The organism is Microbacterium sp. NPDC078814, assembly GCF_040702645.1.
Lineage (GTDB): Bacteria > Actinomycetota > Actinomycetes > Actinomycetales > Microbacteriaceae > Microbacterium.
The window spans coordinates 392,084-448,967 of the sequence record NZ_JBFBLT010000002.1; the positions used below are offsets into that span (position 1 = coordinate 392,084).

The 56,884-nt window shown below is 71.1% G+C and carries 58 protein-coding genes (2 of these 58 cut by a window edge); 52 read left to right on the forward strand and 6 right to left on the reverse strand.

Translation table 11 applies throughout. The features are described 5' to 3' along the window. Positions 1–412, reverse strand: the 5' portion of a protein-coding gene (pdxY, locus tag AB0300_RS05170) for a pyridoxal kinase PdxY (RefSeq protein ID WP_062634460.1). Its footprint begins 440 nt before the window's first position; 412 of the gene's 852 nt are visible here — the first part of the coding sequence; its start codon is at positions 410–412; its stop codon lies beyond the left edge, outside the window. Positions 413–458: 46 nt separating this feature from the next. After that, positions 459–1,766 carry an aminotransferase class I/II-fold pyridoxal phosphate-dependent enzyme gene (locus AB0300_RS05175; RefSeq protein WP_366215580.1) on the reverse strand — a complete coding sequence of 436 codons (1,308 nt, stop codon included), beginning with the start codon at positions 1,764–1,766 and terminating at the stop codon, positions 459–461. An 89-nt stretch (positions 1,767–1,855) separates the two neighbouring features. On the opposite strand from AB0300_RS05175, the gene pdxS reads away from it, so the two are divergent. From pdxS to AB0300_RS05225, 10 genes are all read left to right on the forward strand, one after another. Then, positions 1,856–2,749, forward strand: a complete 894-nt coding sequence (pdxS, locus tag AB0300_RS05180) for a pyridoxal 5'-phosphate synthase lyase subunit PdxS (protein ID WP_025103530.1) — start codon at positions 1,856–1,858, stop codon at positions 2,747–2,749. Next, positions 2,739–3,329: a pyridoxal 5'-phosphate synthase glutaminase subunit PdxT gene (pdxT, locus tag AB0300_RS05185; RefSeq protein WP_085607582.1), complete on the forward strand. Its 591-nt coding sequence runs from the start codon at positions 2,739–2,741 to the stop codon at positions 3,327–3,329. Before pdxS ends, pdxT begins: the two co-directional genes overlap by 11 nt. A 170-nt stretch (positions 3,330–3,499) precedes the next feature. Then, positions 3,500–4,261 (forward strand): YebC/PmpR family DNA-binding transcriptional regulator, encoded by a 762-nt coding sequence (locus AB0300_RS05190; RefSeq protein WP_025103528.1) that lies wholly within the window; start codon positions 3,500–3,502, stop codon positions 4,259–4,261. 45 nt (positions 4,262–4,306) lie between these two features. After that, positions 4,307–4,891, forward strand: a complete 585-nt coding sequence (gene ruvC, locus AB0300_RS05195; protein WP_303709132.1) for a crossover junction endodeoxyribonuclease RuvC — start codon at positions 4,307–4,309, stop codon at positions 4,889–4,891. 9 nt (positions 4,892–4,900) lie between these two features. Further along, positions 4,901–5,521 (forward strand): Holliday junction branch migration protein RuvA, encoded by a 621-nt coding sequence (ruvA, locus tag AB0300_RS05200; RefSeq protein ID WP_338566122.1) that lies wholly within the window; start codon positions 4,901–4,903, stop codon positions 5,519–5,521. Next, positions 5,514–6,539: a Holliday junction branch migration DNA helicase RuvB gene (ruvB, locus tag AB0300_RS05205; protein ID WP_025103525.1), complete on the forward strand. Its 1,026-nt coding sequence runs from the start codon at positions 5,514–5,516 to the stop codon at positions 6,537–6,539. The genes ruvA and ruvB overlap by 8 nt, the downstream gene beginning before the upstream one ends. 72 nt (positions 6,540–6,611) lie before the next feature. Beyond that, positions 6,612–7,013, forward strand: coding sequence for a preprotein translocase subunit YajC (locus AB0300_RS05210; protein ID WP_308195758.1), 402 nt, complete (start codon positions 6,612–6,614; stop codon positions 7,011–7,013). A gap of 55 nt (positions 7,014–7,068) precedes the next feature. Next, positions 7,069–8,799, forward strand: coding sequence for a protein translocase subunit SecD (secD, locus tag AB0300_RS05215; RefSeq protein ID WP_062634464.1), 1,731 nt, complete (start codon positions 7,069–7,071; stop codon positions 8,797–8,799). After that, positions 8,799–9,788 carry a protein translocase subunit SecF gene (gene secF, locus AB0300_RS05220; RefSeq protein WP_025103522.1) on the forward strand — a complete coding sequence of 330 codons (990 nt, stop codon included), beginning with the start codon at positions 8,799–8,801 and terminating at the stop codon, positions 9,786–9,788. The genes secD and secF overlap by 1 nt, the downstream gene beginning before the upstream one ends. Positions 9,789–9,853: 65 nt before the next feature. Then, a complete protein-coding gene (locus AB0300_RS05225; protein ID WP_025103521.1) occupies positions 9,854–12,106 on the forward strand; it encodes a bifunctional (p)ppGpp synthetase/guanosine-3',5'-bis(diphosphate) 3'-pyrophosphohydrolase in 2,253 nt (750 codons plus the stop codon). Here AB0300_RS05225 and AB0300_RS05230 read toward each other — a convergent pair. Then, a complete protein-coding gene (locus tag AB0300_RS05230; protein ID WP_366215581.1) occupies positions 12,093–12,641 on the reverse strand; it encodes a hypothetical protein in 549 nt (182 codons plus the stop codon). The genes AB0300_RS05225 and AB0300_RS05230 overlap by 14 nt on opposite strands. Before the next feature lie 59 nt (positions 12,642–12,700). Next, positions 12,701–14,053 carry a DUF349 domain-containing protein gene (locus tag AB0300_RS05235; protein ID WP_025103519.1) on the reverse strand — a complete coding sequence of 451 codons (1,353 nt, stop codon included), beginning with the start codon at positions 14,051–14,053 and terminating at the stop codon, positions 12,701–12,703. A 278-nt stretch (positions 14,054–14,331) separates the two neighbouring features. On the opposite strand from AB0300_RS05235, the gene AB0300_RS05240 reads away from it, so the two are divergent. Then, complete coding sequence (locus tag AB0300_RS05240) at positions 14,332–16,122, forward strand: FAD-dependent oxidoreductase (RefSeq protein ID WP_366215582.1); 1,791 nt, start codon at positions 14,332–14,334, stop codon at positions 16,120–16,122. After that, on the forward strand, positions 16,119–16,871 hold the full coding sequence (locus AB0300_RS05245; RefSeq protein ID WP_338566114.1) for a winged helix-turn-helix domain-containing protein: 753 nt from the start codon (positions 16,119–16,121) through the stop codon (positions 16,869–16,871). The genes AB0300_RS05240 and AB0300_RS05245 overlap by 4 nt, the downstream gene beginning before the upstream one ends. A gap of 15 nt (positions 16,872–16,886) precedes the next feature. Here the strand turns inward: AB0300_RS05245 and AB0300_RS05250 are convergent, their stop codons facing one another. Further along, complete coding sequence (locus tag AB0300_RS05250; RefSeq protein WP_085607572.1) at positions 16,887–17,189, reverse strand: hypothetical protein; 303 nt, start codon at positions 17,187–17,189, stop codon at positions 16,887–16,889. A 100-nt stretch (positions 17,190–17,289) separates the two neighbouring features. Between AB0300_RS05250 and AB0300_RS05255 the strand changes: the two genes are divergently transcribed. From AB0300_RS05255 to aroQ, 12 genes are all read left to right on the forward strand, one after another. Then, positions 17,290–18,654: a replication-associated recombination protein A gene (locus AB0300_RS05255; RefSeq protein ID WP_085607570.1), complete on the forward strand. Its 1,365-nt coding sequence runs from the start codon at positions 17,290–17,292 to the stop codon at positions 18,652–18,654. A 181-nt stretch (positions 18,655–18,835) separates the two neighbouring features. Beyond that, entirely contained in the window at positions 18,836–19,465 is a 630-nt protein-coding gene (rpsD, locus tag AB0300_RS05260; protein ID WP_025103514.1) for a 30S ribosomal protein S4, read from the forward strand. 110 nt (positions 19,466–19,575) lie between these two features. Next, positions 19,576–19,764 (forward strand): hypothetical protein, encoded by a 189-nt coding sequence (locus tag AB0300_RS05265; RefSeq protein WP_025103513.1) that lies wholly within the window; start codon positions 19,576–19,578, stop codon positions 19,762–19,764. Positions 19,765–19,819: 55 nt separating this feature from the next. Beyond that, positions 19,820–22,480, forward strand: a complete 2,661-nt coding sequence (gene alaS, locus AB0300_RS05270; protein WP_025103512.1) for an alanine--tRNA ligase — start codon at positions 19,820–19,822, stop codon at positions 22,478–22,480. Beyond that, on the forward strand, positions 22,477–22,950 hold the full coding sequence (gene ruvX / locus AB0300_RS05275; RefSeq protein WP_025103511.1) for a Holliday junction resolvase RuvX: 474 nt from the start codon (positions 22,477–22,479) through the stop codon (positions 22,948–22,950). The genes alaS and ruvX overlap by 4 nt, the downstream gene beginning before the upstream one ends. 2 nt (positions 22,951–22,952) lie before the next feature. Beyond that, entirely contained in the window at positions 22,953–24,494 is a 1,542-nt protein-coding gene (mltG, locus tag AB0300_RS05280) for an endolytic transglycosylase MltG (RefSeq protein ID WP_366215583.1), read from the forward strand. A gap of 4 nt (positions 24,495–24,498) precedes the next feature. Then, positions 24,499–25,311, forward strand: coding sequence for a shikimate dehydrogenase (locus AB0300_RS05285; RefSeq protein WP_085607562.1), 813 nt, complete (start codon positions 24,499–24,501; stop codon positions 25,309–25,311). A gap of 58 nt (positions 25,312–25,369) precedes the next feature. Continuing rightward, entirely contained in the window at positions 25,370–26,599 is a 1,230-nt protein-coding gene (gene aroC / locus AB0300_RS05290) for a chorismate synthase (RefSeq protein ID WP_025103508.1), read from the forward strand. Then, positions 26,583–27,101 carry a shikimate kinase gene (locus AB0300_RS05295; protein WP_366215584.1) on the forward strand — a complete coding sequence of 173 codons (519 nt, stop codon included), beginning with the start codon at positions 26,583–26,585 and terminating at the stop codon, positions 27,099–27,101. Before aroC ends, AB0300_RS05295 begins: the two co-directional genes overlap by 17 nt. Then, positions 27,098–28,186: a 3-dehydroquinate synthase gene (aroB, locus tag AB0300_RS05300; protein ID WP_025103506.1), complete on the forward strand. Its 1,089-nt coding sequence runs from the start codon at positions 27,098–27,100 to the stop codon at positions 28,184–28,186. The genes AB0300_RS05295 and aroB overlap by 4 nt, the downstream gene beginning before the upstream one ends. After that, a complete protein-coding gene (locus AB0300_RS05305; RefSeq protein ID WP_126893168.1) occupies positions 28,183–28,707 on the forward strand; it encodes a GNAT family N-acetyltransferase in 525 nt (174 codons plus the stop codon). Before aroB ends, AB0300_RS05305 begins: the two co-directional genes overlap by 4 nt. After that, on the forward strand, positions 28,704–29,144 hold the full coding sequence (gene aroQ, locus AB0300_RS05310) for a type II 3-dehydroquinate dehydratase (RefSeq protein WP_085607554.1): 441 nt from the start codon (positions 28,704–28,706) through the stop codon (positions 29,142–29,144). Before AB0300_RS05305 ends, aroQ begins: the two co-directional genes overlap by 4 nt. Here the strand turns inward: aroQ and AB0300_RS05315 are convergent. Continuing rightward, a complete protein-coding gene (locus AB0300_RS05315) occupies positions 29,105–29,494 on the reverse strand; it encodes a hypothetical protein (RefSeq protein WP_366215585.1) in 390 nt (129 codons plus the stop codon). The two genes, aroQ and AB0300_RS05315, sit on opposite strands and share 40 nt — an antisense overlap. Positions 29,495–29,668: 174 nt before the next feature. Between AB0300_RS05315 and efp the strand changes: the two genes are divergently transcribed. From efp to trpB, 28 genes are all read left to right on the forward strand, one after another. Then, positions 29,669–30,229, forward strand: a complete 561-nt coding sequence (efp, locus tag AB0300_RS05320) for an elongation factor P (RefSeq protein ID WP_025103502.1) — start codon at positions 29,669–29,671, stop codon at positions 30,227–30,229. Positions 30,230–30,232: 3 nt separating this feature from the next. Beyond that, entirely contained in the window at positions 30,233–30,643 is a 411-nt protein-coding gene (gene nusB / locus AB0300_RS05325) for a transcription antitermination factor NusB (RefSeq protein ID WP_060922157.1), read from the forward strand. 43 nt (positions 30,644–30,686) lie between these two features. After that, complete coding sequence (locus AB0300_RS05330; protein ID WP_366215586.1) at positions 30,687–33,638, forward strand: DEAD/DEAH box helicase; 2,952 nt, start codon at positions 30,687–30,689, stop codon at positions 33,636–33,638. Between the two features lie 80 nt (positions 33,639–33,718). Then, the gene (locus AB0300_RS05335; RefSeq protein ID WP_366215587.1) at positions 33,719–35,296 is read left to right on the forward strand and encodes a Rieske 2Fe-2S domain-containing protein; all 1,578 of its coding nucleotides are present in this window, start codon (positions 33,719–33,721) and stop codon (positions 35,294–35,296) included. Positions 35,297–35,339: 43 nt separating this feature from the next. After that, a complete protein-coding gene (locus tag AB0300_RS05340) occupies positions 35,340–35,597 on the forward strand; it encodes a hypothetical protein (RefSeq protein WP_060922159.1) in 258 nt (85 codons plus the stop codon). Further along, a complete protein-coding gene (locus AB0300_RS05345) occupies positions 35,594–35,974 on the forward strand; it encodes a PIN domain-containing protein (protein WP_366215588.1) in 381 nt (126 codons plus the stop codon). Before AB0300_RS05340 ends, AB0300_RS05345 begins: the two co-directional genes overlap by 4 nt. Positions 35,975–36,043: 69 nt before the next feature. Beyond that, a complete protein-coding gene (pyrR, locus tag AB0300_RS05350) occupies positions 36,044–36,574 on the forward strand; it encodes a bifunctional pyr operon transcriptional regulator/uracil phosphoribosyltransferase PyrR (protein ID WP_025103498.1) in 531 nt (176 codons plus the stop codon). After that, the gene (locus AB0300_RS05355; RefSeq protein WP_025103497.1) at positions 36,571–37,536 is read left to right on the forward strand and encodes an aspartate carbamoyltransferase catalytic subunit; all 966 of its coding nucleotides are present in this window, start codon (positions 36,571–36,573) and stop codon (positions 37,534–37,536) included. Before pyrR ends, AB0300_RS05355 begins: the two co-directional genes overlap by 4 nt. Continuing rightward, positions 37,533–38,837, forward strand: a complete 1,305-nt coding sequence (locus AB0300_RS05360) for a dihydroorotase (protein ID WP_085607544.1) — start codon at positions 37,533–37,535, stop codon at positions 38,835–38,837. The genes AB0300_RS05355 and AB0300_RS05360 overlap by 4 nt, the downstream gene beginning before the upstream one ends. After that, the gene (locus AB0300_RS05365) at positions 38,834–39,346 is read left to right on the forward strand and encodes a hypothetical protein (protein ID WP_062634504.1); all 513 of its coding nucleotides are present in this window, start codon (positions 38,834–38,836) and stop codon (positions 39,344–39,346) included. The genes AB0300_RS05360 and AB0300_RS05365 overlap by 4 nt, the downstream gene beginning before the upstream one ends. Further along, positions 39,343–40,521: a glutamine-hydrolyzing carbamoyl-phosphate synthase small subunit gene (gene carA, locus AB0300_RS05370; RefSeq protein WP_085607542.1), complete on the forward strand. Its 1,179-nt coding sequence runs from the start codon at positions 39,343–39,345 to the stop codon at positions 40,519–40,521. Before AB0300_RS05365 ends, carA begins: the two co-directional genes overlap by 4 nt. After that, positions 40,521–43,808, forward strand: coding sequence for a carbamoyl-phosphate synthase large subunit (gene carB / locus AB0300_RS05375; RefSeq protein ID WP_085607540.1), 3,288 nt, complete (start codon positions 40,521–40,523; stop codon positions 43,806–43,808). Before carA ends, carB begins: the two co-directional genes overlap by 1 nt. Continuing rightward, complete coding sequence (gene pyrF, locus AB0300_RS05380; RefSeq protein ID WP_366215589.1) at positions 43,805–44,650, forward strand: orotidine-5'-phosphate decarboxylase; 846 nt, start codon at positions 43,805–43,807, stop codon at positions 44,648–44,650. The genes carB and pyrF overlap by 4 nt, the downstream gene beginning before the upstream one ends. Further along, a complete protein-coding gene (gene gmk / locus AB0300_RS05385; protein WP_025103491.1) occupies positions 44,643–45,554 on the forward strand; it encodes a guanylate kinase in 912 nt (303 codons plus the stop codon). The genes pyrF and gmk overlap by 8 nt, the downstream gene beginning before the upstream one ends. 109 nt (positions 45,555–45,663) lie before the next feature. Continuing rightward, entirely contained in the window at positions 45,664–45,918 is a 255-nt protein-coding gene (rpoZ, locus tag AB0300_RS05390; RefSeq protein WP_025103490.1) for a DNA-directed RNA polymerase subunit omega, read from the forward strand. An 88-nt stretch (positions 45,919–46,006) separates the two neighbouring features. Continuing rightward, positions 46,007–47,200, forward strand: a complete 1,194-nt coding sequence (metK, locus tag AB0300_RS05395; RefSeq protein WP_105949851.1) for a methionine adenosyltransferase — start codon at positions 46,007–46,009, stop codon at positions 47,198–47,200. A gap of 16 nt (positions 47,201–47,216) precedes the next feature. Then, positions 47,217–49,175, forward strand: a complete 1,959-nt coding sequence (locus tag AB0300_RS05400; protein ID WP_366215659.1) for a primosomal protein N' — start codon at positions 47,217–47,219, stop codon at positions 49,173–49,175. Positions 49,176–49,193: 18 nt separating this feature from the next. Beyond that, on the forward strand, positions 49,194–50,114 hold the full coding sequence (gene fmt, locus AB0300_RS05405; RefSeq protein ID WP_126893173.1) for a methionyl-tRNA formyltransferase: 921 nt from the start codon (positions 49,194–49,196) through the stop codon (positions 50,112–50,114). 98 nt (positions 50,115–50,212) lie between these two features. Beyond that, complete coding sequence (locus tag AB0300_RS05410; RefSeq protein ID WP_366215590.1) at positions 50,213–51,580, forward strand: transcription antitermination factor NusB; 1,368 nt, start codon at positions 50,213–50,215, stop codon at positions 51,578–51,580. 4 nt (positions 51,581–51,584) lie between these two features. Next, the gene (rpe, locus tag AB0300_RS05415; RefSeq protein WP_025103485.1) at positions 51,585–52,265 is read left to right on the forward strand and encodes a ribulose-phosphate 3-epimerase; all 681 of its coding nucleotides are present in this window, start codon (positions 51,585–51,587) and stop codon (positions 52,263–52,265) included. Then, entirely contained in the window at positions 52,262–52,525 is a 264-nt protein-coding gene (locus AB0300_RS05420; protein ID WP_025103484.1) for a phosphoribosyl-ATP diphosphatase, read from the forward strand. Before rpe ends, AB0300_RS05420 begins: the two co-directional genes overlap by 4 nt. A gap of 38 nt (positions 52,526–52,563) precedes the next feature. Then, the gene (hisG, locus tag AB0300_RS05425) at positions 52,564–53,403 is read left to right on the forward strand and encodes an ATP phosphoribosyltransferase (RefSeq protein WP_366215591.1); all 840 of its coding nucleotides are present in this window, start codon (positions 52,564–52,566) and stop codon (positions 53,401–53,403) included. Continuing rightward, positions 53,403–54,164: an imidazole glycerol phosphate synthase subunit HisF gene (gene hisF, locus AB0300_RS05430; protein WP_025103482.1), complete on the forward strand. Its 762-nt coding sequence runs from the start codon at positions 53,403–53,405 to the stop codon at positions 54,162–54,164. Before hisG ends, hisF begins: the two co-directional genes overlap by 1 nt. Beyond that, positions 54,161–54,544, forward strand: a complete 384-nt coding sequence (hisI, locus tag AB0300_RS05435; RefSeq protein WP_025103481.1) for a phosphoribosyl-AMP cyclohydrolase — start codon at positions 54,161–54,163, stop codon at positions 54,542–54,544. The genes hisF and hisI overlap by 4 nt, the downstream gene beginning before the upstream one ends. Beyond that, the gene (locus tag AB0300_RS05440; protein ID WP_126893176.1) at positions 54,541–55,131 is read left to right on the forward strand and encodes a Trp biosynthesis-associated membrane protein; all 591 of its coding nucleotides are present in this window, start codon (positions 54,541–54,543) and stop codon (positions 55,129–55,131) included. The genes hisI and AB0300_RS05440 overlap by 4 nt, the downstream gene beginning before the upstream one ends. 47 nt (positions 55,132–55,178) lie before the next feature. After that, positions 55,179–55,409, forward strand: coding sequence for an HGxxPAAW family protein (locus tag AB0300_RS05445; RefSeq protein WP_025103479.1), 231 nt, complete (start codon positions 55,179–55,181; stop codon positions 55,407–55,409). Beyond that, on the forward strand, positions 55,409–56,185 hold the full coding sequence (gene trpC / locus AB0300_RS05450) for an indole-3-glycerol phosphate synthase TrpC (RefSeq protein ID WP_025103478.1): 777 nt from the start codon (positions 55,409–55,411) through the stop codon (positions 56,183–56,185). Before AB0300_RS05445 ends, trpC begins: the two co-directional genes overlap by 1 nt. Next, positions 56,182–56,884 carry the 5' portion of a tryptophan synthase subunit beta gene (trpB, locus tag AB0300_RS05455; protein ID WP_025103477.1) on the forward strand. 566 nt of this gene lie beyond the right edge of the window, so only the first 703 of its 1,269 coding nucleotides appear in the window; its start codon is at positions 56,182–56,184; its stop codon lies beyond the right edge, outside the window. Before trpC ends, trpB begins: the two co-directional genes overlap by 4 nt.

Genomic DNA, 56,884 nt, shown 5'->3' on the forward strand with positions numbered 1-56,884 from the left:
CCACGGGAACCACGCGTTCGCGGAGCAGGATCGGGATGGCCGGAGCCACGAAGCAGCCGGACTTGGCGTTGCCCATGACCGGGTCGCACGCGTACAGCGCATTCGGGTTGGCCGCCTTCACCCGGGAGACCGCGTCGATGATGACGTCGCCGATGCCCTCGCTGCCCTGGTAGCCGCTGAGCACGGCGTCGATGGAACCGAACACGCCGCGTTCCTCGATGCCGGTGATGACCTCGCCGACGTCGGTCGGGTCGATCAGCGGGCCGCGCCATGCGCCGTAGCCGGTGTGGTTCGAGAACGTCACGGTGTAGACCGGCAGCACCTCGACGCCGATGCGCTGCAGCGGGAAGACGGCGGCGGAGTTGCCGACGTGACCGTACGCGACGGCGGACTGGATGGACAGGATCTTCATACCCGGTCCCTTTCATTCTTGGCGGGGCGGTGCCCGCGTCGGGTGGTCATCGTCCGGCGGCGACGAGGTCGGCGATGAGGGTCTCCGTGTCGTCCTCGGAGAGGTCGTGCACGGTGAGTCGGAGGTAATGCGAGGGCTCGGCGCGCTCGTCGAGCGCGAAGTCGTCACCGGTGCGCGCGAGCCAGCCGCGCCGCATGAGGTGGTCGGCGACGGTGCGCGCGGGCTTCTCGAATCCGACCCACAGGCTCAGGCCGTCGGGGTCGGGCGCGTCGATCCCCTCCGCGCGCAGGCGTCCCGCGAACGCGGCGTTCCGCGCGGCGTAGTGCCGGCCCGCCTCCGCGATCTCCTCGCGGACGTCGGGGTCGGTGAGCTGGGCGAGCGTGAGGCGCTGCAGCAGGTGACTGACCCACGTGGTACCGGGGCTGAGCCGCATCGCGAGGCGCTCCGCCGTCTCCGGGTCGGTCGCCGCGAGCGCGAGGCACATGTCAGGGCCGAGGAACTTCGACACCGAGCGGACCAGGGCGAATCGCCGGTGCTCGGGTCCGATCAGCGATTCGTAGGGACGCTGGGAGAGCAGAGAGAAGTGGTCGTCCTCGATGACGAGCACATAGGGGTGGTCGGCGAGCACGCCCCGCAGCGCCTCGGCGCGGGCGGGGGAGAGGCTCACCCCCGTCGGATTCTGCGCGCGCGGGGTGCAGATGACGGCGCGGACGCCCGCGTCCAGAGCGGCGCGGAGACCGTCGACCGTCATCCCCTCCTCGTCCACCGGCACCGTGATGGCCCGGTATCCGCCCAGCCGCACGGTGTGGATGCTCGCGAGGAAGCAGGGGTCCTCGAGCGCCACGGCGTCGTCACGCATGAGCGCCTGCGCGAGCAGACGTTCCACGGCATCCACCGCACCGCTGGTCACGGTGACCCGGAAGTCGTGACCGGGGAGGTCGGCGCCCATCCACTCCCGCGCCCACGCTTCGAGACCGCGGTCGATCACCGGCTCTCCGTAGAGCACGGGACGACGACCGATCGTGCCGAGCGCCTGCGACGGGTCGGGGATGCGCGCCGGGTCAGGGTTGCCGGTGCCGATGTCGCGGAGCACGGTGTCCGGCGCGTAGCCCTCCTGCGGCACGACGTCGACGCCCGCGACGACCGTGCCCGCGCGCCCGCGCGAGTGCACGAGTCCCGCTTGGGCGAGCTGGCGATACGCGGCGACGGCGGTGTTGCGGTTGACGCCGAGCGTCGCCGCGAGCTCGCGCACGGGAGGGAGGACCTCGCCGGGACGGAGCGTGCCACGATCCCGCAGGGCGCGCACGCTGTCCGCGATCTCCGCCGCGGTGGTTCCCCTGATCTGCTCGCTCATGATCCTCCTCCGAGATTCTAGGTGGATCGGACAGTGCTACCTTTGATCTAGATCAAAATCGATTTCGGATCATCCGACAGGAGACCCCCATGACCGAGCAGCCCACCACCGGATCCGCACGCGTGAAGCGCGGTCTCGCCGAGATGCTCAAGGGGGGCGTCATCATGGACGTCGTCACCGCCGAGCAGGCGAAGATCGCCGAAGACGCCGGTGCCGTCGCCGTGATGGCGCTGGAGCGTGTCCCCGCGGACATCCGTGCGCAGGGCGGGGTCTCGCGGATGAGCGACCCGGACATGATCGACAGCATCATCGACGCGGTGTCCATCCCCGTCATGGCGAAGGCGCGGATCGGGCACTTCGTCGAGGCGCAGGTGCTGCAGGAGCTCGGCGTCGACTACATCGACGAGTCCGAGGTGCTCTCGCCCGCCGACTACGTGAACCACATCGACAAGTTCGGCTTCACCGTGCCGTTCGTCTGCGGAGCCACGAACCTGGGGGAGGCGCTGCGTCGTATCAACGAGGGCGCCGCGATGATCCGTTCCAAGGGTGAGGCCGGCACGGGTGACGTCTCTGAGGCGATGAAGCACATCCGGAAGATCCGGGGAGAGATCGCCGCGCTGACCGCGCTGCCGAAGGATGAGCTGTTCGTCGCCGCGAAGGAGCTGCAGGCACCGTACGAGCTCGTCGCGGAGATCGCCGAGACCGGGAAGCTCCCCGTGGTGCTCTTCGTCGCCGGTGGCGTCGCGACCCCGGCCGACGCGGCGATGATGATGCAGCTCGGAGCCGACGGCGTCTTCGTCGGCTCCGGCATCTTCAAGTCCGGCAACCCCGCGGAGCGGGCGAAGGCCATCGTCAAGGCCACCACGTTCTTCGACGACCCGAAGGTGATCGCCGAGGTCTCGCGCGGCCTGGGCGAGGCGATGGTGGGCATCAACGTCAGCGACCTGCCTGCGCCGCACCGCCTCGCCGAGCGTGGCTGGTAAGCCGCGCGTCGGCGTCCTCGCGCTTCAGGGGGACGTGCGAGAGCATGCCACGCTCCTCGAGGCGCTCGGCGCCGACGTGGCGCTGGTCCGTCGGCCCGAGGAGCTCGCCCTGGTCGACGGACTCGTGATCCCGGGCGGCGAATCGACCGTAATCGACAAGCTCGCCCGGCTGTTCGGGTTGCAGCAGCCGATCCGCGACGCGATCGCGGACGGGATGCCGGTGCTCGGCACCTGCGCGGGGCTGATCCTGCTGGCCGATGAGGTCGTCGACGCGATCGACGGACAGCAGAGTTTCGGCGGACTCGATGCGGTCGTGCGGCGCAACGCGTTCGGGCGTCAGGCCGAATCGTTCGAGGCCGAGCTGACCGTGCCCGCGTTCGACGAGCCGGTGACGGCCGCCTTCATCCGCGGACCCGTCGTGGAGGCGGTCGGGCCGCAGGCCTCGGTACTCGCGACCCTGCCCGACGGTCGCGTGGTCGGAGTGGAGCAGGACGGACTGCTCGGCCTCAGCTTCCACCCGGAGATCACCAACGAGACGCGGTTCCACCGACGCTTCCTCGACCGGGTCTCGCGCCGCTGACGGTGTCGTGGGTTCAGGCCCGCGCGCGAGATCAGGCGCGTGCGCGCGCAGGTGCCTGAACTCGCGCGAACGCCTGCGCGAGCGGGACAACAGCGGTGCCGCGGCACGGTTCGATAGACTGGACGACGCCCTGGGCGGCGTTCCGGGGCGCAGACGACGAGCGGAGACTTATGTCCGGGCATTCCAAGTGGGCCACGACCAAGCACAAGAAGGCCGTCATCGACGCGCGCCGTGCGAAGTCCTGGGCCAAGCTCATCAAGAACATCGAGGTCGCGGCCAAGCTGGGCGGCGCCGACCTGCAGGGCAACCCGACGCTCTTCGACGCGGTGCTCAAGGCGAAGAAGACCTCGGTCCCCAAGGACAACATCGATCGCGCCATCAAGCGCGGCGCCGGCATCGGCGGTGAGGCCGTCGAGTACACCTCGATCATGTACGAGGGCTACGGGCCCAACGGTGTCGCCCTCATGATCGAGTGTCTGACCGACAACAAGAACCGCGCCGCGGCCGAGGTGCGCACCGCCCTCAGCCGCAACGGCGGCACCCTCGCCGACCCGGGCAGCGTGGCGTACAACTTCAGCCGCAAGGGCGTCATCGTCGTCGGTTCCGAGGGCACGACCGAGGACGACGTCATGATGGCGGCGCTGGAGGCCGGGGCCGAGGAGATCGAGCCGCACGCCGAGGGCTTCGAGGTCATCACCGAGGCGAGCGACCTCGTGGCCGTCCGTTCCGCGCTGCAGGACGCGGGGATCGAGTACGAGTCGGCCGACGTCGAGTTCGTGCCGAACCTCAAGGTCGAGATCGACGCCGAGACCGCCCGCAAGGTGTTCCGCCTCATCGATGCGCTCGAGGACAGCGAGGACGTGCAGAACGTCTTCAGCAACTTCGATCTGTCGCCCGAGGTCCAGGCAGAGCTCGAGAACGACGACGCGTAGGCGCGGCGCGAGCCGGCGACGCGGCGCGCGGCCTAGCCTGGTCAGGTGACCACTTCGTTGCGCGTGCTCGGCATCGACCCCGGACTCACCCGGTGCGGTGTGGGCATCGTCGACGTCGATCGCGCTCGTCGTGGCACGCTCGTCCATGTCGGAGTCATCCGCTCCGCCCCGGATGCGGAGATCGGCGACCGGCTCGCGATCGTCGCTGCGGGGATCCGCGCGGCGATCGCCGAGCACCGGCCCGATGCCGTCGCGGTCGAGCGGGTGTTCGCCCAGCAGAACACGCACACGGTCATGGGCACCGCGCAGGCGAGCGGGGTCGCGCTGCTGATCGCCGCAGAGGCCGGCCTGCCGGCGGCGACCCACACTCCCAGCGAGGTGAAGGCCGCGGTGACCGGGTACGGGTCCGCCGACAAGCGTCAGGTCCAGGCGATGATCGCCCGGATCCTGCGGCTGGACGCGCCTCCGCAGCCCGCGGACGCGGCGGACGCCCTGGCGATCGCGCTGTGTCACGCCTGGCGACGCGGCGCTCCCTCGACGAGTCGGACGGAGGGTGGCCTCACTCCCGCGCAGCGTGCCTGGGCCGACGCGGAGCGTGTCGCTCGAACATATCTACGAGCCGGCTCCTAGACTGACGGAATGATCTCCTCTCTACACGGCACCGTGCTGCACACGACGCCGGACCAGGTCATCATCGACGTCGGGGGCGTGGGCTTCGCGGTCGCCGTCCCCGCCGATGTCGCCCACACCGCGACGGTGGGGGAGAAGCTCCTCCTGCACACGAGCCTCATCGTGCGGGAGGACTCGCTCTCGCTGTTCGGCTTCGCCGACCGCGGCGAGCTGGAGATCTTCACCCTGCTGCTCAGCGTCACCGGCGTCGGCCCGAAGTCGGCGCTCGGGGTGCTGTCGCACCTCACCGCCGACCAGATCGCGGAGGCCGTGACCGCAGAGGACGATGCACCGTTCCGGCGGGTCTCCGGCATCGGACCGAAGACCGCGAAGCTCATCGTCGTGCAGCTCGCCGGCAAGGTCCAGGCCGTGGCCGCCCCGTCGGCGCCCGCCGCCTCGGGAGGGGACGATGTCGTCGCCCAGGTGACGGTGGCTCTGGTCGGCCTCGGGTGGTCCGAGAAGGTCGCGGCGGAGGCGGCGACCCAGACGGCGACGGACGCCACGGATGCCGAGCGAGCCTCCGTGGCCCTGCTGCTGCGGCGCACGCTCGCGCTGCTCGGCCCGGCGCAGGGAGGCCAGGGCCGTGGCTGACGCCCTCGATCCGACCGAGCCGACCGACGAGTCCGAACTCGCCATCGAGGGCGCTCTCCGCCCGTCGAGCCTCGGCGAGTTCGTCGGACAGCAGAAGGTGCGCGGGCAGCTGCAGCTCCTCCTGGAGGCGGCCCGCATCCAGTCCCGGCCCGCAGACCACATCCTGCTCGCCGGTCCCCCCGGCCTGGGCAAGACCACGCTGGCGATGATCGTCGCCCACGAGAGCGATCGTCCGCTGCGCATGTCCAGCGGCCCCGCGATCCAGCACGCCGGCGACCTCGCGGCGCTGCTGTCGAGCCTCGTGCCCGGCGAGGTGCTCTTCATCGACGAGATCCATCGCATGGCCCGGTCGGCGGAGGAGATGCTGTACCTCGCGATGGAGGACTACCGGATCGACATCATGGTCGGCAAGGGCGCGGGGGCGACCAGCATCCCGCTGGAGCTCTCCCCGTTCACGCTCGTCGGCGCCACCACGCGTTCCGGACTGCTGCCCAATCCGCTCCGCGACCGCTTCGGCTTCACCGGTCACCTCGAGTTCTACGACGAGGGCGAGCTGGAGCAGGTCATCGGACGCTCCGCCTCCGTGCTCGGCGTCGACCTCCCGACGGACTCGCTCTCCGAGATCGCGCGACGCTCCCGCGGGACCCCGCGCATCGCCAACCGCCTGCTGCGTCGCGTCCGCGACTACGCGCTCGTCCATGGCGGGGGTGCGGCGACCCTGCGCGGCGTCCAGGCCGCGCTGGACCTCTACGACGTCGACGCGATCGGCCTGGACCGACTGGACCGCGCGGTGCTGGACGCCCTGGTGCGGCGCTTCCGCGGCGGACCGGTCGGCCTCAGCACCCTCGCGGTGGCGGTGGGAGAGGAGCCGGAGACGGTGGAGAGCGTGGTCGAGCCCTATCTCGTGCGGATCGGCTTTCTCGGTCGCACCCCCCGCGGGCGGGTCGCGACGCCGGAGGCGTATGCCCACCTCGGCGTGGCGCACCCGGACGGGATGCTGAAGTTGGATGACCTATAATCGCTGAAGACTTCCCCGATACCGCTGTGCGCCCAAAGGCTGGTGCGTGCACCTGAGAAAGGCGCCATCCCCATGCCCATGGAATTTGTCCTCTTCGGACTCCTCGCCGTCCTGCTGATCTTCATGATCTTCAACACGCGCAAGCGCACCCGGCAGATGAAGGCCGAGCAGGAGGAGAAGGCGACCAAGACGGTTCCCGGCGCCAAGGTCCTGCTGCAGGGCGGCATCTACGGCACCATCGTCGCGTACGACGCCGAAGACCTCGACTCCCCGGCCCTGGTGGAGATCGCGCCCGGCACCGTGATCGAGGTGCACAGCCAGGCGATCCTCCGCATCGTGGAGCCCAAGGACGCCATCGTCGACGCGCCCGTCGACGGCGTGGACGATCACAGCGTCGACGAGACCGCCGCCCCCGCGGTCGAGACGCCCGAGGAGACCCGCGCCCGCCTCGAGCGGGACGCCGACGACAAGTAAGACGAAGGCCGTCGCGGCCTCCCGGATCACCGTCCTTCCAGAAAGCTGAACACACGTGGCTTCATCCTCTCCTGTCCGTCACGCCTGGCGGGTCCTCCTCGGCCTGCTCCTCGTGACGGGCGTGCTCTTCGGCATCAACGCGCTGGGTGTGTACGTCTTCAAGCAGAGCTCGTGGACACCCGAGCTCGCGCTCGACCTGCAGGGCGGCACCCAGATCATCCTGAGTGCCGAGACGGAGGACGGAGCAGCGCCGACGCAGGAGCAGCTCGACCAGGCCGCTGCGATCATCCGCCAGCGCGTCGACGCCTCCGGTGTGGCCGAGGCCGACATCACCACCGAGGGCGGACGCAACATCGTCGTCCAGATCCCCGGTGAGGCGGACGAGCAGACGCGGCAGCGGATCCAGTCCAGCGCCCAGCTCGAGTTCCGTCCGGTGCTCTACACCACGGCCGCGAGCACGGAGTTCGTCGGAGAGGACGGCAACTCCACCCCGTACCCGAGCCCTGACCCCTCGCTGAACGCCGAGCCCACGGCCGAGCCCACCGACGCCAGCGACCTGTCGTGGGTCACGGACAAGCTCGCGGCGGAGTTCCAGGCGTACGACTGCGCCAACCCGTCCAACGACCCGTCCAAGGCGCCGAAGGACGAGCCGGTGATCGCCTGCTCGCCCGACGACACCGCGAAGTTCATCCTCGGCCCGGCGGAGCTCGACGGCCGCGCGATCACCGACGCGACGGCGGGACGCGACCCGCGCTCGGGCGCCTGGATCGTGCAGCTCACCATGAACGGCGACGGCGCGGACGCCTTCGGCCAGGTGAGCACCCGGCTCAACCAGAACCGCATCGACGGGCTGTCGCCGCGCGACCAGTTCGCCTTCGTGCTCGACGGCGAGGTCATCAGCGCGCCGCGCATGAACGGCGTCATCCTCGACGGCCGCCCCAGCATCTCCGGCAGCTTCACGCAGGAGAGCGCGACGACCCTGGCCGATCAGCTCAAGTTCGGAGCCCTCCCGCTCAGCTTCGAGGTGCAGAGCTCGGACACGATCTCCGCGACCCTCGGCACTCAGCAGCTCCAGATCGGTCTCATCGCAGGCCTCATCGGCCTCGCGCTCGTGGCGGTGTACTCGCTGCTGTCGTACCGGGCGCTCGGGACGGTGATCATCGCGTCCATCGCGGTGATGGCGGTGCTGACCTACATCGTCATCTGCATCCTGGCGTGGCGGATCGGCTTCCGCCTGTCGCTCGCCGGCGTCGCGGGCCTGATCGTGTCCATCGGCTTCACCGCCGACTCCTTCATCGTCTACTTCGAGCGCATCCGCGATGAGCTGCGCGACGGCAAGTCGATCACGGGTGCCGTCGAGGACGGCTGGGGTCGGGCGAAGCGGACGATCTACATCTCCAAGTCGATCAACGTCCTGGCCGCGGTGGTGCTGTACATCCTCGCCGACTCGACGGTGAAGGGCTTCGCGTTCACGCTCGGCCTCACCACCGTGATCGACGTGCTGATCTTCGTGATCTTCACCCACCCGGTGATGCAGCTGCTCGCTCGTACGCGGTTCTTCGGCGGCGGGCACAAGCTCTCCGGTCTGGATCCGGAGGCCCTGGGCGCCGTGTACCGGAGCCGCTCGCAATACCGCGAGGTCGCCACGGCGTCCGCGGGGCGCGGGGCGAAGAACGCGCGTTCGCGCGGAGAGGCGGATCGCCGGCAGACCATCGCCGAGCGCAAGCGGGCGGAGGCCCTCGCCGCCGAGAGACAGACCACGGCCGGAAGGGAGGGAGACAACTGATGCCTTCCATGAATGAGTTCGGCAACAATCTCTACACGGGCAAGACCTCCTTCCCGTTCGTGGGGCGCCGCCGCCTCTGGTTCATCATCGCGATCGCCCTGGTCGTCGGCTCCGCGCTCGTTCCGCTGTTCCGTCCGATCCAGTTCTCGATCGAGTTCACCGGCGGCTCGCAGTTCACGGTGACCGCACCGGACACCACGGATCAGGACACCGCGACAGAAGCGGTGCAGTCGGTCGTCCCCGGCGCGGCGACCAAGGTGGTCATCGTCAACGACCAGGACGTCCGCGTGCAGACCGACCAGATGACCGAGGGTGAGACGCAGCAGGTGGCGCGCGCCCTCGCCGACGCCTACGGTGTCGAGCCGGACGCCGTCGCCTCCTCGTTCATCGGCCCGGCCTGGGGCGAGAGCGTGACCCGGCAGTCGCTGTGGGGCCTGGCGATCTTCCTCGCACTGACCTTCCTGATCCTCGCGATCTACTTCCGCACGTGGAAGATGTCGGCGGCCGCGATCATCGGTCTGCTCGACGTGCTCGTGATCACCGTCGGCGTGTACGCCCTCGCCGGATTCGAGATCTCGCCGGCGGCCGTCATCGGCTTCCTTACGATCCTCGCGTACTCCCTGTACGACACCACCGTGGTGTTCGACAAGATCAGGGAGAACACGACGGAGGACGGGGAGAAGACGTCGCGGCTGTTCGGGGAATCGGTCAACCTCGCGGTGAACCAGACCCTCATCCGCTCGATCAACACGTCCGTGGTGGCCGCGCTGCCGGTCGGTGCGATCCTCTTCATCGGCGCCTTCTGGCTCGGGGCGGAGACGCTGACCGACATCTCGCTGTCGATCTTCGTGGGCATCCTCGTGGCGACGTACTCGACGCTCTTCGTGGCCGCGCCGCTGTACTCGCTCTTCCGCGAGAACGAGCCGCAGATCAAGGAGCGCGACGCGCGTATCCGCGCGGCACGGAGCAAAGCGGCTGTCGACGCCTGACGCCCCCGCCGCGGGGCCGACCCCCGCTCAGCGCGCGTAGGATTGTCTGATTCGGAGGTGAGTGGATGGCGGAGCCGCAGACGGCATCGCAGGGTTCGAGTCTGCGACGGCTGGTGCCCCGCATCTTCTCGCGTGCGTCCCGGATCAACGATCTCGACAACCTGATCCGCACCGTCAGGGCGAACCACCCCAAGGGCGACTTCGCGGTCATCTCCCGCGCCTATGCCGTGGCGAAGGAGAAGCACGAGGGACAGAAGCGTCAGAGCGGCGAGCCGTACATCACGCATCCGCTCGCCGTCGCCCAGATCCTCGCGGAGCTCGGGCTCGGCCCGCGGGCGATCGCGGCCGCCCTGCTGCACGACACCGTCGAGGACACGGGCTACGCGCTCACCGATCTCACCGCCGAGTTCGGCGACGAGGTCGCGATGCTCGTGGACGGCGTGACCAAGCTCGACAAGGTCAAGTACGGCGAGAGCGCACAGGCCGAGACCGTGCGCAAGATGATCGTCGCGATGTCGAAGGACATCCGCGTGCTGCTCATCAAGCTCGCCGACCGGCTGCACAACGCCCGCACCTGGGGCTTCGTCCCGCCGGAGAAGGCGGCGAAGAAGGCCAAGGAGACGCTCGAGATCTACGCGCCGCTGGCCAATCGCCTCGGTATCCAGGCGATCAAGTCGGAGCTCGAAGACCTCTCCTTCGCCGTCCTCCACCCGAAGATCTACAACGAGATCCACAGCCTCATCGCCCAGCGCACCCCGCAGCGGGAGAAGTACCTGAGCCAGGTCATCGAGGAGATCGACGAGGACCTCCGTGACCTGCGCATCCGCGGCAAGGTCGTCGGCCGGCCCAAGCAGCTCTACTCGGTGTACCAGAAGATGGTCATCCGCGGCCGCGAGTTCGACGACATCTACGACCTGATCGGCATCCGGGTCCTCGTCTCCTCCGTGCGTGACTGCTACGCCGTGCTCGGCGCCATCCACGCCCGCTGGACGCCGCTGCCCGGCCGGTTCAAGGATTACATCGCCACCCCGAAGTTCAACCTCTACCAGTCGCTGCACACGACCGTGATCGGCCCGGCCGGACGGACGGTCGAGATCCAGATCCGCACGCACGAGATGCATCACCAGGCGGAGTACGGCGTCGCCGCGCACTGGATGTACAAGGAGCGGATGAACGGCGGCGGCAAGGCCGAGGTCCGCGCCTCCGACACCGACATGGCGTGGCTGGCGCACATCTCCGACTGGCAGGCCGAGACCGCGGACCCCGGGGAGTTCCTCGACTCCCTGCGGTTCGAGATCGGCGCCAAGGAGGTCTACGTCTTCACGCCGAAGGGGCGTGTGATCGGTCTCCCGGCCGGCGCCACCCCGGTCGACTTCGCCTATGCCGTCCACACCGAGATCGGGCACCGCACCATGGGCGCCAAGGTCAACGGACGCCTGGTGCCGCTGGAGTCGGAGCTGAAGAGCGGCGACGTCGTCGAGGTCTTCACCTCGAAGAACCCGGACGCGGGGCCCAGCCAGGACTGGCTCGGCTTCGTCAAGAGCACGCGAGCCAGGAACAAGATCCGCGGCTGGTTCACGAAGGAGCGCCGCGAGGAGGCCATCGAGCAGGGCAAGGAGGCCATCGCGCGCGCGATGCGCCGGCAGAACCTGCCGCTGCAGCGGCTGATGAGCCAGGACTCGTTCACCGAGGTCGCCCACCAGATGCACTACGAGGACGTCTCGGGTCTCTACGCCGCCGTCGGCGAGGGGCACGTCTCGACCCAGTCGGTGCTCGAGAAGGTCACCGCGCTCGTCGCCACCGACGAGCCCACGACCGGGGCGATCGACCTGCCGGGAAGCGTCCAGACCCGAGAGACCCGCGGTGGCGATTCCGGCGTGCTCGTGCGCGGCGCGAACGACATCCTGGTGAAGCTGGCGAAGTGCTGCACGCCCGTCCCCGGCGACCCCATCGTCGGGTTCGTCACCCGGGGGAGCGGCGTCTCCGTGCACCGGGCGGACTGCGTGAACGTGAAGGCCCTCAGCGGCGAGCAGGACCGCTTCGTCGAGGTCTCCTGGGCGCCGACGAAGAAGAGCGTGTTCCGGGTGCAGATCCAGGTGGAGGCGCTGGACCGCTCGGGCCTCCTCTCCGACGTCACGCGGGTGCTCAGCGAGCATCACGTGAACATCCTCTCGGCGACCGTGTCGACCACCGACGAGCGCCTGGCGCTGAGCCGCTTCGTGTTCGAGATGGGTGACGCCGTGCACCTGGACCGCGTCCTGAACGCGGTGCGCCGGATCGACGCGGTCTACGACGTGTACCGTGTCACCTCCTCCTGACCAGCCGCTCCAGTGCCGCGAGGCCGCCGACGCTGCCCGGAACGCGCGACCGGGTCCGCAGGCTGCCGATGGCGTCGTCGAGCGCTTCCGGGTGGGTCTGAGCGAGCGCCTGCATCCAGGGGAGGACGCGCGGGTCCCGGTGCAGACTCGTGGCCAGGTCGCACATCGTCCGGACGGGCGTGGACACGGCGATCCCCCCGAGCAGCTGCACGTCCGTCCGAGGAAGCCTGGTGTCGTGGAAGACGACTCTGGCGTGCACGCGCGGACGCACCCGCCGCTCGACGCAGCGCCGCGCGTGATGGACGGCCGGCGGCTCGTCGCGGGCGCCGTGGATCCAGGCGGCACTGGGCCCGCAGGCGGCGGCGCCCTCCTGGATGAGCGTGGCGATGCTGCTCGCCCGCACGTCGGCGGACTCCGGCAGGTCCGCGGGGATGTAGGCGTCGCCGATCTCGACGACATGACCGTCCAGGCGGGCGGCGCAGAGTTCCGGCCTGCTGAGGCGCGAACCGGGGAGATAGAGCAGAGCGGGGTGCATGACGCCAGTGTGGCGTCGCGCACCCCGCTCAGACGGAGATGGCCGGACCTGTGGAGAGCTCAGCCGCCGAGGGCGTTGAGCCAGGCGCGACGGGCCTCGAGGGCGTCCGCGGCCTCCTTGGCGGCCTTGCTGTCACCGGCCTTCTCGGCGGCGGCCAGTTCGGCCTCCAGCTTCTCAATGGCTTCGTGCAGCTGCGAGCTCATGTCGTTCGCTCGCGCCTTGGTCTCCGGGTTGTTCTTCTTCCAGTCGACGTCCTCGCGGGCCTTGAGCGCCTGCTCGATGACGCGGAGCTTGTCGTCGAGCGCACGCTCCTTGTCGCGCGGGAAGATGCGGCCGACCTCGTCCCACTCCCGCTGGATGCGCGTGAGCAGGGCGCGGGCGCGCTTGATGTTCGGCTCGTCGGCGACCGCCTTCGCCTGCTCGAGCAGCGCCTGCCGGGCCTCGATCTTGGGAGCGGAGTCGGCCTCCTCGGCGGCGGCCTGCTCGGCGCGGGCGGCGTAGAGCGCGTCGCCGGCGGCCTTGAACCGTGCCCAGAGGGCGTCGTCGGCCTTGCGTCCGGCGCGTCCGGCCGTCTTCCACTCGTCGAGGAGGGAGCGGTAGGCGGGGATGCCGTCGACGCCGCGCGGCGCCAGGGCCTCGGCCCGTTCGACCAGTCGGGACTTCGCGTCGCGCGCGGCCTTGTGCGCATCGTCGAGCTCGGAGTAGAACGCCCGGCGGTGCTTGTCGACGACGGCCCTGGCGTCGCGGAACCGCTTCCAGAGCTGCTGCGAGACGCCCTTGGACAGGCGCGGACCGTTCTGCTGCTGCGCCTGCCAGGCCTCGAACAGCTCGTTGAGCTCGGCGGTGACCTGCTTCCACTGCACCTTGCTCAGGTCGCGGGCGGCGATGGCCTCGGCACGCTCGACGAGGGCGGTGCGCTCGGCGACGGCCTGCTCGACGAGCTCCTTCGCCTGCTGTGCCTCCTGGGCCGTGGCCTCGGACAGCGACGCGGTCAGCGCGGTGAGACGATCACGGAGACCGGCGAGGTCGCCGACGGCCGCGGCGTCCGTGGCCTCGTCGATGAGGTGCGCGGCCTGCTTCGACAGGTCGCTCGCGGAGGCGCCGCCGGCCTGGTGGCGCTGCTCCAGGGCGACGACCTTGAAGGCGATGTCGTCGTACTTGCGGACGAAGTAGGCCAGGGCCTCGTCGGGGGTGCCGTCCGGGTACTGACCGACGACGCGCCAGGACTCACCCTCGCGCACCTCGACGGTGCCGTCTTCGGAGACACGGCCCCATTCGCCGGCGGACGAGACCGGAGTCGGCTTCGCGGCGGCCGGGGCGACGGCGGCCGGAGTCGGCGTCTTCCGCGGCATCGGCACGGCGGGCGGGGTGGGAACGGGCGGGGTCGGCTTCGCGGGCTCGTTGGCAGACACGGTGATTCTCCTTGCGCGGTCACGCCGCGGGAGGCGGAAAGGACGAGGCTCAGCCTAGTACGCCCTCTCTGATCCGCGAGACCCCGTCTTCCCGCCGAGACCCCGCGATTCGTGCGCGAACGAGGCGGGGTCTCGGCGACGAGGCGGGGTCTCGCGGGGAGGGACGTTACCGTTTCGTGAGCAGAACGTTCGATGCAGGACACACTGCGCGTCATCTGCGGGTAACACGGCGCTCCTATCGTCGCGACCACGACAGTCCCCAGGTCGACAGGAGTTCCATGGACGACAACGCAGCGCGCACAGCGGAGATCGTCGTCGTGGGGGCGGGGGCGGCGGCGCACCGCTTCGTCGCACGGATGCTGGAGGACCCGGACCGTGCCGTGCGGATCACCGTGTTCGGAGACGAGGGACGCCTGCCCTACGATCGCTCCGTCGTGGCGCGCATCGTCGGCGGCACTCCGGCGTCGGCGGGCGAGCTCGATCGCGCGCCGTTCCGCGACGACCGCGTCCGCCTCATCGACGACGACCGGGTCCTGCGGATCGACAGGGGAGGGCACCGCGTGCGGACGCGGTCGCACCGGTGGTATGACTACGACGCGCTCGTCCTCGCGACCGGCACCCATGCCCAGCGGCTCGACGTGCCGGGGATCCGTGCCCGGGGGTCGTTCGTCCTGCGCGCGATGGAGGACGCGCACATGCTGCGTGCGTTCCTCGCGGTCCGTGCCACGGAGATGCCGCGCGCGCTGCGCGCGGTCGTCGTCGGCGGCGACGAGGGCGGAGTGGACGCCGCATGCGCGCTGCACGACGCCGGGGTGCAGACGACGATCGTGGACTCCGCGGATCGCCTGCTGCCCGCACAGCTCACGGTTCCCGGGGCGAGCGCACTCCGCGGGGCCGTCGAGGCGCGCGGTATCGCGGTCCGGATGCGCACGCGGGTGACCCGCGTCGACCCCGACGCGACGGGTGCGGTGACGGCCGTGGAGTTCCAGGACGGCACGTTCGCACGGACCGACCTCATCCTGACGACGGGTGCGCGGGCACGGGATGAGCTGGCACGGAACGCCGGGCTCCCCACGCGGCCGGGCGGCGGTGTCCTCGTGGACGCGGACGGGCGGACGTCCGACCCGCGCGTCCTCGCGATCGGCGACGTCGCCGCGGACCCGGCATCCGGCGGCACGGAGGCGGCCCTGGCGTCCGCGGATCGAGCGGCGGCCGCCCTGCTCGGCGCTCGGATCGCGAGCCCCGCGGGACACGGATGGCGCGGGAGTCCCGGCGGTATCGAGGTCGTGACCCTGCGTCTCCCGGACGGTGACGGGCCGACGGTCGACATCCCTCTTCCGAGCGGGGGAGACCGCGTGTTCGGGGAGGTCGTGCTCTCCGAGGATGCCCGCGTGGTGCATCGCGTGACGGTCATCGGCGCGTCGGCGGATGACTCGCTCGCCGGTCTCGCGCCCGGGGCGCTCGACGGTCAGAGGGCGGCGCGGGCGCTCCTGGCCGCCGCCGTGGCCGCGGACGGTGAGGAGGCCTGCGCACATGGGCTGCGGTCCTCGCCGCTGGAGGTGCTGACAGCGGAGCTCGCGGACCGCGGGATCCGAACCGTCGCGGAGGCTCTGGACGGTGCGGTCGAGAGCCGCGGCTGCGGCCCCTGCCTCCGCCGTCTCGCGCTCGCGCTGCAGGGGCGCGCCGAGGTGAACGTCGGCGTACGGCCCGGCGACCGCGGAAGCCTTCGCTCCGAGGTGCGTCTCCGCTGGACGACGGCCGCTCCCGTCCTGGAGGTGCGCGTCGGCGACGAGTCCGACGGGACGCTGCTCCTCGTCGTGGGCCATCTCGCGGCACGACGCGAGGCGACGGTACGGATCGATCGAGGGCTCCTCGCCGTCAGCGGGCTCCCGGCGGAGGACATACCGGACGCACTCGCGGACCTGCGGAGCGCCGGCGCCGTCGTTCCGGAGACCCTGATCGGCGGGGCGGACCTCGCGCGGCCCGGAGGCCCGATCGGCGTCGTCCGGCACCCGCCACGGACACGGCGACGCGTCGGTACTGCGAGGTCGGCGGAGGGCTCCGCATGAGTGCGCCCACGCGTCCTGCTCCGGCGCTCGTCGGCTGCCGCGTCGTGGTGGTCGAGGTGCCGCGGCCGGTGCGCCCGGAGCCGGTCGACGTCGACACTCTTCTGCGGATCCTCGCTGCGACCGGCTCGGATGTCGTCCGGATCACCCCGCCCCGGGCGGACCACGCGATCCCGGCCGGCACCAAGCGGACGCTGTACCGGATCGCGTCCGGTCAGGTGGACGCGGTGCTGTTCCCCGTGGCGGAGGCCCTGCCCGGGTGGCTCGCCACCGTGGAACGACTGGGCATGCTCGACGCCATCCGCGAACGGTCGCGCACGTCCCGCCTGCTGCTCGCCACGACCGACGCCGCCGCGACCGCGCGATTGGCGGAGAGCGGCCTGCCCGCATCGACGTCGTGCGGGCCCACCGCGGACGACCTCGCCCGGAGCGCTCTCGCCCCGCTCACGTATGGGGTCCTCGAGCGACGGACGGCGGTGGGGCGCCTGGCGGTGCGCAGCGGAGGCGCGCTGATCGACGGAGGTTTCGTCCCGCTCTCCCGCGGCGCGGTCAGCATCCTCGAGGCCCTGTTCATCGCCGACGGGCGCGTGCTCACCAGGGCGGAGATCGGCCAGGTGCTGCCCGGCGGTCGACGCAGCGCCCGTGCGGTCGAGGTGGCGGTGGCGCGGCTGCGGGACGCCCTCGGCGACGGGGACCTCGTGCAGACCGTGGTCAAGCGCGGGTACCGGCTCGCCGTCCTCGACGAGGACTGACCACGCCGGAGGGCCTCACTCCGTCGGTGTCTCGGAAGCCGTCGGCACCGGGCTGGGCGCATCGCTCGGGGTCGGGGAGGGAGCGATCGACGAGGTCGGCGACGGCGTGGGCGTCGGTTCCGGAGCGGTCACCTGCGCATGCACGACCTGGCTGACGATCGCGCCCACGACGATGAGGGCGCCGACCGTGATCGCGATGGCGTTGTCGCGGGTGCGACGGCGGATCTGATCCTGGTGCCAGCGGGTGCGGGCGGTGTGCAGCCGAGCGCGCTCCGCCTCGGTGCGTGCCTGCGCCTTCTTGGAACCGCGTGCGGCCATGCCCTGTCTCTCCCGTCCGACGCCGGTCCACGACGTCGCCTGAGAGCCTACCGGGGGCCCGGCCTCGCCTCGTGTCCCCGGCCGCCGTTAGCCTGGAGGAATGTCCTCTCCCTCCGCCCTGCTCTCCGGGCAGACACCGCTCGCCGTGCGCATGCGCCCGGTGTCGCTGGACGAGGTCGCGGGGCAGCGCCACCTGCTGCGGGCCGGGTCGCCCATCGTGGCTCTCGCCGACCCGGAGGCCAGCTCGCCCGGCGCGGTGTCGATCATCCTCTGGGGTCCGCCGGGCACCGGGAAGACCACGCTCGCGCAGGCCATCGCCCGCTCGTCCGGCCGCCGGTTCGTCGAGCTCTCGGCCATCACCGCCGGCGTCAAGGATGTGCGGGAGGTCATGCAGGAGGCGATCACCCAGCGCGATCTCTACGGGCAGACGACGATCCTCTTCCTCGATGAGATCCACCGCTTCACCAAGGCCCAGCAGGACGCGCTGCTGCCCGGCGTGGAGAACGGGTGGGTCATCCTCATCGCCGCGACTACGGAGAACCCCTCGTTCTCGGTGATCTCGCCGCTGCTGTCCCGGTCGCTGCTGCTCACGCTGCAGCCGCTCACCGATGACGACATCGGGGTGCTCGTGGACCGCGCGGTGTCGGATGCCCGCGGACTCTCCGGTACGGTCGCGCTCAGCGATGAGGCGCGGTCGGCGCTCATCCGCCTCGCGTCGGGGGACGCCCGTCGTGCCCTCACCGGACTGGAGGCCGCCGCTGCCGTGGCGCTCTCGCACGCCGCCGCCTCCGAGGCCGACGACGACGGCGAAGACCGGGAGACGGCCGTCCCGGAGGTCACCGCCGACGACGTGGCACAGGCCGTCGACAAGGCCCTGCTCCGTTACGACCGCCAGGGCGACGAGCACTACGACGTCATCAGCGCCTTCATCAAGTCGATCCGCGGTTCCGACCCGGACGCCGCGCTGCACTACCTCGCCCGCATGATCGAGGCAGGGGAGGACCCGCGGTTCATCGCCCGTCGGCTCGTCATCTCCGCCTCCGAAGACGTGGGGCTCGCCGACCCCCAGGCCCTCGGCATCGCCGTGGCCGCGGCCGACGCGGTGGCCTTCATCGGGATGCCGGAGGGGCGCATCCCGCTCGCCGAGGCCACCGTGTATCTGGCGACGACCGCGAAGTCGAACGCGGCCTACGTCGGCATCGACGCCGCCATCGCCGACATCCGCGCGGGGGGATTCGGGCGCGTGCCCCTTCACCTCCGCGACGCGCACTACCCCGGGGCGAAGCGTCTCGGGCACGGCCGCGGCTACCGCTACGCGCACGACAGCGAGTTCGGGATCGTGCCGCAGCAGTACCTGCCGGACGAGCTCGACGGGCGGCACTACTACGAGCCGAAGAACCTCGGCGCGGAGCGCGACATCAGCGCACGGCTGGAGCGCATCCGGCGCATCCTCGGCGACCGGTGAGCCGACGACCTCGGGCGTCTGCCGCCGTCTGTTAGACTTGAGCGGCTCGAAACCGAGTTTTCGGGCATCTCCTCGTTCACACCCCACCTCGACGGCACCCCGGCGTGCGCCCCGAGGCAGAACGCGGTGATACGTCCGTCGGACGTGAAATCCACGTCCACGTCATCGGAAGGATAACTTCGTGGTCACGAAGTCCCAGGACCGCCGCAAGGTGCGTCTCAGCCGCGCCCTCGGCGTGGCCCTCACCCCCAAGGCCGCCCGCTACCTCGAGAAGCGTCCCTACGCTCCGGGTGAGCACGGCCGCACCAAGCGCAAGGCCGACAGCGACTACGCCGTCCGTCTGCGTGAGAAGCAGCGTCTGCGCGAGCAGTACGGCATCCGCGAGAAGCAGCTGCGCATCGCGTTCAACGAGGCCCGTCGTCAGGACGGCCTGACCGGTGAGAACCTCGTCGAGCTCCTCGAGATGCGTCTCGACGCCCTCGTCCTGCGTTCGGGCTTCGCCCGCACCACGGCACAGGCGCGCCAGCTCGTCGTGCACCGTCACATCCTCGTCGACGGCCAGCTCGTCGACCGCCCGTCGTTCCGCGTGAAGCCGGGTCAGCTCATCCACGTTAAGCCCAAGAGCGAGGGCCTCGAGCCCTTCCAGGTGGCGGCCGCCGGCGGTCACGCCGAGGTCCTGCCGGCCGTTCCGGGTTACCTCGAGGTCGAGCTCGACAAGCTCCAGGCCCGTCTGGTTCGTCGTCCGAAGCGCGCCGAGGTCCCCGTGACCTGTGAAGTGCAGCTCGTCGTCGAGTACTACGCGGCCCGCTGATCCAGCGGAAGAGCATCAGGCAGGAGGCGTCGGGGTTCCCGACGCCTCCTGTCGTTTCCGCCTACGATGGAGAGACCGCGCCTTCGCGGCTCTAGGGCAAGGATGACGACATGAAGAATGTGCTGTGGTTCCTGATCGGCGTGATCGGCGGCTTCGTCGCGGCTCACTTCATGAACAAGGACCCGCGGGGCCACGACATCCTGGCCGACGTCGACGCCCGCCTCAACGGCCTCGCCGCGATCCTCAGCGACGCGTATCGCGCGCAGGAGGCTCGGCTGACCGAGCCGGGCGAGAACTGACCCCCCGCATCTGCGCCTCGGCGCGCCCCCTCACGCAAGGACATTCGGCACTCCTATGAAAACTGCGGAAATCGCGCAGCGCTACCTCTCCTACTTCGAGAAGAACGACCACCTCATCGTCCCCTCGGCATCCCTGGTCAGCGACGACCCCTCGCTGCTGTTCACGGTCGCCGGCATGGTCCCGATGATCCCGTACCTCACGGGCGTGGTCCCGGCGCCGCATCCGCGCATCGCCGACCTGCAGAAGTGCATCCGGACCAACGACATCGAGGAGGTCGGGCGCACCGCGCGTCACGGCACGTTCTTCCAGATGCTCGGCAACTGGTCGTTCGGCGACTACTTCAAGGAAGGCGCGATCCGCTACGCCTGGGAGCTGCTCACGAGCTCGGAGGCCGACGGCGGCCTCGGCTTCGACGAGAAGGATCTCTGGGTCACCGTCTACGAGACCGACGACGAGGCCGAGGCGATCTGGCGCGACATCATCGGACTCAAGCCGGAGCGCATCCAGCGCCTCGGCCGCGCGGACAACTACTGGAACACCGGCCAGCCCGGTCCCGGTGGCCCTGACTCCGAGATCTTCTTCGACCGCGGCCCGGCCTACGGCAAGGACGGCGGCCCCGCTGTCGACGACTCGCGGTTCCTGGAGATCTGGAACCTCGTGTTCATGCAGGACTTCATCGAGAACATCCGCGGCAAGACCGAGTTCGACATCGTCGGTGAGCTGCCGATGAAGAACATCGACACCGGCATGGGACTGGAGCGCGTCGCGTTCCTCAAGCAGGGCGTCGAGAACATGTACGAGACCGACCAGGTGCGTCCGGTGCTCGACCGCGCCGTCGAGCTCTCCGGCCGCCGCTATGGGGCGGTCCACGAGGACGACGTCCGCTTCCGGGTGATCGCGGATCACGTGCGCTCCTCGCTCATGCTCCTCTCCGACGGCGTGCGTCCGTCGAACGAGGGCCGCGGCTACATCCTGCGGCGCCTCATGCGCCGGACCGTGCGCGCCATGCGGCTCCTCGGTGTCGACGACCCCGCGTTCCCCGAGCTGTTCGCCGCCTCCCGCGACGCGATGAAGTCGGCGTACCCGGAGCTGGAGCGGGACTGGTCCGTGCTCTCCTCGGCGGCCTTCGCCGAGGAGGAGACCTTCCGGCGCACCCTGGCGCAGGGATCGACCATCCTCGACCTCGCGCTCGACGAGACGAAGAAGGGCGGCGGGAAGACCCTCAGCGGTTCCGAGGCGTTCCTGCTGCACGACACCTACGGCTTCCCGATCGACCTCACCCTGGAGGTCGCCGAAGAGGCCGGGCTGGACGTGGACCGCGCCGCGTTCGACTCCCTCATGCAGGAGCAGCGTCAGCGCGCGAAGGACGACGCCCGCAACCGCAAGCGCCAGCTCGCGGATGTCTCGGTGTACCGCGACCTGCGCGCGCTCGGCGAGACGGGCTTCGACGGCTACACGGCCCTCGAGGTGGAGTCCCGTGTGCTCGGCCTGCTCGTCGACGGCGCGCCGGTGCGCAGCGCCGCCGAGGGCCAGATCGCCGAGGTGGTGCTCGCCGAGACGACGCTGTACGCCGAGTCCGGCGGCCAGGTCGCCGACAAGGGCACCATCGTGGGCCCGGGCTACGAGCTCGAGGTGCTCGACGTGCAGCGTCCGGTCCCCGGGCTGATCAGCCACACGGTCGAGGTCTCCCGCGGCACGGTCGCGGTCGACGACATCGCGACGACGATCGTCGACGCCGCCAACCGCCGCGCCGCCCGCCAGGCGCATTCTGCCACCCACCTCGTGCACGCCGCCCTCCGCGACACGCTCGGTCCGACGGCCACGCAGTCCGGGTCGCTCAACCGCGCCGGGTACATGCGATTCGACTTCGCCTGGTCGCAGGCGCTGTCGACGGACACCCGCACGGAGATCGAGGAGATCACGAACCGCGCCGTGCAGGACGCCCTCGAGGTGACCACCCGCATCGTGACGCTCGACGAGGCCAAGGAAGCCGGCGCCATGGCGCTCTTCGGCGAGAAGTACGGCGACGTCGTGCGGATGGTCGACATCGGCGGCCCGTGGTCGCGCGAGCTCTGCGCCGGCACGCACGTGTCGACCAGCGCGGAGATCGGCCTGGTCAGCGTGGTGGGGGAGTCGTCGGTCGGCGCTTCCAACCGCCGGATCGAGGCTCTCGTCGGCGCGGATGCGTTCCGTGAGCTCGCGGCGGAGCGGGCTCTCGTGTCGCAGCTCACCGCCTCCCTGAAGACCCCGCGCGAGCAGCTCCCTGAGCGGATCGCCGATCTCGCCGCAAGCCTCAAGGCCGCGGAGAAGCGCATCGCGCAGTTCGAGGCGAAGGAGCGGGCGGGGCGCATTCCCGCCATCGCCGAGGCCGCGACGCGCGTCGGAGACTTCCGCGTGGCGGCGCAGACGCTGGGCGATGTGGCCTCCGCGGACGATGTCCGCGAGCTCGTCAACGGCGTGCGCGACCGGCTGGGTTCCGATCCCGCGGTCGTCGCGCTCGGTGCGGTCGTCAACGGTCGCCCCGTCGTCGTCGTCGCCACGAACGAGGCTGCGCGCAGTGCCGGTGCGAAGGCGGGTGCGCTCGCGAAGCGCGCCGCCGGTGTGCTCGGCGGAGGCGGCGGTGGGCGTGACGACGTCGCCCAGGGCGGCGGCACCGACGCGGCGGCGCTGCCCGCCGCGCTCGAGGCCGTCTCCCAGGAGCTGCGCCGCGCGTGAGCGGTTATCGCCGCGGGGTCCGGCTCGGCATCGACGTCGGCAGGGCCCGCGTGGGCGTGGCCCGGTCCGATCCGGACGGCATGCTGGCCGTCCCCGTCGAGACCGTGCCCCGCGACGAGCGCTCGCTCTCGCGCATCGCGGAGCTGGCTGCGGAGTACGAGCCGCTGGAGATTGTCGTCGGGCTGCCCGTGAACATGCAGGGTGCCGACACGCCGTCGACGGTGGATGCGCGCGAGTTCGCGGCGGCTCTCCAGGCGCGGAGCGGTGTGCCGGTACGCCTCGTCGACGAGCGTCTGAGCACCGTCTCCGCGCATGCGGCGTTGCGGAGTTCTGGGCGATCACAGAAGAACTCTCGTAGCATTGTGGATCAGGTCGCCGCCGTGGTGCTGCTGCAGCAGGCGATCGACACGGAGAAGAGCACCGGAAACCCGGCCGGTGCCCCGGTCCCCGTTGACGAGGAGCCCGCCTGAACATGTCCGAACGCGAGAGCCGTGCGCCCGAGCACGAGCAGAGCACCCGGTTGGGGGATCTGTTCGAGAACCTCCCCGCTCCGTCCCCGCAGGTCCCGACCGCCGGAGACGACACGCCGGCGCCAGGATCCCGCCGTGCGGCCAGGGAGGCCGCGGCGCGCGAGCAGGAGGCCCCGCCCGCTCCGGACGCCGGTGTCGCACCCGCGGCCGATGTGCCCGCCCGCCCGGTCTCGGCGTCGGCGGCGACCACTGCGGAGACACCGGGGAACGATCACCGGTCGGCGGTGCCCGGCGCGGATGCCGAACCGGTCGCGACACGCGCGATGCCCGTCGCCGCGACGAGCGCGGATGAGACCCCCGCTCCGGGGCCGCGCCGGTCGACCGGCACCGAAGACCCCGCACCCGCGCTGGGCGGCGGGCTCGACGAGATCTTCGCCGCCCAGGACGACGGCCGCGATCACGGCGCGCCGACCAAGAAGAAGCGCCGCAAGGGCTGCCTCGTCGCCCTGATCATCGTCCTGGTGATCCTCGGCGGCATCGCCGCCGGCGGAGTCTGGGTCGCCAACACCTTCGGCGACCGCATCGCCGACGCCATGGGGTGGGGGGAGCCGAAGGACTGGGAGCCCGGTCAGGCGACCGGTGAGGTGTACGTCACGATTAAGCAGGGCGACACGGGCGGCCCCGTGTCGGCGGCGCTGTACGAAGCCGGCGTTACGAAGACCGAGGACGTCTTCTACGACTACCTCATCGACGAGAACATCGCGGTGACCTTCTATCCCGGCGTCTACCGCCTGCAGAAGAAGATGACGGCGGAGGATGCCCTCGCCGCGCTCCGCAACGAGGAGAACAAGCTCGAGAACACCGTCTCCATGCCGGAGGGCGGGACGATCGAATCGGCCCTGCCGTCCATGGCGGAGACTCTCGGGATGCCGCTGGCCGACCTCGAGGCAGCCGTCGCCGATCCGTCCGCGTACGGGGTGGAGGCGCAGAGCCTGGAGGGGTGGCTGTTCCCCGCGGTGTACACGTTCGACCCCGAGGTCACCGCGACGCAGGTCATCCAGCGCATGGTCGACCGGACGCGCGAATCGCTCGCCTCCGCCGGCGTCCCGGACGAGGACGCGCAGCGGATCCTCACGATCGCCTCGATCATCCAGCGCGAAGGCCGCACGGACGACTTCGCCAAGGTGTCCCGCGTGATCCAGAACCGCCTCGACGACGACATGCTGCTCCAGATGGACTCGACGGCGCAGTACGGGTACGGCTCCCTGCATGAGGGCGTGGTCTCGAGCTCGGCCGAGGCTCTGGAAGACCCCAACGAGTGGAACACCTACGTGAACAAGGGGCTTCCGGCCACGCCGATCGCGAGCCCGAACGATGCCGCGATCGATGCCGCGATGCACCCCGCGGACGGGCCGTGGATCTACTTCGTCACCGTCAACCTCGAGACCGGCGAGACGCAGTTCTCGGAGACCCTCGCGGAGCACGAGCAGGGCGTGGAGAAGTGGCGGGACTGGTGCCGCGCGAACCCCGACGCCGGTTGCTGACGCGGTGAACCGGAGACGGCTGGCGGTCTGGGGCGACCCGATCGGGCACTCACGGTCGCCGGAGCTGCACGCTGCGGCCTACGCGGTGCTCGGACTGGACTGGGAGTACGGGCGCCGTCAGGTCGGCGCGGAGGGCTTCAACGACGCGGTCGAGGCCCTCGACGACACCTGGCGCGGCCTGTCCCTGACGATGCCGCTCAAGGAGGAGGCGTACCGATACGCCGCCACCCGAGACGCCCACGCGGAGCTGACCGGCGCGGTCAACACGCTCCTGCTCTCGGAGACCCCGGCAGGATTCAACACCGACGTCGGCGGGATCGTCGATGCGCTCGGGGACGCCGGCATCCGCGAGATCGGGACGGCGCGGATCCTGGGCGCCGGAGCCACGGCGGCCTCGGCCCTCGTCGCTCTCGCCGACCTGGGGGCGACACGGGTCGAGGTCGCCGCCCGTCGGCCGGAGCGCGCCGCGGGGCTCGTCGGGATCGGGGAGCGACGCGGCGTCGTGGTCACCCCGCGACCGCTCGACGTGGTGGAGGGCGCCGTCGACCTCACGGTGGCGACCCTGCCCTCCGGCGCCGTGCTTCCGCCGGAGAGTGCCGCCCGACTGGCCCAGAGCGGCGGCACGCTGTTCGACGCCGCCTACGCGCCCTGGCCGTCCGCCCTGGCGGCGGCATGGGGTGCGGCGCCGGTGGTCTCCGGGCTCGGGATGCTGCTGCATCAGGCGGTCCGGCAGATCCGGATCTTCCTGCACGGCGACCCGGTCTCGCCGCTGCCGGACGAGGAGGCCGTCCTCGCCGCGATGCGCGCCACCCTCTGAGCGCCGCCGGACGAAACGCGGCACGGCGCGGGGGGAAACGCATGGGAGACTAGAGCACATGCTCCGCGTGCTCACGGCCGGCGAATCGCACGGCCCAGAACTCATCGCCGTCATGGAGGGTCTGCCCTCCGGCGTCCCGGTGTCGTCCGAGGCCATCCAGGCCGACCTCGCCCGCCGCAAGCTCGGCTATGGACGCGGCTCCCGGATGAAGTTCGAACAGGACGAGCTCACGATCTCCGGTGGCGTCCGGCACGGGAAGACGCTGGGCAGCCCCATCGCCCTGCGCATCGGCAACACCGAGTGGCCGAAGTGGATCGAGGTCATGAACCCGGAGCCGGTGGAGCTCACCGATCGCTCGCGCGGTCGTGGCGCCCCGCTGACCCGGCCACGTCCGGGACACGCCGACCTCGTGGGCATGCAGAAGTACGACTTCGACGAGGCCCGTCCGATCCTCGAGCGCGCGAGCGCCCGGGAGACCGCCGCCCGCGTGGCGCTCGGTGCCGTCGCCCGCTCCTTCCTCGGCGAGCTCGGCATCCGACTCGTCAGCCACACGCTCTCCATCGGGCCGGTGCGCGTGCCGGATGGCGCGGCGCTGCCGACACCGGACGACGTGGACGCCCTGGACGCCGACCCGCTGCGGTGCTTCGACCCCGCGACCTCGGCGCTCATGGTCGCGGAGGTGGACGACGCCAAGAAGGACGGCGACACCCTCGGCGGCATCGTCGAGGTCCTCGCGTACGGCCTGCCGCCGGGGCTCGGCTCCCACGTGCACTGGGATCGCCGCCTGGACGCCCGGCTGGCCCAGGCGCTCATGAGCATCCAGGCCATCAAGGGCGTGGAGGTCGGCGACGGCTTCGAGACCACGCGCCGCCGCGGCTCCGCCGCCCACGACGAGCTCTTCGCCACCGCCGACGGCATCGCCCGCGGCACCGATCGTGCCGGTGGCACCGAGGGCGGCATGTCGACCGGAACCGTGCTGCGCGTCCGCGCCGGCATGAAGCCGATCGCGACCGTGCCTCATGCGCTGCGCACGATCGACGTGGCGACCGGTGACGAGGCGACCGCGCACCACCAGCGTTCCGACGTCTGTGCCGTGCCCGCGGCGGGGGTCGTCGCCGAGGCCATGGTCGCGATCGAGCTGGCGCGCGCCGTGCTGGAGAAGTTCGGCGGTGACAGCATCCGCGAGACGCGCCGCAACCTGGAGGGGTACCTCGACGGCATCCCGGCGGAGCTGCGCACGGCCCCCGCGTCCGAGGCGGCGCTCATCGCGCATGACGAACGCGGCTGATCCGCTGACGCTGGTCCTCGTCGGACCGATGGCGGCCGGCAAGACCAGCGTCGGACGAAGGGTCGCACGGCGGCTGGGCGTCGCCTTCATTGACACCGACAAGCGCATCGTCGCCGCGCACGGCCCGATCCCCGAGATCTTCGCCACGCACGGCGAGGCGCACTTCCGGGACCTGGAGCGCGCGGCGGTCCGCGAGGCCCTCGCCGAGGGCGGCGTGATCTCCCTCGGCGGTGGCGCCGTCACGGATCCGGAGACGCGCGCGCTGCTGCGCGCTCATCCGGTGGTCTTCCTCACCGTGACCGAGGCGGCCGTCGCCGACCGCCTGCGCGGCGGGACGCGCCCGCTGCTGGCGGGCGAGGACCCGGTCGAGAAGTGGAAGCGCATCTTCGCCGAACGGCGAGGATGGTACGACGAGGTGGCGTCGGCCACGTTCGACACCTCGCGGCGTCCGATGCAGCGCATCGCGGACGAGATCGTGGCATGGAGGAGAGAACAGCGATGAGCACGACGACCATCAGCGTCACCGGGAACGACGCCTACGACATCACGATCGGACGGGGGATCCTCGACCAGGTGTCCGCGGCTCTCGCGCCGGGCGTCCGCAAGATCCTCGTCGTGCACCCGCCGACCCTCGCGGCCCGCGCCGCCGAGCTCCGCGACCGGCTCCTCGCCGACACCGCGGATGGTCCGCGCGAGGTGCTGCTCGCCGAGATCCCGGATGCCGAGCAGGGCAAGCGCATCGAGGTCGCCGCTTTCTGCTGGCAGGTCATGGGCCAGGCGGACTTCACCCGGACGGACGCCGTCGTCGGCTACGGCGGGGGAGCGGTGACCGACCTCGCCGGCTTCGTCGCGGCGACGTGGCTGCGCGGCATCCAGATCGTCCAGGTGCCCACCACCGTCCTCGGCCTCGTGGACGCCGCGGTGGGCGGCAAGACGGGCGTCAACACCGCGGAGGGCAAGAACCTCGTCGGCGCCTTCTGGGCCCCGCGCGCCGTCGTCGGCGACCTCGACGAACTGGGCAGCCTGAGCCCGAACGAGGCCACCGCCGGCTTCGCGGAGGTCGTCAAGGCCGGTTTCATCTGGGCGCCGGAGATCCTCGACATCGTCGAGGCCGATCCCGCGCGCGCGGTCGACACCACGACGGACGAGTTCCGCCGGGCGGTCGAGCTCGCGATCGACATGAAGGCGCAGGTCGTCTCGGACGACTTCCGCGAGGCCGGGCAGCGGGAGATCCTGAACTACGGCCACACGCTCGGCCACGCGATCGAGCACGCCGAGCGGTACCGCTGGCGGCACGGGGCGGCCATCTCGATCGGCATGCTCTACGCCGCGGAGCTGTCCCGGCTCGCGGGGCGCCTGTCGGACGCCGCGGCGGAGCGCCACCGCACGATCCTCGAGTCGCTCGGCCTGCCGACGTCGTACCGGGCCGGTGCCTGGCCGCAGCTGCTCGCCACGATGCAGCGCGACAAGAAGAGCCGCGGCGGCATGCTCCGCTTCATCCTGTTGGACGACATCGCCAAGCCCACCGTGCTCCAGGCGCCGGATGAGTCGCTGCTCTTCGCCGCCTACCAGGAGATCGGCGCATGAGCATCGCCGTCCGGCGCATCACACCGGAGGACTGGCGGGAGGTCAAGGCGCTGCGGCTGCGGGCCCTCGCCGACCCGGCCGCACCGATGGCCTTCCTCGACACCGTCGAGCACGCCGCCGCACAGCCCGACCGCTTCTGGCAGGAGCGCGCCGCGAATGCCGCGGGCGACGCCGCCGCGGCGCAGTTCGTCGCGATCGCCGACGACGGCGCCTGGACCGGGACCGTGACCGTGCTCCCGCATCGCGAGCAGCACGACGCGGGGCTGGTCGTCGGGGTCTACGTGGCGGACGCGCACCGCGGTGCGGGCGTCATCGATGCGCTCCTCGACGCCGCGGCGGCCTGGGCCCGCGATCGCGGCCTCCGCGCGCTCGTGCTCGAGGTGCACGTGGACAACTCCCGGGCGCAGGCCGTGTACCGCCGAGGCGGCTTCGTCCGGACCGGGGAGATCGAGACGGCCAACTTCGGGCGGGAATGGGTCATGCGCCGCGAGCTGGTCGACTCCGGGAGCGTGCCCGCATGAGCGCCCCGCGTCGGCTGCTGCTCGTCAACGGCCCCAACCTCAACCTCCTCGGCACCCGCGAACCCGAGGTGTACGGCACCGCGACCCTCGCCGACGTCGAGCGGATCACCGCCGAGGCCGCCGCCGCGCTCGGGTTCGAGGTGCGGGCGCTGCAGAGCAACCACGAGGGCGTGCTCATCGACGCGATCCACGACGCGCGGGCGGACTGCGCGGGCATCGTCATCAACCCGGGCGGCCTCACCCACACCTCCGTCGCCCTGCGTGACGCGCTCACCGGCGTCGCGTTGCCCTTCGCCGAGGTCCACATCTCCGACGTGTACGCCCGCGAGGAGTTCCGTCACCACTCGTACCTGCACGACGTCGCCGCGGTGCGTGTCATCGGACGCGGCGTGGAGGGCTACGCCGACGCGGTGCGGGAACTCGTCGCGCAGCTCTGAGCGCGCGGGGATCGGGGCAGGCCGACGAGCAGCACGCACACCGTGATGCCCACGAGCGTCAACAGGGCCATGGCGAGGAAACAGGCGGCCAGCGCACGGAGCCGCGGCCGCACGCTCGACACCGCGAGGCGGATGACGACCATCGCGGCCAGGCCCAGGACCAGGATGATCGCGGTCACCAGGCCGACGGTTCCCGCCGCGCCGCCGCTGCGGACGATCCCGATCAGGGGCACGAGGCTGACCGCCGTGAAGATCGTGGCGACGATGAGCCAGACCGCCCCGGACGACGTCCGCAGCGCCGGCTGATTCGCCATCCGGGTCGGGTCCCGGTCGCGATCGTCCTCGCTCATGTCGATTCCTCCTGTCCTCGTCCACGCTGCCCGGGGCCACGGGCATCGTCACGGGGCTTCCGCTCTCGCGGAGGAGCGTCTATCGTGCCCCGCGACGGCCTGCGCCGGGCATCCCGTAGAATCGACTGTCGGCCGACCCCGGCCCCACGGACTCAGGAACGGAACTCCTCGCACATGGCATCCACCGCAGACATCAAGAACGGCGTCGTCCTCAGCATCGACGGGCAGCTCTGGAGCGTCATCGAGTTCCAGCACGTCAAGCCCGGCAAGGGCGGCGCCTTCGTCCGCACGAAGCTGAAGAACGTCGTCTCGGGCAAGACCGTGGACCGCACGTACAACGCCGGGGCGAAGATCGACATCGAGAACGTCGACCGCCGGGACTACACCTACCTCTACACCGACGGTGACGGGTTCGTGTTCATGGACCAGACCGACTTCGACCAGATCACGCTGCCGGCGGCCACGGTCGGCGACGCGAAGAACTTCCTCCTCGAGAACCAGCAGGTCACCATCGCCCTCAACAACGGCAACCCCCTCTACATCGACCTCCCGGCCTCGGTCATCCTCGAGGTGACCTACACCGAGCCCGGTCTGCAGGGCGACCGCTCGTCCGCCGGCACCAAGCCCGCGACGCTCGAGACCGGCTACGAGATCCAGGTCCCGCTTTTCCTGGAGACCGGCACGAAGGTCAAGGTCGACACCCGCACGGGCGAGTACCTCGGCCGCGAGAAGTAAGGCGTGAGCGCCCGCACGAAGGCGCGCAAGCGCGCGCTCGACATCCTGTTCTCGGCCGACGTCCGCGGCGACGAGGTCGCGGTGGCCCTCGCCGCCGAGGCGAAGCGCGCGGCGAACGAGCCCGCACGTGAGGCGTCGTGGCTGTACGCCCGCGAGATCGTCGACGGCATCATCGACCAGCGCGACGAGATCGACGAGCAGATCACGACCCACAGCCGCGACTGGAAGCTCGAGCGGATGCCCGCCGTCGACCGCGCCCTGCTGCGCATCGGCGCGTGGGAGATCCTCTACAACGACGAGGTGCCGACCGCGGTCGCGATCGACGAGGCGGTGGAGCTCGCGAAGGAGTTCTCCACCGACGAGTCGGGCGCGTTCGTGCACGGCGTGCTCGCCCGCGTCGCCCGCTCGGCCTGAGCGCCGCGGCGGCGGTGTCGGCGGTGGCGGGCAGGATCGTCTCATGATCCGCCCGCCCGCCTCCGCCACTCCGGGAGACGGGGCGCGGGATTGGCGTGCCCTGTTCGAGGCCGGCGCTGCTCCGGCGGCGACCCCCCTCGCGCTCGGGTTCGAGGTGCGCGTCCGCGACGCCCGAGGAGCCAACCCGTGGGCCTCACGCCCGCAGCGCACCGCGACTCCCCGTGACGTCGCCAAGGGTGTGGGGGAGATCCTCCTCGGCATCCGTCCGCTGGAGCGGAGCGCGGCGACGGGGTCCTGGGTGCTCGGCTCCGCCACCTGGGACGCGGTCCGCCGCGCGCCGGACCAGTACGGTCGGGAGCAGTCGCGGTGGTTCGCCGATCTGCTGAGCATCGCGCGCGACGCGCTGCTCTCCGGCACGGCGGGGGACTGGCTCGTCGCCGACCTCATCGAGTCGCGGCTCCTCTGGGGGCATCTGCGGTCGGCGACCGACCTCGGCATCCCGCTCGTGGCGGCCCAGCGGTCGACGACGCTCGTCCTCGCCGACACCGCAGAACTGACGGCGACCGTGTCCCGTGACGACGACGGCGGCCTCGTCGTCCGTCCGGTCGTGACCCTGGACGGGCGCGAGACGCTGCCGGGCAGCATCCGCGCCCTCGGGCGCTCCGGCGTGTACGAGGTCGCGCAGAGCGGGTCGCGCCTGCAGGTGACGCTCGCGGAGCTTCCGCTCGCGGGGCCCGCGCCGTCGCTGCTCCGGGCCGGGATGCTCGTCGTCCCCGCAGCGGAGGAGGCGACCTTCCTCCAGGACGCCTATCCACTCCTCGCGCGCCGTCTCCCCGTCCGCGCGGTCGGCCGCGTCGCGCTCCCCGACCTCCCACCGCCCCGTGCCGTGCTCCGGGTGGCGTTCCGTCGCGGAGACACCGTGGAGTACACCGTCGAGTGGGACTATCGCGGCTTCGGGCGGGTGCCGTTCACGCCGGGTCCGGAGGCCGTGCGCGATCCGGAGGCCGAAGCCTCTGTGACGCATCGGATCCGGAACGTCTGGCAGGAGCACGGCGTCGCGTTCGCCCCCGCGGGGGCGTTCCACGACGTGGCGGCCGCGGAGTTCATGACCCGCGTCGTCCCCGCCGTGGAGGCGGAGGGCGTCGAGGTGGAGGTGTCGGGCCGCCGCAAGACGTATCGCGAGCTCGCCGGGGAGCCGGAGATCACGGTCTCGACCGTGGAGAGCACCGACCCCGACTGGTTCGACCTCGGCGTGATCGTCCGCATCGACGGGCGGAACATCCCCTTCGAGCCGCTGTTCACGGCCCTGAGCGCGGGCCGGCGGAAGCTCCTGCTCGTCGACGGCAGCTACTTCTCCCTGAACCACCCGGCGCTCGACCGTCTGCGCGACCTCCTGGACGAGGCCGGGGATCTGGACGAGTGGGAGACGGGCCCGCGGATCAGTCGGCATCAGACGGATCTGTGGGAGGAGTTCGAGGATCTGGCGGACGAGGCCCTTCCCGCGGTGAGCTGGCGGGCCACCGCCGACGGACTGCGCAGCGCCACTGCGGTGCCGGCGGTGCCCCTCCCTCCGGGGCTCACCGCACAGTTGCGGCCGTACCAGAAGGAGGGGCTGGACTGGCTCGCGTTCCTCTGGTCGCATCGGCTCGGCGGCATCCTCGCCGACGACATGGGTCTCGGGAAGACTGTCCAGCTGCTCGCGCTCATCCTGCACGCCCGTGCGGCGGGGGAGGGACGCCCTTTCCTTGTGGTGGTGCCGACATCCGTGCTGGCGACCTGGCGCACCGAGGCGGCGCGGTTCGCTCCGGGTCTCCGCGTGATCACCCGGGACTCGACCGCCGGGCCTGCCGTGGCCGCCGTGGCTCGCGAGGCCGACGTGGTGCTCACCACCTACGCCGTCGCGCGGCTCGACGAAGAGGGGTTCGCGGGCGTCACCTGGGCCGGGCTGATCCTCGACGAGGCCCAGTTCGTGAAGAACCCGGCGACGAAGCTGCATCGTGCCGTCGCGCGTTTCCCGTCCGAGGTCACCATCGCGGTCACGGGCACGCCGCTGGAGAACAGCCTCGAGGAGCTCTGGGCGCTGCTGAAGCTCACGGCACCCGGCCTGTTCGCCTCGGCGCGGAAGTTCCGCGAGCACTACATCCAGCCGATCGAGCAGGGGAAGGTCCCGGAGAACGCGGAGGGCGGACCGTACCGGCAGCGCCGCCTCGCGCAGCTCCGACGACGGATCCGCCCGCTCGTGCTCCGCCGCACCAAGGAGCTCGTCGCTCCGGACCTGCCGCCGAAGCAGGAGCAGGTGCTGGAGATCGAGCTGAGCGCGGGGCATCGCGAGCTCTACGAGACGGTGCTGCAGCGGGAGCGGCAGAAGGTGCTCGGCCTGCTGGAGGATCTCGACCGCAACCGCTTCATCGTGTTCCGTTCCCTGACGCTGCTGCGGATGCTGAGCCTCGCTCCGGCGCTGATCGACCCGGCCGACGCGCGCCTCGGCTCCCGCAAGCTCGACGAGCTCCTGGAGCGGATCGTCGAGCTGCAGGCGGAGGGGCACCGCGCGCTCGTGTTCAGCCAGTTCACGTCCTTCCTCGACATGGCGGCCGCGCGTCTGGACGCCGCCGGCATCCCGTACGCGCACCTCGACGGCTCGACGCGTCATCGCGAGCAGGTGGTCGCGGACTTCGCGGAGGGGGAGCAGCCCGTCTTCCTCATCAGCCTGAAGGCCGGCGGGTTCGGGCTCACGCTGACCGAGGCCGACTACGTCTTCCTCCTCGACCCGTGGTGGAACCCCGCCGCCGAGGCCCAGGCAGTCGACCGCACGCACCGCATCGGCCAGCGCAGCCAGGTGTTCGTCTACCGCATGATCGCCAGCGGCACGATCGAGGAGAAGGTCCTCGCGCTGCAACGCCGCAAGGCCCGCCTGTTCACCGCCGTGCTCGATGACGACGCGCTCTTCGCGCAGACGCTCACCGCCGACGACATCCGCGGTCTCTTCGACGACTAGACCGTTTTCCCCGGCCCGTCCCGCCGGGCGCTCAGGGAGCCGTCGGTACAATCGAACGGTTCATCTTCGAGAGGAATGCAATGCGGATCACGGGACTCGGCCACGCCGGCATGTTCATCGAGACGGTGGGCGGCAACATCATCTGCGACCCGGTGCTCGGCCCGTCCTTCTTCGGGTCCTGGTTCCCGTTCCCGGACAACCGCGCCCTCGACTGGGAGCGCTACGGTCGTGAAGCCGACTTCCTCTACATCTCGCACCGGCACCGCGACCACTTCGACCCGGCGCTCCTGGAGCGGTACATCCGCAAGGACATCGAGGTGCTCCTGCCGGAGTATCCGATCGACGACCTGGAGCAGGACATCCGGGCGCTCGGCTACACGAACATCACCTACGCGCCCGCCGGCGAGATCATCGAGCGCGGGGCGCTCAAGATGATGATCACCCCGCTGCGCGCGCCGAGCGACGGCCCGATCGGCGACTCGTCGCTCAGCGTGGACGACGGCACCGGCTCGATGCTGAACCAGAACGACTCGCACCCGCTCGATCTCGACAAGCTGCTGCACTTCGGGAAGCCCGACGCCTACTTCACGCAGGTCTCCGGGGCGATCTGGTGGCCCATGGTCTACGACCTGCCGCTGGACGCGAAGCAGAACTTCGCCCGCCTCAAGCGCGAGGCGCAGAACAAGCGCGCGATGTACTACATCGAGAAGGTCGACGCTCCGCACGTCTTCCCGATGGCGGGTCCGCCCATGTTCCTCCGCGACGACCTCTTCGACTTCAACGGGATGGGCCGCAACGGCGAGTCCATCTTCACGGACCAGAAGCAGTTCATCGCGCACATGAAGGAGCTGGCCCCGAAGTACGACGGGCAGCTCTTCGTCCCTGGCACTCTCGTCACGATCGACGGCGGTGCGGTGACCACCGAGCAGACGCTCTACACCGAGGCCGAGCTCGCCCACATCTTCGACGAGAAGTGGGAGTACCTGGAGGAGCAGCGCGCGACCCGCCAGCAGGAGATCCGCGACGAGGAGGCCTCGCGCGCCGAGATCATCCCGCCGGAGGAGATGCTGGCCGCGATCAAGGAATGGTGGGAGCCGCTGCTGAAGAAGTCGCGCACCATCCGCCTCGGCGTCGGCGGGCGCGTCCGCTTCCGCATCGGGGAGCTGGACATGGTGGTCGACTTCCCGCGCGCCAAGGTCCGCGAGTACGCGGGGGAGGAGTGCGTGTACTGGTACACGATCCCGGCCGACCTCGTCTCGACGAACATCCGCGACCACGAGATCGACTGGTCGAACTCGATCTTCCTGTCGATGCAGTTCTCGGTCGGCCGCAGCGGCAAGTTCAACGAGTTCCTCACCACGTTCCTCAAGTGCCTCTCGGTCGACCGGATCGAGTACGTCGAGAACTGGTACCAGGAGCAGACCGACCAGACCGAGGATGCGGAGATCGGCGACTGGGTCGTCCAGCGCCGCTGCCCGCACCTGCGCGCCGACCTCACCAAGACGGGGAAGGTCGACGAGGACGGCATCCTCACATGCAGCATGCACGACTGGAAGTGGGACCTGAAGACCGGACGCTGCCTCTCCACGAGCGGCCACCCGATCCGTTCCTCGAAGATCGACGACGTGACGGATCCGGTGCTCCGCGAGGCGAGCTGAGCGCGCCTGTACCACCGAGCGCAGCCGGTGGTACAGTGTGGCGATGCCGACCGCTCTGACCCGTATCCAGGTGACGCAGACCGCCGCGCTGCGCGAGGCGCTGGAACTCGCGGAAAGCGAGTGGCCGGGACTACCGAAGTCGGAGCAGGTGGCGAGGCTCGCGGTGCTGGGGGCGGAGCGGCTCGCAGAGCGAGGATCCCACCGGCGCGCGACCCGGCGGGCGGCGCTCGAGGCGACACGGGGATCGATCGCCTATCCACCGGGGTATCTCGACGCTCTCCGGAAGGACTGGCCGGAGTGATCGTCGTGGACGCCGGTGTCCTCATCGCGCACCTTTCCACCGACGATGTCCACCAGGAGGCGGCGTTCGACATCCTCGATACCGAGGAAGACCTTCTGATCCATCCGATCAACCTCGCGGAGACGCTCGTGCATCCGGCGCGGATGGGCACAGAGCTCGCCGATCTCGCCAAGATCGACTCCCTCGGGCTGCTGCGTCGGGAGGAGACGGTCGACGAACCGGTCCATATCGCGCGGCTCCGCGCCGCGACCTCCCTGAAGCTCCCGGACTGCGCGGTACTCGTCACGGCGGAGGCGTTCGGCGCGACGCTGGCGACCTTCGACCGTCGTCTCGCGACGGTCGCCAGAGAGCGCGGTGTCGAGGTCGTCGGCGTCTGATCCCTCCGATAGACTGGGATCACAAGCAACCTTTAACACCGTCCTGTGAGGCGGAGAAGGGAGCGGCTGATGGGTGTGCGCACTGTGCTGCACCAAGCCGACATCTCACGAGCGCTGACCCGGATCGCGCACGAGATCCTCGAGTCCAATCGCGGGGCCGACGACCTCGTCCTGCTGGGCATCCCGACCCGCGGCGTGACGCTGGGACACCGGCTCGCCGCGCTGATCAGCGAGATCGCGCAGGTCTCCGTCCCCGTCGGATCCCTCGACGTGACGCTCTTCCGCGATGACCTCGCCAAGCACCCGACGCGATCGCCGCAGCCGACGGAGATCCCCGCGGGCGGCATCGACGGGAAGACGGTCGTCCTCGTCGACGACGTCCTCTTCTCCGGCCGGAGCATCCGCGCCGCGCTCGACGCCCTGCAGTCGATCGGCCGTCCCGCCGTCGTGCGGCTCGCGATCCTCATCGACCGCGGACACCGGGAGCTTCCCATCCGCCCCGACTTCGTGGGCAAGAACATCCCGTCCGCGCGCACCGAGCGCGTCAACGTGCGTCTGTTCGAGAACGACGGCGCCGAGGAGGTGACGATCGGCGAATGAGGCATCTCCTCGACACCCGCACGCTCGACAGAGCGACCGCCCTGCGCATCCTCGATGTCGCGGAGGACATGGCCGACACCCAGTCCCGCGAGGTCAAGAAGCTCCCCACGCTCCGCGGGAAGACCGTCGTCAACCTCTTCTTCGAGGACTCCACGCGCACCCGCATCTCCTTCGAGGCCGCCGCGAAGCGCCTGTCCGCCGACGTCATCAACTTCGCCGCCAAGGGCTCCAGCGTCTCCAAGGGCGAGAGCCTGAAGGACACCGCGCAGACGCTCGAGGCGATCGGCGCCGACGCGGTCGTCGTGCGGCACCCCGGCTCCGGCGCCCCGCAGACGCTCGCCACGAGCGGCTGGATCTCCGCCGGAGTCGTCAACGCCGGCGACGGCACGCACGAGCACCCCACCCAGGCGCTCCTCGACGCCTTCACCATCCGCAAGCGTCGCTTCGGTGCGGAGAGCCGCGGACGCGACCTCTCCGGTCTCCGGGTGACGATCGTCGGCGACGTGCTGCACTCCCGCGTGGCGCGCTCCAACGTCTGGCTGCTCACCACGCTCGGCGCCGAGGTCACGCTCGTGTCGCCGCCGACCCTGGTTCCGCAGAACGTGTCCCTGTGGCCCGTCCGCGTGGTCTACGACCTGGACGAAGCCCTCGCAGAGGGGCCGGACGCCGTGATGATGCTGCGCATCCAGCTCGAGCGGATGAACGCGGCGTATTTCCCGACTGAGCGGGAGTATTCGCGCCGGTGGGGCCTGGACGCACGGCGCGTGGCGGCTCTGCCGGGCGGTAGCATTGTCCTGCACCCCGGACCCATGAACCGGGGACTGGAGATCTCCTCCGAAGCTGCCGATTCCCCCCGTTCGACGGTGCTGGAACAGGTGTCGAACGGGGTCTCCGTGCGCATGGCGGTGCTGTACCTGCTGCTGGCAGGAGAACGAGACGACGAACGAGGGGGAGACCTGTGAGCGAGACCCTCGTCATCACCGGTGCACAGCTGCTCGGCGCGGACGGCGCCGACATCATCATCGAGGACGGCGTCATCGCCGAGGTCGGGACGGGGATCACCCGCACCGGCGCGCGGGTGATCGACGCCGCGGGCCTGGTCGCGCTGCCGGGCCTCGTCGACCTGCACACCCACCTGCGCGAGCCGGGGTTCGAGGCCTCCGAGACGATCCTCACCGGCACCAGAGCGGCCGCCGCGGGCGGGTTCACCGCCGTGTTCGCGATGCCGAACACCTCCCCGGTAGCCGACACGGCGGGCGTGGTCGAGCAGGAGCTCGCCCTCGGCGAGGCCGCCGGCTACGCGACCGTGCAGCCGATCGGCGCCGTCACGGTGGGGCAGAAGGGCGAGCGCCTCGCCGAGCTGGGCGCCATGGCCACCTCCCGTGCCCAGGTTCGGGTCTTCAGCGACGACGGCTTCTGCGTGTGGGACCCGCTGATCATGCGCCGGGCTCTGGAGTACGTGAAGTCCTTCGACGGCGTCATCGCCCAGCATGCGCAGGACCCGCGACTCACCGAGGGCGCCCAGATGAACGAGGGCACCGTCTCGGCCGAGCTCGGGCTGGCCGGGTGGCCGGCGGTCGCCGAGGAGTCGATCATCGCCCGCGACGTGCTCCTCGCCGAGCACGTCGGCTCGCGGCTGCACGTGTGCCACCTCTCGACGGCAGGCTCCGTGGACATCATCCGCTGGGCCAAGAAGCGCGGTGTCAACGTGACGGCGGAGGTCACGCCGCACCACCTGCTGCTCACGGACGAACTCGTCCGCGGCTACGACGCGCGGTTCAAGGTCAACCCGCCGCTGCGCCGCGAAGAGGACGTCCTCGCGGTCCGGGAGGGTCTGGCCGACGGCACGATCGACATCGTCGCGACCGACCACGCACCGCACCCCAGCGAGCACAAGGCGTGCGAGTGGCAGGCCGCCGCGAACGGCATGGTGGGTCTGGAGAGCGCCCTGCGGGTCGTGCACCAGTCGATGGTGCAGACCGGCCTGATCGGCTGGGCCGACGTCGCCCGCGTCATGAGCGCGACGCCCGCCCGCATCGGCCGGCTCTCCGGCCACGGCACGCCGCTCGCCGCCGGGCAGCCCGCGCACATCACGCTGTACGACCCCGCGGTCGACGGTGTGTTCACCGCCGCGGACCTGCACGGGCGCAGCGTGAACTCGCCCTACCTGGGCCGCGCCCTGCCCGGCAGGGTGGAGTACACCGTGCACGGCGGCGTCCTCACGGTCGACGGCGGCGCCGTCGTCGAGGAGCTCGGCGCATGAGCGCACGGGACCTCGCGGTCGCGATCATCATCGCCGTCGCGCTGCTGATCCTGCTCTCGATGCTGTTCGCCTGGCGACGACGAGTGCGGCGCGATGCCGCGTACACGGCCCCGCTCGGGGTGCCGGAGCACGCGGAGGTGACGCGCCGCGACGAGGTGCTCTACGTGTCCACGACTCGGCACGAGCAGCCCCTCGAACGGCTCGCGATCACCCCGCTGGCGTTCCGCGCACGCGGCGAGCTGGCTGTGACCGACCGCGGCATCGCGCTGGCCCTCGACGGTGCCCCCACCGTCTTCCTCGCCGCCGACCGCCTCGTCTCCGTCGACCGCGCGACCGTCACCATCGATCGCGTCGTGGAGCCCGGCGGGCTCGTGCGCATCTCGTGGCACGTCGACGACACGACCGTCGTCGACAGCTATGTGCGCCTCACCGGCGGCGACCTCCCGACCCTCATCTCCGACCTGCAGCGGCTCATCCCCGCCGCCCCTGACACAGGAGCCTCGTCATGACCCTCTCGACTTCCTCCCCGCAGGCCTCCGCGGCCCGCCTTCCCGACCCCGCCGTCCTCGTCCTGGAGGACGGCACCCGACACCGCGGACGCGCGTACGGCGCGCGCGGGCGCACCCTCGGCGAGGTCGTGTTCGCCACCGGCATGTCGGGATACCAGGAGACCATCACCGACCCGTCCTACGCCGGACAGATCGTCCTGCAGACGGCCCCGCACATCGGCAACACCGGCATGAACGACGAGGACACCGAGTCCCGCCGCATCTGGGTCGCCGGCTACATCGTGCGCGACCCCTCGCGCGTCGTCTCGAATTGGCGGGCGAACGCCTCTCTCGACGAGGTCCTCGTCGAGGACGGCATCGTCGGCATCAGCGGCATCGACACGCGCGCGGTCACCCGCCACATCCGCTCGGCCGGCTCCATGCGGGGCGGCATCTTCTCGGGTGCGGAGGCGGAGCTCGACCCGGAGGAGCAGCTGCGCATCGTCCGCGAGGCCCCGGAGATGACCGGCCTCAACCTCTCCGCGCAGGTGTCCGTCCAGAGCGCGACCGTCACCCCGGCGGTGGGGGAGCGCATCGGCAACCTCGCCGTGCTCGACCTCGGCGTGAAGCAGGCGACGATCGACAACCTCGCGGCCCGCGGCTTCGACGTGCACGTCCTCCCGCAGGACGTGGGCATCGACGAGATCCGGGCGATCGAGCCGGTCGCCGTCTTCTACTCGAACGGTCCCGGCGACCCCGCGGCCTCGGGCGACCACGTCGAACTGCTGCGCGCGGTCCTCGACGACGGGCTGCCCTTCTTCGGGATCTGCTTCGGAAACCAGCTCCTCGGCCGGGCCCTGGGTCTCGGCACGTACAAGCTGCCGTTCGGCCACCGCGGCATCAACCAGCCCGTGCTGGACAAGCAGACGGGCAAGGTGGAGATCACCGCGCACAACCACGGCTTCGCCGTCGAGGCGCCCCTGGAGGGCTCCTTCGACAGCCCGCACGGCTACGGCAAGGTCGAGGTCAGCCACGTCGGCCTCAACGACAACGTCGTGGAGGGCCTGCGCGCCCTCGACATCCCCGCCTTCTCGGTGCAGTACCACCCCGAGGCCGCGGCCGGACCGCACGACGCCAACTACCTCTTCGACCGCTTCCGCGACATGGTCATCGCGAACAAGAAGGACGCAAAGTAATGCCCAAGCGCGACGACATCCGCTCCGTCCTCGTCATCGGCTCCGGCCCGATCGTCATCGGCCAGGCCTGCGAGTTCGACTACTCCGGCACCCAGGCGTGCCGCGTCCTCCGTGAGGAGGGCGTCCGGGTCATCCTCGTCAACTCCAACCCCGCGACGATCATGACCGACCCCGACTTCGCCGACGCGACCTACATCGAGCCGATCACCCCCGCGGTGATCGAGACGATCATCGCCAAGGAGAAGCCCGACGCGATCCTGCCGACGCTCGGCGGTCAGACGGCGCTGAACGCCGCGATGGCCCTGCACGAGCAGGGGATCCTCGAGAAGTACGACGTCGAGCTCATCGGCGCGAAGGTGGACGCCATCAAGAAGGGCGAGGACCGTCAGGTCTTCAAGGAGCTCGTCCTCGAGGCGGGCGCGGACGTCGCCAAGAGCGTCATCGCCCACACCATGGACGACCTCCTCGCCGGTGCCGAGCAGCTCGGCTACCCGCTCGTGGTGCGCCCGTCCTTCACGATGGGCGGGCTGGGCTCCGGGTTCGCCTACGACGAGGAGGACCTGCGCCGCATCGGCGGCGCCGGCCTGCGCGACTCGCCGACGACCGAGGTGCTCCTGGAGGAGTCGATCCTCGGCTGGAAGGAGTACGAGCTCGAGCTCATGCGCGACACCGCCGACAACACGGTGGTCGTCTGCTCCATCGAGAACGTCGACCCGGTCGGCGTGCACACCGGCGACTCGATCACGGTGGCTCCGGCGCTGACCCTGACCGACCGCGAGTACCAGAAGCTCCGCGACATCGGCATCGACATCATCCGCGCCGTGGGCGTGGACACCGGTGGCTGCAACATCCAGTTCGCGGTCAACCCGGAGAACGGGCGCATCATCGTCATCGAGATGAACCCGCGCGTCTCCCGATCGAGCGCCCTGGCGTCGAAGGCCACCGGCTTCCCGATCGCCAAGCTCGCGGCCAAGCTCGCCCTCGGCTACCGCCTCGACGAGATCCCGAACGACATCACCGGCGTGACCCCGGCCAGCTTCGAGCCGACGCTCGACTACGTGGTCGTGAAGGTCCCGCGCTTCGCGTTCGAGAAGTTCCCGGCCGCCGACGCCACCCTCACCACGACCATGAAGTCGGTCGGCGAGGCGATGGCCATCGGCCGCAACTACGCCACCGCGCTGCAGAAGGCGCTGCGGTCGCTCGAGAAGCGGGGCTCCAGCTTCCACTGGGGCGAGGAGCCGCGCACCGTCGAGGAACTACTCGAGATCGCGAAGACCCCGACCGACGGCCGGATCGTCACCCTGCAGCAGGCGCTGCGCAAGGGCGCGACCATCGAGCAGGCGTTCGAGGCCACGGCCATCGACCCCTGGTTCCTCGACCAGATCGTCCTCATCAACGAGGTCGCCGAGGTCGTCCGCACCGCCGGCGAGCTGGACGACGCGACTCTGCGCTACGCCAAGGAGCACGGATTCTCCGACGTGCAGATCGCCCAGCTCCGCGGCGAGAGCGAGGCCGAGATCCGCGGCGTGCGCCACGGCCTCGGCATCCGCCCGGTCTACAAGACGGTCGACACCTGCGCAGGGGAGTTCCCCGCGCTGACGCCGTACCACTACTCGAGCTACGACGCCGAGACCGAGGTCGCGCCGTCCGACCGCACCAAGGTCGTGATCATCGGCTCCGGCCCGAACCGCATCGGTCAGGGCGTCGAGTTCGACTACTCCTGCGTGCACGCCTCGTTCGCGCTGTCCGACGCGGGCTTCGAGACCGTGATGATCAACTGCAACCCGGAGACCGTGTCGACCGACTACGACACGTCCGACCGGCTGTACTTCGAGCCGCTGACGCTCGAGGACGTGCTGGAGGTCCTGGACGCGGAGGCGGCGAGCGGCACCATCCTCGGCGTCGTCTGCCAGCTCGGCGGGCAGACCCCGCTCGGGCTCGCGAAGGGCATCGAGGCGGCCGGCTACACGGTCCTGGGGACGAGCCCGGAAGCCATCGACCTGGCCGAGGAGCGCGAGCTGTTCTCGCGCCTGCTCGACGAGGCCGGACTCCTCGCGCCGCGCAACGGCACGGCGATCGACGTGGAGGGCGCGGTGCGCATCGCCGAGGAGATCGGCTACCCGGTGCTCGTGCGCCCGAGCTTCGTGCTCGGCGGTCGCGGCATGGAGATCGTCTACGGCACCGACGCGCTGCGTGACTACTTCGTGCGGACCGCCGGTGAGGTCGTGATCGAGGAGGGCAAGCCGCTCCTGGTCGACCGCTTCCTCGACGACGCGATCGAGCTCGATGTGGACGCCCTGTACGACGGCACCGACCTCTTCATCGGCGGCGTCATGGAGCATCTGGAGGAAGCCGGCATCCACTCCGGTGACTCGAGCTGCACGCTGCCGCCGGTCTCGCTCGGCCGCAGCGACGTCGACCGCGTCCGCGAGGCCACCCTCGCGATCGCGCAGGGCGTCGGCGTGCGCGGTCTGCTGAACGTGCAGTTCGCGATCAGCGCCGGCGTGCTCTACGTCATCGAGGCGAACCCCCGGGCCAGCCGCACGGTGCCCTTCGTCTCCAAGGCGCTGGGCATCCCGATGGCGAAGGCCGCCAGCCGCATCATGGCCGGCTCCACCATCGCCGAGCTCCGCGCCGAGGGGATGCTGCCCGCGCAGGACGGCTCGCGCGTCCCGCTGGACGCTCCGGTCTCGGTCAAGGAGGCCGTGCTGCCCTTCAAGCGGTTCCGCACCGCCGACGGCAAGACGGTCGACTCGGTCCTCGGCCCGGAGATGCGCTCGACCGGCGAGGTCATGGGCATCGATCGCGACTTCCCGACCGCGTTCGCGAAGTCCCAGGCCGCGGCCTACGGCGGCATGCCGACCTCGGGAACCGTGTTCATCTCGGTCGCCGACTCCGACAAGCGCGCGGTGATCCTCCCGGCGCACCGCCTCCAGCAGCTCGGCTTCACGATCGTGGCGACCGAGGGCACGGCGGAGATCCTGTCCCGCAACGGCATCGCCGTCACGGTGGTCGAGAAGTACAGCGAGACTCAGGAGTCCGGCGCCCGGAACATCGTCGACCTCATCAACGACGGGGAGATCGACATCGTCGTGAACACCCCGTCCGGTGGTGCCGCTCGCGCGGACGGCTACGAGATCCGCGCCGCCGCCGTCGCCGCGGACAAGGCGCTCTTCACGACCATCGCCGTGCTCGGCGCGGCGGTGAGCGGGATGGACGCCGCGCACGAGGGCTTCCAGGTCAAGAGCCTGCAGGAGTACGCCCAGGACCGGATGGCCGCGGTATGACGGAACGCTTCGGCAGGCGAGCCCGCGCCGCTCTGGAGGCGCACGGTCCGCTCTGTGTCGGCATCGACCCCCACGCCGCTCTGCTGGCGGCGTGGGGGCTGACCGCCGACGCCGCCGGAGTCCGGGAGTTCGGGCTCCGTACCGTCGAGGCGGCCGCCGGTCGCGTCGGTGTCGTGAAGCCGCAGGTGTCGTTCTTCGAGCGGTACGGCGCCGCCGGGTTCGCCGCGCTGGAGGACGTGCTCGCCGCCGCGCGGGCGGCCGGACTGCTCGTGATCGCCGATGCCAAGCGCGGGGACATCGGATCGACGATGGCGGATTACGCGCAGGCCTGGCTGCCCGCCGGTGCGCCTCTGGAGGCGGACGCCCTGACGGTGAACCCGTACCTCGGCGTCGGTGCGCTGGAGGGCGCATTCGCCCTGGCTGAGGAGCACGGCAAGGGGCTCTTCGTCCTCGCGGCGACCAGCAACCCCGAGGCGACCGTGCTGCAGCGCGCGACGACCGCGGACGGCGAGACCGTGTCCGCGGCCGTGGTCGCCGAGGTGTCGCGCCGGAACGCCGCCGCGACGCCCGCGGGGGAGTGGGGGAGTTTCGGCTTCGTTATCGGTGCCACCGTGGACGCGGCGGAGGCCGGCCTCGCGCCGTTCGCGCCCGTCGCCCCGATCCTCGCCCCCGGCTTCGGCGCGCAGGGCGCCACTCCCGCGGATCTCGCCCGCCGCTTCGGCCCCCAGGCCGCCTCGGTGATCGCGAGCGAGAGCCGCAGCCTCCTCTCCGCGGGCCCGGCGGCCCTCGCCGAGACGATCGCCGACCGCGCCGCCCAGTATCGAGAGGTCAGCCGTGGCTGAGGAACGCCGCACCGTCCCCGAGGTCGACAGGGCCGCCGCCGCCCGCCGTGCGGTCGAGAGACGACGCGCCAGGGCCTCGCTCAAGCGGGATCTGACGATGCGCGTCGTCACCCCGCAGGCCGTGCTGCATCGCGCGACGGAGGACCCTGACTCGGTCGAGGGGTCCATGCGCATCACCGACTTCCTCCTGGCCCTCCCGGCGATCGGCGCGGGAAAGCGCGACCGCGTGCTGGAGCAGCTCCACATCTCTCCGGTCAAGCGGCTCGGCGGGCTGGGCGCCCGGCAGCGCCGGGTGCTGGAGGAGTGGCTGGACGACCGGTTCCCCGTACCTGCGCCCCGGGGGGCGCGCAGCCGACTGCTCGTCCTCGCCGGTCCCACGGCCGTAGGCAAGGGGACCGTCGCCGCGCACATCCGCGAGAACAACCCCGAGATCCATCTGTCCGTCTCGGCGACCACCCGACCTCCACGCCCGGGCGAGATCGACGGCGTGCACTACTACTTCGTGGACGACGCCGAGTTCGACCGCCTGATCGCCGACGGCGAGCTGCTGGAATACGCGGTCGTGCACAATCGCTCGCGCTACGGCACTCCGCGCGCTCCCATCGACGCCGCCCTGGCCGAGGGGAAGACCGTGCTGCTGGAGATCGACCTGCAGGGCGCGCGCCAGGTGCGCGCGGCCGAGCCGTCGGCGACCCTCATCTTCCTTCTGCCGCCGAGCTGGGACGAGCTGGTGCACCGACTGGTCGGCCGGGGTACCGAGGACGCCGAGGAGCGAGCCCGCCGGCTGCGGACCGCGAAGGTCGAGCTCGCGGCGCAGAACGAGTTCGACCACCTCATCGTGAACGAGGACGTCGCCACCGCCGCTCGCGAGGTCGTAGACTTGTCTACAAGCTCTGCGCGCTGACCTGATTCCAGGGTCGAGCACCACGCCGGTCCCTGAGCTCGTCGAAGGGTCGCGCGCCCGCAGCACCGTCTTCGCGGCGAATCCCGTCGCCTGATCAGGAGGTCCACCCATGGCCGGACGCAACAACGGCATCATCGATCCCCCCATCGACAACCTGCTGGAGCGCGTCGACTCCAAGTACGAGCTCGTGATCTACGCGGCCAAGCGCGCCCGTCAGATCAACGACTACTACTCCGACCTGCACGAGGGGAACCTCTTCGACAACGTGGGCCCGCTCGTCGACTCCTCGGTCGAGGACAAGCCGCTCACCATCGCCCTGCACGAGATCAACGAGGACAAGCTCCGCCTGCGTCACGCGGAGTAACTCGACGACCGCGCCGCCCCGACGTCGGTGGCGCGGTCCAGAATGGGTGCCACACCCTCCCACCGTCCGTCCCCGTTCTGGAGCATCGATGAGCGCGCTGCGTCTGTTCACGTCCGAGTCCGTCACCGAAGGGCATCCGGACAAGATCTGCGACCAGATCTCGGACAGCATCCTCGACGGACTGCTCGCGAAGGACCCGGCCTCCCGGGTCGCGGTCGAGACGCTCGTCACGACCGGGCTCGTGCATGTGGCCGGCGAGATCCGCACCGACGCCTACGTCGACATCCCGACGATCGTCCGCCAGGTCGTGAACGGCATCGGCTACACGTCGTCCGACACCGGCTTCGACGGCGACTCGTGCGGCGTCAGCGTCTCGGTGGGGGAGCAGTCCACCGACATCGCCCACGGGGTCGACAATGCCCAGGAGCACCGCGACGGCTCGTCGGTCGATCCGCTCGACGGCCTCGGCGCCGGGGACCAGGGCATCATGTTCGGGTTCGCCACCAACGAGACCCCGCAGCTCATGCCGATGGCCGCATGGACCGCGCACCGCATCGCCGAGCGGCTGACCGAGGTGCGCCGCAGCGGGTTGCTGCCCTTCCTGCGCCCGGACGGGAAGACGCAGGTCACCCTCGGCTACGACGGCTTCACCCCGAAGACCGTCGACGCCGTCGTGCTGTCCACGCAGCACAACCCGGACATCGCCCAGGACGACCTCAAGGCGCAGATCCGCGAGCACGTCATCGATCCGGTCCTCGCCACGACCGGCCTCGACCTCGACGACGTCACCTACTACATCAACCCCGCGGGCCCCTTCGTCACGGGCGGCCCCAAGGGAGACGCCGGGCTCACCGGCCGCAAGATCATCATCGACACCTACGGCGGCGCCGCACGGCACGGCGGTGGTGCCTTCAGCGGCAAGGACCCGTCGAAGGTCGACCGCTCCGGCGCCTATGCGACGCGCTGGGTCGCCAAGAACGCGGTCGCCGCGGGCCTCGCCGACCGCCTCGAGGTGCAGGTCGCCTACGCGATCGGCGTCGCCCGCCCCGTCGGCCTGTACGTGGAGACCTTCGGCACCGGACGGGTGTCCGACGAGGTCATCACCCGCGCCATCGACGAGGTGTTCGACCTCCGGCCGCAGGCCATCATCGAGCAGCTCGACCTGCTGCGGCCGATCTATGCGCAGACGGCCGCGTACGGGCACTTCGGTCGGGAGCTGCCGGACTTCACGTGGGAGCGGACGGACCGGGCCGAGGAGCTGCGGCGCGCTGCCGGGCTCTGACGGGTCCGCGGTGCTGATCTCTCCGGAGAGCCGGCGCATCGCGCGGGTGCTCCTCGAGTCGCCGCTGCCGCAGCTCGACCGCCTGTTCGACTACGCGCTCCCGCCGGAGCTCGGTGACGTCGAGCCCGGGGTCCGCGTGCGCGTGCCCCTGCGGACCGCGGGGCGCGTGGTCGACGGATTCGTGGTGGAGCTGGACGTGGAGGACGACGCCGATCGGCCGCTCTCCGAGGTCGAGAGCATCGTGTCCGCCGTTCCCGTACTGCCGGATCGCCTGTACCGACTGGCGCGGCGCGTCGCCGATCGCGCGGCAGGGTCAGCAGCCGACGTGCTGCGGCTGGTGATCCCGAAGCGGCAGGTGCGGGTCGAGAAGGCCTGGACCGCCGACGCTCCGACGCCGCTCCTCGAACCCGAGGCCCGCGACGCGGCCGCGTCCGTCGTCGGACTGTACGACGGACTGCAGGCGGTGCTCGACGAGAACGGACGGGCGGCCGTCGAGGCCATCCCGCAGCTCAGCGACGACACACCGGGCTGGGCGCGGATGCTCGCTGCTGCCGCCGCGACGACGCTCGCGGCGGGGAAGTCGACCATCCTCGTCGTGCCCGACCACCGTGACCTCGATCGGCTGCTGGCCGCCCTCGACAGGTTCGTCCCGGCGGAGGCGATCGCGCGGTACGACTCCCGACAGCCGAACCCGGATCGCTATCGCTCCTTCCTGCGCACGCTCGAGGACGCGCCCTGCATCGTCGTCGGGAACAGGTCCGCCGTGTACGCCCCTGTCGTCGCCGGTCTCGTGGCGCTGTGGGACGACGGCGACAGCCTGCTGGGCGAGCCGCTCGCACCCTACGTCCACGCCCGGGACGCGGCGCTGCTGCGGCAGGAGGCGGAGGGCTCGGCCCTGCTCTTCGCCGGTCACACGCGGACGACCGAGGTCGAGCGGCTCGTCGTGCACGGCTGGCTGCGGGATGTCCGCGCGACCCGGCGGGTCCTCCCGCGTGTGGTGCTGAGCACGCCGCAGGAGATGGAGCAGCCGACGCCCCAGCGCATGCCGTCGTCGGCCTTCCTCGCCGCCCGGAACGCGGCCGCGGAGGGTCCGGTACTCATCCAGGTCTCGCGGCCTGGCTTCGCGCCGTCCCTCGTCTGCGCCGACTGCCGGGCCCCCGCCCGATGCCCTCATTGCGGCGGTCCTCTCGGCGCCCGCCATCGTGGCGCGGTCCCGGTGTGCGGGTGGTGCGGGTGTGGGGCCAGGGCGTGGACCTGCCCGGCGTGCTCCTCGACCCGTCTCCGGCTCGCTTCATCCGGCAGCGAGCGGACCGCCGACGAGCTCGGACGCGCCTTCCCCGGCGTCCGCGTCATCGTCGCCGACGGCAGCCATCCGGTGGAGCGCGTCGACGCGCGCCCGGCCCTCGTGGTCGCCACGCGCGGCGCCGAGCCCCTCGCGGAGGGCGGCTACCGGGCGGTCGTCCTGCTCGACGGCCCGCGGATGCTGCAGGCGCCGGATCTGCGCATCGGCGAAGCGTGTCTGCGGTGGTGGTCGAACGCCGCCGCCCTCGCCGCGCCGGGCGCCCCCGTCCACCTCGTCGGCGTCGACGGCGCCGTCGCCAGAGCCCTCGCCACGTGGAACCACCCCGCCTACGCACGCACCGAGCTGGAGCAGCGTGCGCCGCTGCACATGCCGCCGACCGCGCGCGTCGCGCTCGTGGAAGGCTCGTCCGCCGCCGTGGCGCGCGCTCTGGAGGCCCTGTCCGAACTCTCGCTGCCCTCCGACGCGGTGCTCGGTCCCGTCCCCGTCGAATCGGATGACGTCCCGCCCCGCGTACGGGCGCTCGTGCGCTTCGACTACGGCGCGGGGAGTCGCGTCGCGACCACCCTCCGTGCTGCCGTCGTGGCGGAGGCGGTGAGCGGCCGCCGAGGCCGGACCAAGGCCGCCCGCAGCACGCTCTCGGTCCGCCTCGATATCCTCGATCCAGAACTCTGACCCTTCCGGAGAACCTTCATGCGCCTCGTCTTCGCCGGCACTCCCGCCGCCGCGGTCCCCACTCTGCGACGCCTCGCCGCCGAGCACGACATCGTCGCCGTGGTGACGCGCCCCGACGCCCCCCTCGGGCGCAAGCGTGTGCTGACCCCGTCGCCGGTCGCTCAGGCTGCGGTGGAGCTCGGCCTGCCGGTCATCCACGCTGCCCGGCTGGACGAGGCGGTGACGACGGAGATCTCGGCCCTGCGCCCGGAGCTCGGCGTGATCGTCGCGTACGGCGGGCTCGTGCGCGAGCCGCTCCTGTCGGTGCCGGATGCCGGGTGGATCAACCTGCACTTCTCGCTCCTGCCGGCCTGGCGCGGAGCCGCGCCGGTGCAGCGAGCTCTGATCGCGGGAGATGCCGTCCTCGGCGCGAGCGTCTTCCAGCTCGTCCCCGAGCTCGACGCCGGCGACGTGTTCGCGATGCGTACCGTCGAGCTCCCGGCGACCGCCACGGCGGGGGAGGCGCTGGAGGCTCTGGCCCTCGACGGCGCCGGTCTCACCGCCGACGTGGTCGCCGCGATCGCGGACGGCAGCGCCCGCGCCGTCCCGCAGGAAGGCGAGCCGACGTTCGCCGGCAAGCTGACGCTCGAGGACGGTCTCCTCGACTTCCGCGAGCCGTTCGACGCCGTGTACGCCCGGTTCCGCGGAGTCACGCCGGAGCCGGGAGCGCACACGACGATCGACGGTCAGCGGCTGAAGATCCTCGAGGCGCGACCCGCCGGTGCCGAGGCGGAGGACCTGCGACCAGGTGCCATGGCGGGCACGCGAGCGGAGGTCCTGATCGGGACGGCCACCTCGCCGCTGGCCGTCACCCGGCTGCAGCCCGCGGGCAAGGGCCCCATGAACGCCGCCGACTGGTGGCGGGGTCTGCAGGGTGCGACTCCGGTGGCCGGCTCGTGAACGCGAACGACGGACGGCGCCCCGGCTCGGGTCGGCAGCACGCAGGCCGGGCGCGGAACGGCCGCGGCCCGAACCGGTCGGTCCAGCCGGCGCGCCGCGTGGCCTACGACGTGATCAGGGCGGTGTCGGACTCCGACGCCTACGCCAACCTGCTCCTCCCGACGGCGATCGCCGAGGCGGGGCTGGACCCGCAGGACGCGGCTCTGGCGACGGAACTGACCTACGGCACACTCCGTCGCCGGGGCACCTACGACGCGATCATCGCCGCCGCCGCCGACCGCCCCGCCGACGCGATCGACCCCGCCGTGCTCGACGCCCTCCGGCTCGCGGTGCACCAGCTCCTCGCGACGCGGGTGGCCTCGCACGCCGCCGTGAACGAGTCCGTGAACCTCGTGGCCCTCACGGCGGGGCGTGGCGCGTCGAGCTTCGCCAACGCGGTGCTCCGGCGGATCGCCCGCGAGTCGCCGGGCGAGTGGCTCGCGCGCATCGAGGCGGCGGCGCGATCGGACGACGAACGCCTGGCCCTCCGAGCCGCGCACCCGGTGTGGATCATCCGGGCGCTGCGGCGCGCCCTCGCCGCCGAGGGGCGCGTCGAGGAGCTGGACGCCCTGCTGGAGGCCGACAACGTCTCGCCCGAGGTCACCCTGGTCGCCCTCCCCGGGCTCGCGGAGCCGCAGGAGCCCCGCCGGCCCTACGCCGCCACGGCGTTCGCGTCTCCGGGAGGCGATCCGCGTCTCGCGCTGGCCGCCTCCGACGGTGCGGTCCGAGTGCAGGACGAGGGATCTCAGCTCGTCGCGCTCGCGCTGACCGCGGCGACGCCGCTGCGCACGGGGGAGCGGTGGCTCGATCTGTGCGCAGGACCCGGCGGGAAGACGGCCCTGCTCGCCGCCGTCGCCCGGCAGAACGACGCGGTCCTGGAAGCCAACGAGGTGGTGCCGACCCGCGCCCGGCTCGTGCGCAATGCGCTGCGCGCTGTCCCGGGCGACGTCACCGTGCACGAGCGCGACGGCCGGGAGCTGGCGGCCGAGCGGCCGGAGGCGTTCGACCGGATCCTCGTGGACGCCCCCTGCACCGGCCTCGGCGCCCTCCGACGGCGCCCGGAGGCCCGGTGGCGGAAGTCCGCGGCGGACGTCGCCGAGCTCGTGCCGCTGCAGGTCGGCCTGCTCACGGCGGCTGTGGACGCTCTCGCACCGGGAGGCGTCGTCGCGTACGTCACCTGTTCGCCCCATCTCGCGGAGACCACGGCGGTGGTCGAGGAGGTGCGGCGCATCCGGCCGGAGCTCGTCGAGCTCGATGCCCGCGCGGTGCTGCACGGCGTGGCGCAGTCGCCGATCGATCTCGCCGACGACGGGCGGGCGCAGACGGGCAGCGCTCAGCTCTGGCCGCATCGGCACGGCACCGACGCGATGTTCCTCGCACTCCTGCAGCGCCCGCTGGAGGCGACAGACGCCCCGAAGGAAGGTTGAGACCATGGACCTGCCCCGCGCCCCGCGCATCAACCCCAGCATCCTCGCCGCTGACTTCGTCAACATGCAGGCGGAGCTCGCCCGCATCGCGACCGCCGACTTCGCGCACGTCGACGTCATGGACAACCACTTCGTCCCGAACCTCACGTTCGGCCCGCAGATGGTCCAGCGCATCCAGGAGACCAGCCCGGTCCCGCTGGACGTGCATCTCATGATCACGGATCCGGATCGCTGGGCCCCGGGCTACGCCGAGCTCGGCGCCGCGAGCGTGACCTTCCACCTGGAGGCGGCGGGGGAGCCGGTGGCTCTCGCGCGGCGGCTGCGCGACATCGGCGCCCGTGCCGGGGTCGCGGTCAAGCCCGCGACTCCTGTCGAGGGACTCTTCGACCTGCTGGACGAGTTCGACCAGATCCTCGTGATGACCGTCGAGCCGGGGTTCGGCGGACAGGGCTTTCTGCCCGAGACCATGCCGAAGCTGCAGGCGCTGTCCGCGGAGGCGCGGCGCCGCGGCTCGTCCGTCTGGCTCCAGGTCGACGGGGGCATCTCCGACGCGACGATCGCCCAGGCGGCCGAAGCGGGAGCCGACACCTTCGTCGCCGGATCCGCGGTCTACGGGGCCGACGACGTGGAGGCGGCCGTCACCCGGCTCAGGGACCTCGCGCGAGCCGGTAGCCTGGAGGGGTGAAGACTTTCGACGAGCTGTTCGCCGAGCTCAGCGTCAAGGCCGAGACCCGACCCGAGGGATCGGGCACCGTGGCGGAGCTCGACGGCGGCGTGCATGCGATCGGCAAGAAGATCGTCGAAGAGGCCGCCGAGGTCTGGATGGCGGCGGAGTACGAGTCGGATGCCGCTGCCGCCGAGGAGATCTCCCAGCTCCTCTACCACCTGCAGGTGATGATGCTCGCGAAGGGCCTCACCCTGCAGGACGTCTACCGACATCTGTGATGCGCTCCGGTCCCACTCCTTCGAACTGAAAGCCGTTCATGCTGCGCATCGCCGTTCCCAACAAGGGCTCGCTCTCCGAGACCGCCGCCGAGATGCTCGCGGAGGCGGGCTACGCCGGCCGCCGCGACCCCAAGACCCTGCATGTCATCGACGCCGAGAACGACGTCGAGTTCTTCTTCCTCCGCCCGCGCGACATCGCCACTTACGTGGCCTCCGGCGCCCTCGACGTCGGCATCACCGGTCGTGATCTCCTCCTCGACGTGCAGCAGCCGGCGCGCGAGATCGAGCAGCTCGGCTTCGGGGCGTCCACGTTCCGCTTCGCGGGTCCTCCCGGACGCTTCACCTCCGTCCAGGATCTCGACGGCGTCCGCGTGGCCTCCGCCTATCCGGATCTGGTCGGCTCCTTCCTCCGCGACCAGGGGGTGAACGCCGAGCTCGTGCAGCTCGACGGTGCCGTGGAGTCCGCCGTGCGCCTCGGTGTCGCCGACGCGGTCGCCGACGTGGTGTCCACCGGCACCACCCTGCGCCAGGCGGGGTTGGAGATCTTCGGCCCCGTGATCCTGGAGTCCGAGGCCGTGCTGATCAGCCGTCCCGGTGAGGCCGACGGCGTGGAGACGCTGCTGCGCCGACTCCGCGGCGTCATGGTCGCGCGGCGCTACGTGCTCCTCGACTACGACCTCCCCACCGAGCTCGTCGATCAGGCCGTGGCCATCGCCCCGGGTCGCGAGTCCGCGACCATCTCGCCGCTCCGCGACCCGGCCTGGGTGGCCGTGCGCGTCATGATCCCGCGTCGCCGGGTCAACCAGGTGATGGACGACCTGTACGCCCTGGGCGCCCGGGCCATCCTCGTCACGGCGATCCACGCGGCGAGGCTCTGATGGCCCTCGCGAGTCGCGTCATCCCGTGCCTCGACGTCGCCGACGGTCGCGTCGTCAAGGGCGTCAACTTCGAGAACCTCCGCGACATGGGCGATCCGGTGGAGCTCGCCCGCCACTACGCCGCCCAGGGTGCCGACGAGATCACGTTCCTGGACGTCACCGCGACGGTGGACGCGCGGGCCACGACCTACGACGTCGTGCAGCGCACCGCGGAGCAGGTCTTCGTGCCGCTGACGGTGGGCGGCGGGGTGCGCAGCGTCGACGACGTCGCGCGACTCCTCGCCGTCGGTGCGGACAAGGTCGGCGTGAACTCCGCGGCGATCGCCCGTCCCGAGCTCATCGGCGAGATCGCGGATCGCTTCGGTGCCCAGGTGCTCGTGCTCTCGCTCGACGTCAAGCGCGCCGACACGACGCGCTCCGGCTTCGTCGTCACCACGCACGGCGGTCGCACGCAGACCACGCTGGACGCGCTCGACTGGGCGCGCGAGGCCGCGGAGCGCGGGGCGGGGGAGCTGCTCGTGAACTCGATCGACGCCGACGGCACTCGCGACGGCTTCGATCTCGAGCTCGTCCGACTCATGCGCGAAGTCGCGCCGATCCCCGTGATCGCCTCCGGCGGTGCGGGACGGGCGACCGACTTCGCTCCGGCCATCAAGGCGGGCGCCGACGCCGTGCTCGCGGCCAGCGTGTTCCACACCGGAGCCCTGACCGTCGGCGACGTGAAGGATGCGCTGCGCGCGGAAGGAGTGCTCGTCCGATGACCGACACGCCGAAGCAGGACGAGGTCTCCGTCGACGACCGCATCGCGCAGGTCGCCTTCAACGCCGACGGGCTCGCCCCGGTCATCGTGCAGCAGTGGGATTCGCGTGAGGTGCTCATGCTCGCGTGGGTGGATGCCGAGGCGCTGCGCCGCACGCTCACCTCCGGTCGTGCGACCTACTGGTCCCGCTCGCGGCAGGAGTACTGGCGCAAGGGCGACACGTCCGGCCACATCCAGGTCGTGCGGGAGGCCAGGCTCGACTGCGACGGGGATGCGCTCCTGCTCCTCGTCGACCAGACCGGCCCCGCGTGCCACACCGGCACGCGGACGTGCTTCGACACGACGGACCTGGGCGCCCTCGACGGGGTGGCCGCCTCGTGAGCATCGCGCAGCGCGGACGCTCCCTCTCCGTGACGGGGTTCCTGCTGGCCGGCGCCATCGGGATCGTTTCCTCCACGCAGACCTGGTTCACGGTGCAGCGCGCGGACGCGGGGGAGGACATCCTCGTCCCCGGAGCCTCCGCCCTCGTGCTCCTCGCCCCGCTGAGCCTCGCGGTCCTGGCGCTCGGTGCCGCCCTCTCGATCGCCGGCCGGGTCGTGCGCGTCGTCTTCGGGGTGCTGGCCGCCGCGGCCGCGCTGTTCCTGGGCTGGTCCACGCTGCAGCTCCTCCTCGGCGACGCGTACGGCGCTGTCGCTGCGACCGTCACCGAGACGACGGGACTCGCCGGGAGCGGAGCCGTCCACGAGGTCGCGGCGAGCATCGTGCCGTCGGCCTGGCCGTTCCTCGCCCTCGTCGGCTGGGCGATCCTGCTCGTCGCCGCCGTCGTCGTGCTGACCACCTGGCGGCGCTGGAAGGCCGGCGGCCGTCGCTATCGCACCGACGCGCCGAGCGACGCGCCGCACGACGGTCCCGTCGACGCGGTCGATTCCTGGGACGAGCTGTCCCGCGGGTCCGACCCGACGCGCTGACCCCGATAGACTGAACCCAGATCCCCACGTCGTCCCCGGAGGAGAACATGACCAACCCGATCGCTGACCCCGGCCACGGACACTCGCCTGCGGCCTGGACCGCCGTCGTGATCATGCTCGTCGGCTTCGCTGCCGCGACCGTCGCGTTCTGCTTCGAGCAGCCGACCCTGGTGTGGATCGCCGCCGCACTGATCCCGATCGGGGCGATCGTCGGCTGGGTGCTCGCGAAGGCGGGATACGGCGTGAAGGGTCCCAAGTACGCTCCGAAGGCGCACTAGTGGTCCTCGCCGACCTGACGGCCGGCGCTGTCGCAGACGCCGAGCGTCGCTCCCAGTCCCGTCCGCTCGCGGTCGTCGAGCGTGACGCCCTCGCGCGCCCCGCGGCGAAGGACGCGCTGTCGTACCTCGCTCCCGCCGACCGGGTGAAGATCATCGCCGAGGTGAAGCGGGCGAGTCCATCCCGCGGTGCCCTCGCGGAGATCCCGGATCCCGCGCACCAGGCCGCGCTCTACGAGACCGGTGGCGCCTCCGCGATCAGCGTCCTCACCGAGGAGCGCCGCTTCGGCGGCAGTCTCGCCGATCTGGAGGCGGTCACTGCCCGGGTCTCGCTGCCCGTGCTCCGGAAGGACTTCATCGCCACCCGGTACCAGGTGCTCGAGGCGCGTGCCGCCGGTGCCGACCTCGTCCTCCTGATCGTGGCGGGCCTGGAGCCGGACGTCCTCCGCGACCTGTACGGGTTCATCCTCGAGCTCGGCATGACGCCGCTCGTCGAGACCCACTCGGCGGAGGAGCTGGAGGCCGCGATCGACCTCGGCGCCGCCCTGATCGGCGTGAACGCCCGCAACCTCAAGACCCTCGAGCTCGACCGCGATCTGTTCGGCCGGCTCGTGGACCGCATCCCCGACTCGGCGATCAAGATCGCGGAGTCCGCGGTGCTCACCCCCGCCGATGTCGCGCACTACCGTTCGGCCGGTGCCGACGTCGTGCTGATCGGCGAGGCCCTGGTGACCGGAGACCCGGTCGCCACTCTCGAGAGCTTCCTGGAGGCGAAGTGAGTCTGCGCGACCAGCACGGTCCGTTCTTCGGCGAGTTCGGCGGACGGTACATGCCGGAGTCCCTGGTCGCCGCGATCGACGAGCTGACGGTCGCCTACGAGGAGGCCATCGCCGACCCGGAGTTCCGTGCCGAGCTCGCCCATCTGCTGTCCTCCTACGCCGGGCGTCCGTCCGCGCTCACCGAGGTGCCCCGGTTCGCTGAGCACGCGGGCGGCGCGCGGGTCTTCCTCAAGCGCGAGGACCTCAACCACACCGGTTCGCACAAGATCAACAACGTGCTGGGCCAGGCTCTGCTCACCAAGCGCCTCGGCAAGACCCGGGTCATCGCCGAGACCGGAGCGGGTCAGCACGGCGTCGCCACGGCGACCGCCGCCGCGCTGTTCGGCCTCGACTGCACCATCTACATGGGCGAGGTCGACACCGAGCGCCAGGCGCTGAACGTCGCCCGCATGCGTCTGCTGGGCGCCGAGGTCGTCGCGGTCACCTCGGGCTCGCGCACGCTGAAGGACGCGATCAACGACGCCTACCGCGACTGGGTGGCCTCGGTCGAGACCACCAACTACATCTTCGGCACCGCCGCCGGCCCGCACCCGTTCCCGGCGATGGTCCGCGACTTCCAGAAGATCATCGGCGAAGAGGCTCGCGCCCAGATCCTCGACGAGGTCGGCCGGCTTCCCGACGCGGTCGTCGCCTGCGTCG

Excerpts from the sequence above, each read along its gene's own strand:
- ruvA (WP_338566122.1), top strand. The coding sequence starts at position 4,901 with ATGATCTCCTCTCTACACGGCACCGTGCTGCACACGACGCCGGACCAG.
- rpe (WP_025103485.1), top strand. The coding sequence starts at position 51,585 with ATGGACCTGCCCCGCGCCCCGCGCATCAACCCCAGCATCCTCGCCGCT.
- AB0300_RS05340 (WP_060922159.1), top strand. The coding sequence starts at position 35,340 with ATGCCGACCGCTCTGACCCGTATCCAGGTGACGCAGACCGCCGCGCTG.
- efp (WP_025103502.1), top strand. The coding sequence starts at position 29,669 with ATGGCATCCACCGCAGACATCAAGAACGGCGTCGTCCTCAGCATCGAC.
- mltG (WP_366215583.1), top strand. The coding sequence starts at position 22,953 with ATGTCCGAACGCGAGAGCCGTGCGCCCGAGCACGAGCAGAGCACCCGG.
- AB0300_RS05265 (WP_025103513.1), top strand. The coding sequence starts at position 19,576 with ATGAAGAATGTGCTGTGGTTCCTGATCGGCGTGATCGGCGGCTTCGTC.
- AB0300_RS05175 (WP_366215580.1), bottom strand. The coding sequence starts at position 1,766 with ATGAGCGAGCAGATCAGGGGAACCACCGCGGCGGAGATCGCGGACAGC.
- AB0300_RS05190 (WP_025103528.1), top strand. The coding sequence starts at position 3,500 with ATGTCCGGGCATTCCAAGTGGGCCACGACCAAGCACAAGAAGGCCGTC.
- hisI (WP_025103481.1), top strand. The coding sequence starts at position 54,161 with ATGACCGACACGCCGAAGCAGGACGAGGTCTCCGTCGACGACCGCATC.
- fmt (WP_126893173.1), top strand. The coding sequence starts at position 49,194 with ATGCGCCTCGTCTTCGCCGGCACTCCCGCCGCCGCGGTCCCCACTCTG.
- aroQ (WP_085607554.1), top strand. The coding sequence starts at position 28,704 with ATGAGCGCCCCGCGTCGGCTGCTGCTCGTCAACGGCCCCAACCTCAAC.
- aroB (WP_025103506.1), top strand. The coding sequence starts at position 27,098 with ATGAGCACGACGACCATCAGCGTCACCGGGAACGACGCCTACGACATC.
- AB0300_RS05330 (WP_366215586.1), top strand. The coding sequence starts at position 30,687 with ATGATCCGCCCGCCCGCCTCCGCCACTCCGGGAGACGGGGCGCGGGAT.
- hisG (WP_366215591.1), top strand. The coding sequence starts at position 52,564 with ATGCTGCGCATCGCCGTTCCCAACAAGGGCTCGCTCTCCGAGACCGCC.
- rpoZ (WP_025103490.1), top strand. The coding sequence starts at position 45,664 with ATGGCCGGACGCAACAACGGCATCATCGATCCCCCCATCGACAACCTG.
- AB0300_RS05305 (WP_126893168.1), top strand. The coding sequence starts at position 28,183 with ATGAGCATCGCCGTCCGGCGCATCACACCGGAGGACTGGCGGGAGGTC.
- AB0300_RS05245 (WP_338566114.1), top strand. The coding sequence starts at position 16,119 with ATGAGTGCGCCCACGCGTCCTGCTCCGGCGCTCGTCGGCTGCCGCGTC.
- AB0300_RS05365 (WP_062634504.1), top strand. The coding sequence starts at position 38,834 with ATGAGCGCACGGGACCTCGCGGTCGCGATCATCATCGCCGTCGCGCTG.
- alaS (WP_025103512.1), top strand. The coding sequence starts at position 19,820 with ATGAAAACTGCGGAAATCGCGCAGCGCTACCTCTCCTACTTCGAGAAG.
- AB0300_RS05335 (WP_366215587.1), top strand. The coding sequence starts at position 33,719 with ATGCGGATCACGGGACTCGGCCACGCCGGCATGTTCATCGAGACGGTG.
- AB0300_RS05225 (WP_025103521.1), top strand. The coding sequence starts at position 9,854 with ATGGCGGAGCCGCAGACGGCATCGCAGGGTTCGAGTCTGCGACGGCTG.
- pdxS (WP_025103530.1), top strand. The coding sequence starts at position 1,856 with ATGACCGAGCAGCCCACCACCGGATCCGCACGCGTGAAGCGCGGTCTC.
- pyrR (WP_025103498.1), top strand. The coding sequence starts at position 36,044 with ATGGGTGTGCGCACTGTGCTGCACCAAGCCGACATCTCACGAGCGCTG.
- carA (WP_085607542.1), top strand. The coding sequence starts at position 39,343 with ATGACCCTCTCGACTTCCTCCCCGCAGGCCTCCGCGGCCCGCCTTCCC.
- AB0300_RS05355 (WP_025103497.1), top strand. The coding sequence starts at position 36,571 with ATGAGGCATCTCCTCGACACCCGCACGCTCGACAGAGCGACCGCCCTG.
- AB0300_RS05255 (WP_085607570.1), top strand. The coding sequence starts at position 17,290 with ATGTCCTCTCCCTCCGCCCTGCTCTCCGGGCAGACACCGCTCGCCGTG.
- secF (WP_025103522.1), top strand. The coding sequence starts at position 8,799 with ATGCCTTCCATGAATGAGTTCGGCAACAATCTCTACACGGGCAAGACC.
- AB0300_RS05315 (WP_366215585.1), bottom strand. The coding sequence starts at position 29,494 with ATGAGCGAGGACGATCGCGACCGGGACCCGACCCGGATGGCGAATCAG.
- AB0300_RS05210 (WP_308195758.1), top strand. The coding sequence starts at position 6,612 with ATGCCCATGGAATTTGTCCTCTTCGGACTCCTCGCCGTCCTGCTGATC.
- carB (WP_085607540.1), top strand. The coding sequence starts at position 40,521 with ATGCCCAAGCGCGACGACATCCGCTCCGTCCTCGTCATCGGCTCCGGC.
- AB0300_RS05295 (WP_366215584.1), top strand. The coding sequence starts at position 26,583 with ATGACGAACGCGGCTGATCCGCTGACGCTGGTCCTCGTCGGACCGATG.
- AB0300_RS05250 (WP_085607572.1), bottom strand. The coding sequence starts at position 17,189 with ATGGCCGCACGCGGTTCCAAGAAGGCGCAGGCACGCACCGAGGCGGAG.
- metK (WP_105949851.1), top strand. The coding sequence starts at position 46,007 with ATGAGCGCGCTGCGTCTGTTCACGTCCGAGTCCGTCACCGAAGGGCAT.
- aroC (WP_025103508.1), top strand. The coding sequence starts at position 25,370 with ATGCTCCGCGTGCTCACGGCCGGCGAATCGCACGGCCCAGAACTCATC.
- AB0300_RS05445 (WP_025103479.1), top strand. The coding sequence starts at position 55,179 with ATGACCAACCCGATCGCTGACCCCGGCCACGGACACTCGCCTGCGGCC.
- AB0300_RS05240 (WP_366215582.1), top strand. The coding sequence starts at position 14,332 with ATGGACGACAACGCAGCGCGCACAGCGGAGATCGTCGTCGTGGGGGCG.
- pyrF (WP_366215589.1), top strand. The coding sequence starts at position 43,805 with ATGACGGAACGCTTCGGCAGGCGAGCCCGCGCCGCTCTGGAGGCGCAC.
- AB0300_RS05230 (WP_366215581.1), bottom strand. The coding sequence starts at position 12,641 with ATGCACCCCGCTCTGCTCTATCTCCCCGGTTCGCGCCTCAGCAGGCCG.
- hisF (WP_025103482.1), top strand. The coding sequence starts at position 53,403 with ATGGCCCTCGCGAGTCGCGTCATCCCGTGCCTCGACGTCGCCGACGGT.